Source organism: Jeongeupia naejangsanensis (genome assembly GCF_016865585.1).
Classification (GTDB): Bacteria; Pseudomonadota; Gammaproteobacteria; order Burkholderiales; family Chitinibacteraceae; genus Jeongeupia; species Jeongeupia naejangsanensis.
Genome location: NZ_JAESND010000005.1, coordinates 114273 through 170892, shown reverse-complemented (window position 1 = coordinate 170892; position 56620 = coordinate 114273). Strand labels below are relative to the sequence as shown.

Below are 56620 nucleotides of genomic sequence, written 5' to 3'. Positions count from 1 at the left end.
AGCATCAGCCCGCACAGCAGCGCAACGAATCGTGCTAACCAGGTTTTCATGCTTCTCTCCTTCCCGTGCTTTTTTTAGATGGCCGCTTCGCCGGTTTCGCCGGTGCGGATGCGCACGACGTGTTCCAGATCGAAGACGAAAACCTTGCCGTCACCGATCTTGCCGGTGTTGGCTGCCTTCTCGATCGCTTCCAGCGTCGCGTCGAGCTGGTCGTCGGCAATCGCGACCTCGAGCTTCACCTTGGGCAGGAAGTCGACGATGTACTCGGCGCCGCGGTAGAGCTCGGTGTGGCCCTTCTGGCGGCCGAAGCCCTTCACTTCGATAACCGTGAGCCCCTGCACGCCAATGGCGGACAGCGCCTCGCGCACTTCATCGAGCTTGAACGGCTTGATGACGGCAGTAACGAATTTCATGGGTGACTCCTTGGAAACAGGACGATGACGTAGGAGGTCTAGCAGAAAGCGTGCCAATCACCGGAGAACACGATGGGCGGGGCGGATGGCCGCAACGGCCGTTGCGCACGCACCGACACGGCGCAGCAAAAACGGCCTGCACCATGCCGGCGCACCGCCTCGGTGCCGACTCCGGACGCAACTTCGCCGCCGCGTTGCGGTCTATCGTTCTGCTAGACTTCGAGCCTGCCCAAGCCCATACGGAGAGAAAGCCATGCTGAAAGAAAAATTCTTCGACGAGATCTCCAGCAAGATCTCCGAAGCCATCGCCGCCAGCCCGGCCAAGGATGTCGAGAAGAACGTGCGCGCGATGATGTCGAGCGCCTTCACCCGCATGGATCTCGTCACCCGCGAGGAATTCGAGATCCAGCAGGACGTGCTGGCCCGGACGCGCGAGAAGCTCACCGAACTCGAAGCACGCGTGAATGCGCTGGAAGCAAAGCTGCTGACCGGCAACCCGCAGGACGCCCTCTGAGGCACGGCCGGTCAGATCGTACGGGGGCGTGGCGCCCGCACCGCCGGACGACGGACGACGGACGTAAAAAAGCCGAGGTTTTCACCTCGGCTTTTTTGTCGCGATCAGTGCGAAGCCGGCCTGTAAGCCGGGTTCTGTACGCGCGGCGAACCGCACGCGACCGCCATTCCTCTAGGCACAGCGTTACCACTGCACTCCAGCAACCTACCCGCAGACTCGACGGGCCGTCTCAACGCCTGCTGCTTGGTCTTGCTCCGGATGGGGTTTACCCTGCCGGCGACTGTTACCAGCGCCACGGTGCGCTCTTACCGACCCCTTGCGGGGCTTCCCCGACGGGAACACCTTTTCACCCTTGCCTGTACGCGATCGAGGCCGCTTCAATCGGCCCGTCAGCTCACGCCATCGGCGGTTCAGCTCTCTGTTGCACTTTCCGTCGCCTCACGGCGCCCGGCCGTTAGCCGGCATCCTGCCCTGCGGAGCCCGGACTTTCCTCCCCCCCGATTGCTCGGGGCGGCGACGATCCGGCCGGCTTCGCGGGACCATTATCCCGCGTCCAGCACCTCGCCGGCAAATGGCAATCCGCTCGCCTCGGCCAAGGCCTTCGCCAGACCGAGCTGGCGCTCGCGTCCGCGACGGGTCGCGCGGCGGTGCATGAAGGCAAAACGGCGGCCGCCGTCGCCCTCGACCAGCACCCACAAGGTATCCGGACCGACGACATTCGGATCGGTTTCAAGCACGACCTGCCGGTAGGCCGAAACCGGCTCGCTGCGCGTGTACACCGGGAGTACGCCGAGCAGCATGGTGCGGCGGACGAAGTCGCTGCCGGTAAAGCGCCGCTCGCTCGGCAGCGCCCAGAACACCGCCGCCAGCGCCAGCATCGTGTACCAGAACAGGCCGAAGAAGGCGCGCTCGAAATGATCGGGCGCAATCAGCGGCTGGCCCCACCACGCCGCGAGCACCAGCACGGCCCCGGCGATCCACCAGCCCGGACGGGTGGCGTCGCGGGCAACGAAGGCCGCCATCAGCCGGCCTGCCCGTCGCGCAGCTTCCAGCCCAGCGTTTCGCCCGCGCGCAGCGGCACGACCGCGTGCTCGCCGAACGGGTAGCTCGCCGGCACGGTCCAGTCTTCCCTGACCAGCGTGACGGTGCCGCTGTTGCGCGGCAGCCTGTAGAAGTCCGGGCCATTGAAGCTGGCAAACGCTTCCAGTTGATCCAGCTTGCCGACCGATTCGAACGCTTCGGCGTAGAAGCCCAGTGCAGCATGCGCCGAGTAGATCCCGGCACAGCCACAGGCCGTTTCCTTGGTGTGCTGTGCGTGCGGCGCGCTGTCGGTGCCGAGGAAGAACTTGGTGCTGCCCGAGGTCACCGCGGCCAGCAGCGCCTTGCGGTGCTCTTCGCGCTTCAGCACCGGCAGGCAGTAGTGGTGCGGCCGGATGCCGCCCTGGAACAGCGCGTTGCGGTTCATCAGCAGGTGCTGCGGCGTCACCGTCGCGCCGACATTGTCGCCGGCGGCCAGGACGAACTCGGCGGCCTGGCGGGTGGTGATGTGCTCGAACACCACGCGCAGGTCCGGCAGGCGCTGCAGCAGCGGCGTCATCACGCGGTCGATGAAGGCCGCCTCGCGGTCGAACACGTCGACGGCCGAATCGGTCACTTCGCCGTGGACAAGGAAAGGCAGGCCGACTTCGGCCATTTTTTCCAGCGCCGGCATCACGCCGTCGAGCGCCGATACGCCGGCTTCGGAATTGGTCGTCGCGCCGGCCGGGTAGAACTTCACCGCGTGGACGAAGCCGGAATCCTTGGCCTTGACGACTTCCTCGGGCGTCAGCGTACCGGTCAGGTACAGCGTCATCAGCGGCGTGAAGTCGCTGCCGGCCGGCCGCGCCGCGAGAATGCGATCGCGGTAGGCGGCGGCCAGTTCGACGGTGCTCACCGGCGGCTTGAGGTTGGGCATGACGATGGCGCGGGCGAACTCGCGCGCCGTATGCGCCAGCACCGATGCCATCAGGTCGCCGTCGCGCAGGTGGAGGTGCCAGTCGTCAGGACGGGTGATCGTGAGTTGAGTCGTCATTTTCAGCGCTTGCGGATCAGGAAGTGGAAACGGTCGTCGGCAGCGGTCGATTCGACCAGCGCGTGCCCGGTCTGGCGGCAGAAGGCGGCGAAGTCGGTCGGCGTCGCCGGATCGGTGCAGGTGACGAACAGCGTCTGGCCCGATTCGAGCGTCGCCAGCGCCTTTTTGGTGCGCAGGATGGGCAGCGGGCAGTTGAGGCCCGAAAGATCGAGGGTCTGGTCGGCGGACATGGCGGCGGGGACGCTGGTCAAAATGCCATTGTAACGCGCCGTCTGCCCGTCCCGCGCCGGCGGTGAAATAATGGCAGCTGGAAAAAGGCGGAACACGACGATGCGAATCCTGCTGGTGGAAGACGACCCCCTGCTCGGCGACGGTGTGCAGGAAGGCCTGCGCGAGGCCGGCTGGACCGTCGACTGGATCACCGACGGCGAAGCGGCACGCACGACGCTGCAGGCCGACGCGAGTTTCGACGGACTCGTGCTCGACCTCGGGCTGCCGAGGCTGCCCGGGCTCGATCTGCTGCGCTGGCTGCGCGGCGCCGGCCTGGCCCTGCCGGTGCTGATCCTGACCGCGCGTGACGGCGTCGACGACCGGATCGCCGGGCTCAATGCCGGCGCCGACGATTACCTCGTCAAGCCGTTCGCGCTGGGCGAACTCGACGCGCGGCTGCATGCGCTGCTGCGGCGCGCCAACGGCCGCGCCGCGACCGAGATGTGCTGGCGCGACGTCGCGTTCGACGCCAGCAGCCTGACCGCGCGCCGCAACGGCGAAGTACTGAACCTGACGTCGATGGAGGCACGGCTGCTGCACCTGCTGCTGTCGGCGCGACCGCGCTACCTTTCGCGCGAGCAGATCGAGGTCCGCCTGTACGGCTGGCTCGATGCCGGCGAAAGCAACAGCCTCGACGTGCACCTGTCGCACCTGCGCAAGAAGCTCGGCGCCGGCAGCATCGAAAACGCCCGTGGCCTCGGCTGGCGGCTGGCATGACGACCGCGCCGCGTTCGCTGCTGTGGCGGCTTGGCGCCTCGCTCGCCATCACCGTACTCGCGCTGTGGCTGGCGATGATCATCAGCGTGGGCCTGCAGGTTCGCCACGAAGTCGGCAAGGCGCTCGATACCCAGCTGGAATGGAACGCCAAGCTTGCGCTTGCCGCGTTCACCGATGATCCGGTCGCGCTGCCGATCGCCGACCTGCACCAGACCGCCTTTGCGCTGTACGACGATCACGGCCGGCTGCAGGAGGCAAGCACCAGTCCGCCGTTGCCGATGCTCGATCGCGATCATCACGAGTTCGATTTCAACGGCCAGCCCTGGGTCATCCGCATTGCCAAGTCGGCCCATCACACCATGGTGCTCGGCGAGCCGCTGTCGGTGCGCGATCACACCGCGCTCGACACCGCCCGCGACATGGCGCTGCCGATGCTGATCGTGCTCGCACTGCTGTTGCCATTGGTGCTCTGGCTGGTCTGGCGCGGCCTGCAGCCGGTGCGCGACTTTGCCGATGCCGTCGCCGCACGCACACCGGCACGACTCGAACCGCTGGCCCAGGCGTTGCCGCGGGAACTGACCCCGCTGCAGGGCACGCTGAACCGGCTGTTCGACGAGCTCGACGCCGCGTTCTCGCGCGAGCGGCGCTTCACCGCCGATGCGGCGCACGAGCTGCGCACGCCGCTCGCCGCGGTCCAGATCCAGCTCGAAGTCGCCGAACGCGCCCGCGACCCCGAACGGCGCGACCGGGCCATGACCCAGGCGCTGGCCGCCTGCGGGCGTGCCAGCCGCCTTGTCGGCCAGTTGCTGGCCCTAGCGCGGCTCGAACAGCACGGCGCGGCACAGACGCTGGCGCGCGAGCGCATCGACTGGTCCCGGCTGTGCGACGCGCTGTTCACCGAACTCGACGCGGCCGGCATCCCGCCGCCGACGCTGCATCTCAACGCGCCGTCGCCCCTGCTCGGCGATTCGGCGCTGCTGACGGTGCTGCTGCGCAATCTGATCGACAATGCCCGCCGCTACGCCGGCGACGCGGCGACGGTGACCGTACACATCAACGCGCACACGCTGATCGTCGAGGACGACGGCCCCGGGGTCGATGCAGAGGCACTGGCGCGGCTCGGCGAGCGCTTCTTCCGCCCGGCCGGCCAGACGCTGCCCGGCGCCGGGCTCGGCCTGTCGATCGTTGCGCGCATCGCCACGCTGCACCGCGCCGAGTTCCGCGCCGGCAACCGCGACGGTGGCGGCTTTGCCGCCCAGGTCACTTTTCCGATGCCCGCCTAACGGGCAGGCACGCTCAGGCTCGGCCGCCGGGCGCGTAGCACCGCCGTCCGGTCGAGCCCCGCACGCGGCTGTGCTAGCATCGCACGCACTATCCGGAGTCCGCAGATGAATCGCCTTGCCCTGATCACCGCCCTTTTGAGCCTTTCCATCGGCGCCCATGCGGCCGAGTTCAACAACCCGCAGACCGCGGGTGACAACACCGGCCTGAACATCATGGACATGCTCAAGGACAAGGAGCAGCCCGCCCCGGCCGAGAAGCCGTTTCCCCGGCCCGATCTGGCGACACTGAAGCAATGGGCGCCGTTCACCGTCAACTACGAATCGCGCCGCAACAGCTTCTACATCGCCATCGACTCGATCACCGTCAGCCCCGACGACAAGCTGGTGCGCTACGCCGTCGCCGTGGTGCCGAAGGGCGGCGTCTGGAACGTCACCTACGAAGCGCTCGACTGCAACAGCGCCCAGTACCGTGTCTATGCCTACGGCAATGGCGAAGGCCAGTGGCAGGACCTGAACCGCAAGTGGCAAAAGGTCGTCAAGGAGAACTACAACGCCTACTCCGGCGAGCTGCTGGACGATTTCTGCCGCTTCGACGATCCGATGAAACAGGACGATATCCGCTCGGGCTTCGGCAAGACCCGCATCGAGAAGCCGGGGGTCAATCCCGGTGGCGGCATGGGTTCCTGAGCCGACGGCATGAGCCGGCTCGACGCCGCGCTGGCGCAGGAGATCGTTGCGCGGACCATGCGCATCATCGACTGCAACGTCAACGTCATGGACGAGCACGGCACCATCATCGCCAGCGGCCACGCCGAGCGCATCGGCCAGCGGCATGAAGGCGCCCTGCTGGCACTGGCGCAGGCGCGTACCGTCGAAATCGACACGGCCACCGCCGACCGGCTGCAGGGCGTGCGCCCGGGCATCAACCTGCCGCTGCACAACGAAGGCCGCATCGTCGGCGTGATCGGCCTGACCGGGAAACCGGCGGCGGTCCGCCAGTTCGGCGAACTGGTGCGGATCACCGCCGAGATGACGCTCGAACAGGCCAGGCTGACCCGGCTGCTGGCCCGCGACACCCGCTTGCGCGAAGAGCTGGTGCTCGAACTCGTGCGCACCGAATCCCCCGATGCCACGCTGACCGACTGGGCCCGCCAGCTCGGTGTCGATCTGGCAGCGCCGCGCGTCGCCGCGGTGATCGAGATCGACAGCGGCGAACTCGGCGTCGATGCCGCCTTCAACGAACTGCAACGGCTGCAGACGCTGCTGACCGTACCGGAGCGCGACAACCTGATCGCCACGGTCTCGCTGTCCGAGGTCGTCGTGCTCAAGCCGGTGGTCGAACGCGCCGGCCGCTGGGATTACGAATCGCACCGCGACCGCGTCTGGCAGCTGCTGGCGCGGATGCGCGCCGAAAGCCCGCTCGGCATCCGCATCGCGCTCGGCAACTACTTCAACAGTGCCGGCGGCGTGGCCCGCTCGTACCGGACCGCCGCCACGGCGCTGCGGCTCGGGCGCCGCCGCGATCCGAACGCCCGCGCCTACTTCTATCAGGATCTGGCGCTGCCGGTGCTGCTCGAGGGCCTGCACCACAGCTGGCAGGCCGCCGAACTGGCGCGACCGCTGGCGCAACTGGCGCAGGCCGACACCCACGGCCAGCTGCGCGACACGCTGCTGGCGTGGTTCGGCAACGACATGCACCCGGGCCGGACCGCGCAGGCGCTCGACATCCACCGCAACACCCTCGATTACCGGCTGGCACGCATCGCCGACCTCACCGGCCTGGTGCTCGGCCGCACCGATGATCGGCTGCTGCTGTACGTCGCCTTGCAGCTCGACCTGACCCGGCCGGCTTGATCCTCGTCAATTGCCAGAACATCCCCAAAATATTCCATCGTAATTTGTGCAATCGCACGAAGACGTAGTCGATTTCACCGCACTACCATTTGCCCCACAACAGTGCATGGGAGTCGGAACATGGAAGTCACCACCCTCGGCGCAATGGCGGCGCTTGTCGTCGCCATCGGCCTGATCCTCAAGAAAGTCCCGCCGGCCTACGGCATGATCGTCGGCGCGCTCGTCGGCGGCCTCGTCGGCGGCGTCGACATCTCGGCAACCGTCGAACTGATGATGGGCGGTGCCAAGGGCATCATCCCGGCGGTGATGCGCATCCTCGCTGCCGGTGTCCTCGCCGGCGTGCTGATCGAATCGGGTGCTGCGGCATCGATCGCCGAAGCGATCGTCAAGAAGCTCGGCGAAACCCGGGCGCTGCTGGCGCTGGCCGTCGCGACGATGATCCTGACCGCCGTCGGCGTGTTCATCGACGTGGCCGTGATCACCGTGGCACCGATCGCACTGGCGATTGCCCGCCGCGCCGACCTGTCGAAAATGGCGATCCTGATCGCGATGATCGGCGGCGGCAAGGCAGGCAATGTGATGAGCCCGAACCCCAACGCGATCGCCGCAGCCGATGCCTTCAAGCTGCCGCTGACGGACGTCATGGCCGCCGGCATCATTCCGGGCCTGTTCGGTCTGGTTGCGGCCTACTTCATCGCCAAGCGCCTGATCAACCGCGGCAGCAAGGTGCAGGAAGCCGAAGTGATCCAGCACGACCACGGCAGCCTGCCCGGCGTCGGCGCCGCGCTGGTCGCACCGCTGGTGGCGATCGTGCTGCTGATGCTTCGTCCGCTGTTCGGCATCAAGATCGACCCGATGATCGCGCTGCCGCTCGGCGGCCTGCTGGGCGCGCTGGCCATGGGCAAGTTCAAGAACAGCAACAGCTATGCCGTCGCCGGTCTGGGCCGGATGGCACCGGTCGCGATCATGCTGCTCGGCACTGGTGCGCTGGCCGGCATCATCGGCGCCTCGCACCTGAAAACCGTGCTGATCGACGTGCTGCAGGCGTCCGGGCTGCCCGCCTATGTGCTGGCGCCGGTCTCGGGTGCGCTGATGTCGCTGGCCACCGCGTCGACGACCGCCGGTACCGTTGTCGCCTCGCAGGTGTTCAGCAGCACGCTGCTCGAACTCGGCGTGCCGGCACTGGCCGCGGCCGCGATGATCCACAGCGGTGCGACGGTCTTCGACCACATGCCGCACGGCAGCTTCTTCCACGCCACCGGCGGCGCCGTGAACATGAGCATCAGCGAACGCCTGAAGCTGATTCCGTACGAAACCGCCATCGGTCTGGTGATCACCATCGTGTCGACGCTGATCTTCGGCGTGTTCAAGATCTTCTGACAAGGAGCGAACCATGAAAATCGTCATCGCCCCCGACTCGTACAAGGAAAGCCTGTCGGCGCTCGACGTCGCGATCAACATCGAGGCCGGCATGCGCGAAATCTGGCCCGACGCCGACTACGTGAAACTGCCGGTCGCCGACGGCGGCGAAGGCACCGTCGCCGCCATGGTCGACGCACTGAACGGCAAGCTGGTGCACACCAGCGTGACCGGCCCGCTCGGCGACTGTGTCCAGGCGTTTTACGGCCTGTCCGGCGACGGCCAGACCGCAGTGATCGAAATGGCCGCCGCCAGCGGCCTGGCGCTGGTGCCGCCCAGCCTGCGCAATCCGCTGCAGACGACGACCTACGGCACCGGCGAGCTGATCCGCGCCGCGCTCGACGCCGGTGCCCGCCGCTTCATCATCGGCATCGGCGGCAGCGCGACCAATGACGGCGGTGCCGGCATGGTGCAGGCGCTCGGCGCGAAGCTGCTCGACCGCGACGGCCGGGAAATCGGCTTCGGCGGCGGCGCGCTGGCGCGACTGGCGCAGATCGACATCGGCGGCCTCGACCCGCGGCTGGCCGAGTGCCGGATCGACGTCGCCTGCGACGTCGACAACCCGCTGACCGGGCCCAAGGGCGCCTCGCACGTGTTCGGACCGCAAAAGGGCGCCACGCCCGAGATCGTCGCCCAGCTCGACGCCAATCTCGCCCACTACGCCAGCATCATCGGTCACGATCTCGGCGTCCACGTCGACACGGTGCCCGGTGCCGGTGCGGCCGGTGGCATGGGCGCGGCGATGCTCGCGTTTCTGGGTGGCACACTGCGGCCGGGGATCGAGATCGTCATGGAGGCGGTCGGCCTCGACACCATCGTCGCCGACGCCGATCTGGTGATCACCGGCGAGGGCCGGATCGACAGCCAGACCATCCACGGCAAGACACCGATCGGCGTCGCCCGCGTCGCCAAGCGCCACGGCAAGCCGGTGATCGGCATCGCCGGCTGCCTGACCCCCGACGTCGGCGTCGTCCACGAACACGGCATCGACGCGGTGTTCAGCGTGCTCTACCACGCCTGCTCGGTCGACGAAGCGCTGGCCAAGGCCGCCGAGAACGTCCGGCTGGCCGCGCGCAATATCGCTGCCGGCCTGCAGATCGGCCGCAGCCTGTAGGCACTTGCCGCAACGAAAAAACGGCGCCCGAGGGCGCCGTTTCTTTTGCCTTGCCGGACCTTAGCGGCCGAGCAGCTTGTTGACCACCGGCTCCAGTGCCGGCGGACGGCAGCCGAAGCTGGCACAGCGACCGAGCGCCTGCGGCGCCAGATCCATGTCGTACGGCAGACGACCCGCGACCACCCACAGCTTGTCCTGCGGCAGCGCCTTGATCAGCCGTTGCTGGCCTTCGATCAGCTGTGCGTTGTAGGTCTGCAGCACGATCTGTTCGGCGCCCTGGGCGAAAGCGATCGCACCGTCGACTTCTTCCTGCAGCGCTTCGGCCGACAGTGCGTACTCGCGCACCTGCACGCCGGCTTCTTCGAGCGCCGGCAGCATCGAGCTGCGCGGCTCCTTGTTGCGCGCGATGGCCACTTCGTCGATTTCCGAGCGCGAGCGCACTTCGACGGTGATCAGCGTCACCGGCTTGCTGAGGTCGAGCGGCTGGAAGTCGCCCTGGACCTGCAGTGCGGCAGCCTGGACCTTGCGTGCCAGCGCCAGCGATTCGGTCTTCATCAGGCCTTGCGGCTCGACCGGGGCGTTCTGCCATTCCTGTACCGCCTTGCTGCGCTTGAGCACCATCACGCGGGCCAGTGCCTCGTCGATGCGCGCTTCGGAGATTTCACCGCGCTCGACTGCCTGCAGCACCGCTTCGACCGCGGCCTGCTGACGCTCTTCGAGGTGCGACACCAGCACGATGTCGGCACCGGCCTGCAGCGTGCCGACGGCACCGACTGCCACGCCCACGCCTTCGGAGATCGCAGCCATTTCCAGACAGTCGGAAATCACCACGCCCTTGAAGCCCATTTCTTCGCGCAGCAGGCCCGTCAGTACGTTCTTCGATAGGGTGGCCGGCATGGCGGCATCCGGTTCGATCGCCGGGAACGCCACGTGCGCGGTCATGATCGCGTCGACACCGGCGTCGATCGCGGCCTGGAACGGCGCCAGTTCGACGGCCTTGAGGCGGGCCTTGTCGTGCGGCACGACCGACATCGCATAGTGCGAATCGGTTGCGGTATCACCGTGCCCCGGGAAGTGCTTGGCGGTGGCGATCATGCCGGCGTGCTGCAGGCCACGTACTGCTGCAAGGCCGTATTCGATCACCGTTTCCGCGTCCTCACCGTAGGCACGGACACCGATCACCGGGTTGAGGGGGTTGTTGTTGACGTCGAGCACCGGCGCCAGATTCATGTTCAAACCGATCTGGCGCATTTCCTCGCCATTGATCTGGCTCAGCTTTTCGCAATCGGCCGTCGAGCCCGCAGCCTGGAACGCCATGGCCGCCGGAATCGGCGTCACGCCCTGCTCGATCCGCATGACCATGCCGCCTTCCTGATCGAGCGAAATCAGCAGCGGAATATCACTGACTTCCGCATTGACTTCCTGCAGACGCCGACAGAGCTTGGCAATTTGTGCCGGCGTATGCACATTGCGACGAAACAGAATTACGCCACCCACCCGTTGTTCGCGAATCATCCGGGTAATGTGATCATTCACTTCCAGAGCATCAAAACCAACCATGAACAATTGGCCGACCTTGCTACGCAATTCGTGATTCATGAACTCTTCCTCTGACTGCCGACGGCTGTCGGTCATATTTATTGATCACATGCAAATCCAACATCGCAATCTGAGCAAAACGCGTTGTGTTTTGCCAGCAACACATCCCTTCAGCAACATCGATTGACGCCCGGATCACCCCCGTCCGGGACCCGATATGGCCATCCGGCACTAGTCCGGCCAGACGTCCAGACCCAGTAGTTTCCGTCCCAGCTGTGTAAGCTGCGCCGGCCCGTAGCGCTTGGATTCAGGATGTTTTGCATCGCCAATGAACGTAACATTAGTGTCAGGATGAACGACCTCCTGATACCAGCGGCTGCGTTGCTTTCTGAGTGTAGCATGGTCCTTCAAGGCCGGCGTCATCGTCACGTACTGCACCGAGCGTACCTTGTCCTGACTTACATTCGGCGCAATGCCGTGCAGCAACAGGCCATTGAAGATCAGCAGATCGCCTGCTTTCATCTCCGGCTTCACGACCGGATACTGACTGTATTCGGCCGGGTCGGGGTTGGTCGGATGGCTATCCTTGCCCCGGCCTTTCCGCCAATCCTCGAGGTAATGGAACAAATCCGGCGAGCACTGGAATCCGCCGGTTTCCGCTTCGGTATCGGTCAACTGAATCAGACCCTGTACCCGCAGCGGCAATACCGGCGCATTGATATCGATATCCCAGTGAATGAATGAACCCCATTCGGCGCGATTGCCCACGGTCGGGAAATTGAGATTGACCCGGTCGACGGAAACCCACAATTCCTCCATATCCCAGATATCGACAAAAGCGTCATAAACGCGCTGGCTAGTCCGGTTATCCCAAAGCTGCTGGTGGTGATACATCTCCACCATCCCCTTGGCATACAATTCCTTTTCCCACGACCAGCCTTCCTTGAAGTCGCTGTCCGGGCGCAGCCAGGTGTCCGGGCGTTGCGGATCCTTGCCGGCAAACGCCCACACCTCAGCCAGGGTATCCAGTGCCGTCTGGCGCGGAATGGCCTGTCTGATCACGACGTAGCCGTTGCGGCGCCAGAACGCCAGGTCATCCTCGGACAGCACCCGCAGTGGCAGCTGTTTTTCCAGCCGGTGCAGGGCGGTCGGGTAAAAGTAGTTCTCGGCGTCGCGGCTGACCATCGTGCGCGAACCGCCGCTGTGGAATTCGGGAAGGACTTCGATCGGCTTGTTCATTGTTCATATCCGGCTGGTCCGCGCTTTCGCGCGGGATTGGCGATCACGGTCGCCGGCCTTCGCATCGCGAGGGCCGGCTGCATAACGGTTTCTTGCGGTTTATTGCACAGCGAGATTGCGGACCCAGACGCCGCGCAGTACGCGCTGGATGGTCAGGAAGGCCTTGGCCAGCTCTTCGAGCAGGACCAGCGCGATCACGAAGGACACATCGAGCTTCATGTAGATGCCGGCCCACCACGCAACCGGAATGCCGACGCACCACAGGCCGAACTGGTCGATGAACATCGTGTACTTGATGTCGCCGCCACTACGCAGAATGCCGATGATGCCGACGAAGTTGATCACCTTCAGGCACAGGCCGAACGCCATGATGGTCAGCACGCCCTGTGCTGCGGCCAGCGGCTGCTGCATGCCGTTGAGCAGCCAGACCAGCTGGCCGCTGAAGGCATAGGTGACCAGGGCCGCGAGCAGCGCCACCAGCGGCGACAGCAGCAGGAAGGCGCGCGACTGCCCGCGGGCGCGGTCGAGGTTGTTCGCTCCCAGCTCGTGCCCCAGCATGATGCTGGTTGCCGTCGACAGGCCGACGAAGGCCGACATCATCATCGCGTCGAACGGCGCCAGCAGGTTGATCACCGACAGCACATCGGTCCCCATGCGGCCGTAGATCGACTGGTACACGAAGAAACCCGCGCCCCAGATGCCGTTGTGGATCGCCAGCGGAATGCCCTGCTTGAGGAAAGCGCCGAAACTGGCGGCCTCGAAGGCTGCGGCAAGATGACGCCGGCCCGGCACCAGTTGCGGATACTTCTTGAACAGCACCAGCAGCAGCAGCGCCAGCTGGATCACCCGCGCGCAGCTGGTACCCAGCGCCGAACCGGTGACGCCCATCGCCGGCAGGCCGGCAAAACCGTAGATGAACACGAAGTTCAGCACGATGTTGCTCAGCACCGTCGCCAGGCCGATCCAGGTCGGCCATTTGGCTTCACCGGCCGAGTGCAGCGCCGCTTCCACCGGCAGCACCAGCGCCGTGGAAAAATAGGAAAAACACGTGACCAGCAGGAAGGCCGACGACAGCTCGATCAGCTGTGCATCGGTACTGGCCAGACCCATGATCTCTTCGGCACTCGTTGCGCAGAAAATGATGATCGGCAGCACCATCACGCTGCAGCAGATCAGCGCCTGGCACAGGCAACGCTTGAACTTGTCCATGTCCTGCGCGCCGAAATATTGCGCGCCGTTGATGGAGAAGATGCTCGACAGCGCCGACAGCAACAGGAAGGTGATCAGGAAAATCTTGCTGGCCAGCCCCACCGCCGCGATCTGCACCGAGCCCAGATGCGCCACCATGGCCGCATCCACCAGACCGAGCACCGAAAACAGCATGGTCTGCATTGAAATGGGGAGCGCAAGCTTGAATAGCTTCCTGAAGAAATCCCCATCGATATGGTTCAACATAATGCCTCGTCCTCTTTATTCGTTTTTTCGTTATGCCGGTTTCGCCATTCCGGTCGGTTTGCATTGTCATGCAAGTCGCGGGCCGCGTTCATCAATGACGGCCAAACGCGTGCAAGCGTTGCAAAATCGGTCACATCACGGGAAAACTCGTCGAGCAATACATCGCGCCGAATCTGCAACTGCGCAGCGAATTCGGCGTATTCGTCACCGAGGCTTTGATAGTTGTAAACGAGAATATCCAGTTTTTCCCGATTGATGCGCAGCAGCGGCTCAATCGGCCGTGCCAGATGCATCCATAGCGCGGCCGGCGCCAGTGCACGCCGGGCATCGAGCACGGTCTCCGCATTGGCACGAATGGCAGCGATGGCATCATGCAGCCAGGTCATGTACAGATAGTTCTTGACCATCCGGAACTGGTAATCGATGAATCCCTGCGGCGTCCGGCGTTCGTCGGTATAGAAATTGTCGATATGCCGGTTATGGTGAATCACCGGCAATTGCAATGCATCCATCAGGCTGAACAGGAAGTAATCGCTACCGATCGTATACAACGCCGGCGGCATTGGTACCTGGGCATGAATGTCGTAAAAGCAGAAATTGCAGGCATCGATCAGGAAGCTGTGCGCATACGCCAGTTCGGCACGATCAACTTCAAATCTGGATTGACCGTTGTCGATATAGGTCGCATCGACCCAGCGCCGCTTTTCGGCCGCATCCAGATGAAACGGCGCGAATTGGCCGAGAATCTCGTAGGACGCCGCCTCGTTGCGGTTGAACATCGGCATCACGTCGATCGACGTTTCACCGACATACGACGCACCGACCATCCGGATCGGCCCGATCGCGTGCGCGGCGTCGATGACGACCTCGTCGACGTTCGACACCGCCTCACGGGCCGGCAAGCCGATGAAGCGCAGCTCGTTGTAGACCGGATAGACCGGCTGTCCGTCACTGCTTTGATAGTGACTGTCCGAATCGCGCCGGTGCAGCGAACTGCAGCCGAAGTACTCGGCAAACAGGAACAGCCGGTTGGTTGCCGCACCGTACGACACGCCGTCCGGCTGCATCAGCGCTGCGATCACCGCATCGCAGCCGGCCCGTCGCAGCACGTCCGCCAGAATCCGGTCCTGACGGTCGCGCGGCAGATGGATCAGGCTCACCCCGGGCGGCGTTTGCAGCTGGCCGACCATCGCCGCATTGGCGGCCAGCGCCGCCGGTTCGGACGTGTCGGACACCAGCACGCAGACTTCGGTATCGAAGCGGCTGACGGCAAAAGCCGCTTCGTCGACCAGATTGCGGATGGCTTGGGCGCATTCCCGATGCGTCGGCATCGCCAGACATATCTTCTTCATTGGAAATCACGCTCCCCGCCGTTCAAACCTGCCTTCACCCCCGCTGTCATTCGGCGTATCAGTTGGCGCATACGGCCTCCGCTTCGGCCCGCGACTCCACCAGCAGCGCTTCCAGCCATTGAATCTGCTGATGGATTAGCGCGTCGACCGTGTCGCGGTGATAGCGCGTCTTGCAATAACCCCAGCGAATCACCAACCGGTCGCCCTGGTATTCGGCCTTGATGAACGGCGTAAAGCCGGCATGCATCAGGCCATCGGGCGAACCGGTCGATTCCGGCGCCTCGAGGAGAATGCGCTCGTCGTCCTTCGGCAAATGGATGCTGCGTGGCACGAAATTGAATTCGATCTGCGCTTCCGGCACCCGCTTCATGATTTCGACAATGGCCGGATCATTGCTCAGATAACGCAAACTGCTGTACGACAGTCCGTCATCCTGCAATTCGTTCAATTGGGCGTGGATGCCGCGGGCAATATCGATCCGGCTTGCGCCTCGCGGCAATGTCGCGAGATCGAGATGCGCGATGCTGTAATTGGACAGCCAGGCCACCGTGCGGCTGAGTTCGAACCGTGCATCGTGGCGGGCAATCCGGCCGTTGTGCACGGTATTGACCGCATAGCAGCTTTGCTTGAATTGCGACTTGTAAGTCATGGCCAGCGATGCCAGCAGCAGCGATGAAACCGGCACGCCTGCTTCGCGCGCCAATACTTCCAGCCCGGCGGTCGCCTGTTCGGTCAGCAATGCCGAACGGATTTCGAGCACGGACAGACCGAAATTGACGGCCAGCGCCTGCTGATTGCCATCGGCCGGCAATGGCAGGCAACGGCTCCAGTCCTTGCCTGCCCAATAATCCAGCTGCGGCAATGCCGCGCTTCTGGCGTAATTCGCCTGCCACTGCGCCCAATCCCGGATCGACGCGGTTTTTCTCGGCAATTGCAGCGCTTGCTGCCGCGCCAACTGGCGATACGCCGTTTCCAGATCGTCGAGAACGATGCCGAAGGAGTAGGCGTCGATGATCAGGTGATGCGCAAGGATGAACAGCCTGCGCGCCCGGTCGGGGCCGAAATCGAAGACGACGGCCTTGAACATCTGCCGGCCGATATCGAGGCTGCGCTGCAACTGGTCGCAGATCTGTTCGATCGTCGCCGCTTCGTCCGCCGGCGCGATGCCGGCCAGATCGATGCGCTGCCACCAGACCGGCATCGCGTCGAAGGCCAGCACGTGCTGCTGGTAGCGGCCGTCGTGCTGGGTCCACAGCACGCGCAAGCCGTCATGGTGCTGCAGCACTGCCGCCATCGCCCGTTGCAGGACGCCGAGGTCGACGTCGCGCTCGATATGGCAAAGCTGCGTCGCATTCCAGTGATGGTAGTTCGCGCGCTTGAGGAACCAGTGGTGGTTGGCGAGCAGCGGCACCTTGCCGGTGATCGCGGCCTGCGCACCGGTGTCGTCGTTGGCGCCGAGCTTGCAGCGCGCCGCCAGTTCGCGCAGCGGGAGGTTGGCGAAGACATCGCGCGGTGCCAGTTCGATGCCGCGCTGGCGCAGCCGGGTGACCAGCTGCACGACCAGCAGCGAATGCCCGCCGAGATCGAAGAAACGGCCGTCGGCGCTGACTTCGTCCCGGGTCAGCAGTTCGGCCCACAGCCCGGCCAGCAGTGTTTCCATTTCGCCTTGCGGTGCAATGAATACGCCTTGTTCTGCCGTCGGCTTGCGCTGCTGCAACTGACGCCGGTCGACCTTGCCGTTCGGCAGCAGCGGCAGGCTGTCGACGAAGTGCAGCGCGCCCGGCCGCATGTACGCGGGCAACTGGTCCTGCAGCGCCGCCTGCAGCTGCGGTTTCAGCGTCGCTTCCGCGGCATCGGCAACCAGCCAGGCGATCAGGCCGCGCGGCTGCGCCACCACCACGGCGTGGCTCACCTGCGGATGCGCCTTCAGCACCGCTTCGATTTCACCGGGCTCGATCCGGCAGCCGTTGAGCTTGATCTGCTGGTCGGCACGCCCGAGCAGCTCGATCTGGCCATCGGGCAACCAGCGCGCCATGTCGCCGGTCCGGTACATCCGGCCACCGAATGCGCGGTCGAACGGATTGGCGACGAAGCTGCCGGCGGTCAGCTCGGGCAGGCCGACGTAACCGTCGGCGACGCCGGCACCGGCGACGTGCAGCTCGCCGGCCACACCCGTCGGTACCGGCTGGCCGTAATGGTCGAGCACGTACAGGCTGGTGTTGGCGATCGGCTGGCCGGCCGGCACCGTGCGCAGGCCGTCGTCGCCCTCGACCAGCTCGTCGGCGCGGCTGAATACCCCGGCAGGCGAGGGGTCGAAACGGCGACCGATGTCGATCTGGTCGTTGAGCACGGCCACGAGGTCCTCGCCCTGCGTCAGCGGGTTGCACAGCACCACGCGGAACACGTCGATCGGCTCGGGGCTGATGTGCGGGACCAGCAGGCGCGTCTTCGACACGAAGGTCTCGTCGCGGTGGAACTGGAACTCCTGGATCTGCACCACCAGCCGGTTGAGTTCGGCGTTGTCTTCCGGCCGGTAGCCGTCGCGCAGGTGGCGCGGCAGATAGCGGTAATTGACGATGTTCATGTCCGGCGTGCCGATCAGCTCGAAGCATTCCGAACCGGCCACGAGGTCGGCAAAGTAGCGCGCCCGCGCCAGATTGCGCTCGACCAGCCAGGCATAGCCCTGCCGCGACAGCACGTTGAGGCTGGCGTGCAGGTAAAGCACGTTGGCCGGGCGCGAACCTTCGACCGTGTACTGGCCGAAGTCGAAGCTGCCCTGCTTGGCCTGATACGCCGCGTGGGTGGAGATCGCGTGGATCGACGCCGCATCGCGGAACAGGCACAGGCTGATGCCCTGCGGCATGTACAGCTGCTTGTGCGCGCAGAAGGTCACGCTGTCGGCCAGTTCGACGCCGGCCAGCAGGTTCTTGTGCTTGCGCGAGAACTGGAAGGCGCCACCCCAGGCCGCATCGACGTGGAAGTGGATGTTTTCGCGCGCGGCGATCTCGGCGATCTGCGGCAGCGGGTCGACAGTGCCGGTTTCGGTCGCGCCGGCAATGCCGACGATCGCGATGATCAGCTTGTTGGCACGGCGGCATTCGGCGATCTGCTGCTCCAGCGCCGCCGGCGACATCCGCTGCGCCTCGTCCTGCGCAACGTGGACCAGGCTTTCCTCGCCGAGGCCGAACAGCGCCACCGCCTTCTTCATCGAGTAGTGCATCAGCCGCGTGCCGAGAATGGCGACGCCGCTGTAGCCCAGTGACTGCACCGTCTGGTGCGCACCGCGCCGGACCAGCGTCTCCTTGCTGATGTCGTGGCCGATCAGCGCCTTGTTCCGTGCGCACCACAGCGCCAGCAGGTTGGCCACGGTACCGCCGCTGGTCACCGCGCCGAACACGTGATGCGGGTCCTGCACGTACTGCTGGTAGTAATCGGCCGGCAGGTCGAAGAACAGCCGGTGCAGCTGCGCCACCACCTGCCGTTCGAGGAAGGTCAGCACGCGCGAGGTCTCGATCTTGACCAGATTCTGGTTCATCGAGGTGATCAGCGCGCTCAGCTCGGGCAGGAAGCTCGGCAGGCCCGACGTCATGTGGCCGATGTAGCGGCTCGACACCACGTTCACCGTGTTGGGCACGACGTGCTGGTGCAGGCCGCGCAGGTAGGCGTCGTAACTGATCGGCGCGTTGGCGATGGTGGTGTCGGAAAAATCGAAGCGCGCATCGACCGGCGGCTCGGGCTGGTGCGCCACCGGCACGCCGGTGGACGGCTGCGCGTCGTCGCGGAAATAGCGGGTCACCGCATCGAGATCGTCATTGAAGACGCACTCGTGCCAGCTGACGTCGGCGCCGATCTCGGTCGACCCGTACAGATTGACCAGCCGCGCCATCGGCAGCGCCTGGTGGAAATCGCGGGCCAGTTCGCCCGGCAGCGCCTCGCCGCTGCTGATGACCAGCTCGAGCAGGTCCAGCTCGGCCAGACGGCCGCTGTCGAGCAATGCCCGCAGCAGCGACGGCACGACGGTCAGCCGCGTCACGGCATGCTGCTTCAGGAGATCGATCAGCGCACCGGTCTCGAACAGCTGCTCGCGATCGACGATCAGCAGCGGTGCGCCGCACACCAGCGACTGCATCAGCTCGGCGATGTGGTCGACGAAACCCAGCGACGTTTTCAGGCTGAACACTTCATGGCGGCCGGCCGGCCACGTCCGTTCCAGCCACGTCAGCCGGTTGACCAGACTGCGGTGCTGCGCCAGCACGCCCTTGGGACGGCCGCTGGAACCGGAGGTATACATGATGTAGGCCGGGTCGCCGCCGTTGGCCGGCAGGCCGGCACGGCCCTTGCCCGGCGCGAACGCCTCGGCGGCATCGACGCTCAGCACGTCCACACCGGCAAAGCGGCTCGCCTGCTCCGCCGTGGCCAGCACCGCCCGGACACCGGCATCGCCGACCATGCCGGCCAGACGCTGATCCGGGAAGGCCGGATCGAGCGGCACATAGACGCAACCGGCCTTCCAGACCGCCAGAATGGCGGCGACCAGGGCGAACGAATGCGGGATGCACACGCCGACGCGGCTGCCGGCGGGCAGCGCCCCGGCCTGCAGGCGCTCGGCCAGCCGGCTCGCGGCGGCGTCGAGCTCGCCGTAGGTGCAGCGTGCCGTGCCGTGGTGGAGCGCGACGGCATCGGGCTGGGTGCGCGCCTGCGCTTCGAACAGCTGGTGCGCACCGCAATCGGCAACGGGGACCGACGGCTGCGCGCGAGGCGACGCCAGCGCCTGTTCGGCAGCGGCGTCCAGCAGCGGCAACTCGCCCAGCCGCAGTTGCGGCTGCCGGGCGATGGCTTGCAGGATCAGTTGCAGGCTGTGCGCCATGCGGGCGATCGTCGCCCGCTTGAACAGCGCGGTGGCGTATTCCCAGCGCAGCACGGTACCGCCGCCGGCGGTATCGATCTCCAGCGTCAGGTCGAAACGCGCCGTGCAGACGTCGATCGCGACCGGCGCAACGCTCAGGCCGGCCAGCGCAAGGTCGCGGTGCGCATCGCCGCGATGGCGCAGCATGATCTGGAACAGCGGGTGGTAGGCCGGATCGCGATCGGTGCCCAAAGCCTGCACCAGCTGTTCGAGCGTCGTGTCCTGATGCGCGTCGGCGTCGTCCAGCGTCTGCCGGCTTTGCGCCAGAAGGTCGTCAAAGCACGGATTGCCGCTCAGGTCGGCGCGCAGCACCACATGGCCGGCCACCGGGCCGATCAGCCCGCCCATGCCCGCCCGGTCGCGCGGGTCCGACTCGGCCCCGACCACGATGTCGGTTTCGCCGGAATAGCGGCTCAATAGCGCCGAGAACGCCACATGGAACAGCGCCTTCGGCGTCACTTGCCGCTGCCGGGCCAGCGCGTGCAGGGCGGTACTCAGCGCCGGATCCAGCTGCTGCACGTGCGCGCTGCCCTGCCAGTCCGGCTCGGACGGGCGCGGATGGTCCAGCGGCAGGTTGTGGCATTGCGGCAGCGCAGCCAGACGCGCCTGCCAGTAGCCCAGTTGCGCATCGGCCTGCGCGGTCTGCCGGCCTTGCCAGCGCGCGAACTCGGCGTGCTGCACCGCGCTGGCCGGCACCGGCCCGGCGGCGTAATGCGCCGACAGCAGGCGATTGAAGAGCGGCAGCGAGACGTCGTCCATCGCGATCGCGTGAACGGTGAGGAACAGCACGTGGCAATCATTGCCGTGCACCAGCACCTGCGCCCGCACCATCAGGTCACGCGACAGATCGAACGGCCGCGCCAGTGCTTCGTCGCGGATCCGCGCAGCGGCGGCCTGACGCTGGGCAACGTCGGCATCGGACAGGTCGGTGACGGCAATCTCGATCCTGGCCGGCAGCAGCGCAGCTTGCGGGCCGACCTGATCGGCCTCGGCCGGATAAACCGTCCGCAGGACCGGATGACCATCGAGCACCTGATTCAGGGCGCTGCGCAAACGCGCGATATCGAGGCCGCCGTCGATCCGGTAGACGTTCAGGGCGTTGTAGTGCGCGCCGCCCTGATCGATGCGGTCGATCAGCCAGAGGCGTTTCTGGTTCGACGAGAGCGGCTGCGCTTCGTGGTCGCGGGCGGGGTTGCTGGATTCGGGCGGGGACTGGAAGCCGTTGCCCTCGGTGGGCAGCGGCTGGGCAAGATCGACGTTGGACATGGCTGGCTTGAAAACCTTCGATGTTTATAAGTTTTTGCTATGGCCACAGCAATATCATTCAGGTTTTTATTTCTTAATGACTTGCTATGAATGTAACCATTCGCGAAAACAGTAACGACACCGGGCTCACACCGTCATCTTACAAAACATGTATTAATGTAAACTAACGTAATTTAATATTAAGTTATATTGATATACTTCTTTTTTATTGATTACAAACAACATTCATATCGGCTTTACGTTTGAACTTAGACAGTTTTTGGAAAGTAAAATCATGACAAAAATCCAACTTTTGTCATTTAGCTTTCAAATCAAATCAAAACCAATGTGGGCCTGTTGTTGCCGTAGATGTCTGACTCAACAATCCGGAGATCATGCCATCGGAATTTCTTACAAATACGGATAGGAATTGGCGCACGGCAGACACCCGGTTCGTACCGAAGCCACGTCGAAAAGCCGCGCAAACCGGCATGCCGTGCAGATGGCCGATTTCCCGCATGACGCATGCTTTTTTGTCGCTGAATATCAACAATGCCCCGAGTAGCAAGGCCGGACGACAGCGGTTGCGACACGCCCTGCGTCAAAACCGGCAGCACACCCCCTCGCCGCGGTCATCGCCCCCGATGACGCCGGCCACCACCGGTGGTCCTGGCAAAAAAAAGGCACATCGTCTGTCATATTCCGACAACGTCGCCGACTGAACCGGGGTGGGCGGGCCATCCGGCACCACCGCCATTCCAATGGGGAAGCCGATGAAAAAGTGGTTGTTGCTGGGCTCGCACCTGTTTGCGCTGTGGGCCGGATTCGGCCTGGGGGTGTACCTCCTGCCCATCCTGACTGCGCCGGATGCACCGTCGGATGCCGCAGTCGTGGCACAGGCCGGAAAAGCGCATTACGTCGGCCAGTTCCGCCGTGAACTGCGCGACAGCGATGCGCTGCACTGGGGCGAGGGCAAGGTATCGCTCGGCGCTGGCCATGTGAGCTTCGAAGGCAGGCTGGCGCCGGGGCCCGATTACAGGCTGTACCTGTCACCAGCCTTCGTCGAGACCGAGGCGGACTTCATGCGGCTCAAGGACCGGATGGTCCGGATCGGCGAGGTGAAGACCTTCGAGAATTTCCTCGTGCCGCTGCCGGCCTCGGTCGATCCGGTGCAGTACAACACGGTGATCATCTGGTGCGAGGCATTCGGTCAGTTCATCACCGCAGCCCAGTATCGCGCAGCGTAGGGGCGGCCTGCACGCCGGCAAGGTCGTTGCACCACGGTACGCCCGGCATGCTGTAAGCCTTTCATTCGCATAACACCGATGGCACTAAAAACAGGAAAACTAAGTATTAATTGATCTATTGACTACTCATTACCATGGTCCGCTCCAACAACAATTTTCAGGGCGGGGCCATGCCAACTCGGGGCATTCTTCCTCAAAAATTCGGGCTCGGCGTGCTGTACGCGGCCGTACTCGGCAGTCTGGCGCTCAGCGCCTGCGGCGGTTCGGACAGCAACGACGCGACGACCAACGCGCAGCAGACGACACCAACGCCAACGCCGGTACCGACCCCCACGCCGGTGGCCAGCGACGGCCGGCCGAACATCCTCTACATCATGGCCGACGACCTCGGCTATTCGGACATCGGCGCCTTCGGTGGCGAGATCGACACGCCGAACCTCGACGCACTGGTCGCCAACGGCCGCATCCTGACCAACCACCACACCGGCACCGTCAGCGCGATCACCCGCTCGATGCTGATTTCGGGCACCGACCACCATCTGGTCGGCGAAGGCACGATGGGTGCACCGAGCGACGAGCGCAAGGGTCTGCCGGGCTACGAGGGCTATCTGAACGAAAGCTCGCTGTCGGTCGCGCAGCTGCTCAAGGACGGCGGCTACCACACCTATATCGCCGGCAAATGGCACCTCGGCTCGAACATCGTCGGCGGCGCCGCCGGCGGCAAGACGCCGGACCAGTGGGGCTTCGAGCGCAGCTACTCGCTGCTGCCGGGCGCTGCGGCCAACCACTTCGGCCACGAGGCGGCCGGCTCGAAGAACTACACCGAAGACGGCAAATACGTGCAGCCGGGCCAGCCCGGCCAGCCGGGCGGCGTCGGCGGTACGCCGGCGGTGTTCTACTCGACCGATTTCTTCACCGACAAGCTGATCGGCTACATCGAATCCAACCGCAAGGACGGCAAGCCGTTCTTCGCCTACGCCGCCTACACCTCGCCGCACTGGCCGCTGCAGGTACCGGAACCCTGGCTGAGCCAGTACAAGGGCAAGTACGACCAGGGCTACGAAGCCGTCGCCGCCGCGCGTTACGCCCGGCTGCAGGCCAAGGGGCTGATTCCGGCCGGCCAGGCAAAGTCGGTCGACGTTGCCGAGACGCTGACGCGCTCGCCGGCCACCGCCGCCAACGGCACCGTCGGCGCCAAGTACATCAACGCGGTCAATCCGGCGTCGGCCGGTTACACCGAATACGGCCAGGGCCGCGTGGTGAAGAAGTGGGCCAGCCTGTCCGCCGACGAGAAGAAGGCCCAGGCGCGCTACATGGAAATCTACGCCGGCATGGTGTCCAACCTCGACCACAACATCGGCCGTCTGGTGAAGTACCTGAAGGACACCGGCCAGTACGACAACACCTTCATCCTGTTCCAGTCCGACAATGGCGCCGAAGGCTGGCCGATCGATTCGGGCGCCGATCCGAAAGCGACCGACACCGCCAATGCGCAACCGGGCAAGTACGAAAAACTCGGCACCGACGCATCGTTCGGCCAGCCGGGGCTGTCGTACGGACTGCGCTGGGCAGAAGTCAGCGCGACGCCGTTCTCGCAGCTGAAGGGCATGATGGGCGAGGGCAGCATCTCGACGCCGGCGATCGCCAAGCTGCCGGGGCAGAAGACGTCGCAGCAGCCGTTGCGCGGCTTCACCCACGTGACCGACAACACCGCGACCTTCCTCGCGCTGGCCAAGGTCACCGTGCCTTCGGTTCCCGCACCGCCGCAGATCGACCCGAAAACCGGCAAGGACCTGAACAAGGGCAAGGTGGTCTACAAGGACCGCTACGTCTACCCGGTCACCGGCAAGTCGCTGGTCGACGCGCTGCAGCAGGCCACGCCGGCCCCGGTGCGCAACACGCCGTTCGGCGAGGAAACCTACGGCCGCACGGCGATCTACAGTGCTGACGGCCGCTGGAAGGCGCGCTTCACCGAACCGCCGTTCGGCCCGCTCGACGGCCACTGGGAACTGTTCGACCTGAACAGCGACCGTGGTGAAACCACCGACCTGTCGGCGCAGTATCCGGCGCTGACCAGCAGCCTGATCGGCCACTGGAAGGGTTACATGACCGACGTCGGCGGGGTCAGCCCGCTGCGACCGCGCGGCTTCTACTAAGCCGAAACACCGCACGCCGCCCCGCGCGGCGTGCGGTTTTTGCCACCATGACCATCATCCATCCGATCCCGTTTCCAGTTGCAGCCCGGAATCCGCCGCCGGCCGGCCACTTCGCCTTCCGCTGCAATGCCTGCGGCCAGTGCTGCAATACCCCGCCGCTGCTGACGCTGGACGAGCTGCTGCGCTTCGAGACCCGTTTCATCGGCGTGCTCGCGCTGCGCCGCATCCGGCCCCTGCGCGGCGACTTCACCGCCGCTGATCTCGCCGCACAGGCCGACATCGACCATTCCCTGCTGCTGCCGGCGCCCGACGGCGACGCGCTGCAGATCACGCTGCAGGCGGTCGACTATCCGTCGCTGCAGCGCTGCCCGGCGCGCGACGATGCCGGCTTGTGCGGGCTGCACGCCGACCACAAACCGCTGGCGTGCGAAGTCGTGCCGCTCGACGCGCTGCGCGCCGACCGGCTGCAGCACGCGGTGCTCGCCAGCCGGCAGGGCGAATTGGGCGATGCCGACTGCATCGCTCCCGGCCAGCGCGACGGCCATGCGCCACTGACCGACGCCACCGACGTCGTCGACCCGGCCTACCTCGACGCGCTGTATGCCCATCGCAACGCCCTCGCCACCGACAAGGCCCACTGGGGCCGGCCACTGTACGCCACACTGGCGGCCGAGCTGCACGCGCCAGCGGTATGGACGCGCATTCCGCACCACGGCTTCTTCAACCTGTCGCCGGTACCGCTCGTTGCCATGATGGCCGCACGTTCGCCGCAGATGGCCGGGCGATGGCAGCAGTTCATCGATGCCCAGCTGACGCTGATCGACACCGCCGTCACCGACGCGCTGGTCCACAAACACCCGGCCGACCGGCCATTGACGCAACAACTGCGCGGCTACGCCGACGCCTACCGCGCGCTGCGACCGTCGCTCGCCCGCGCCAGCCGCACACCGCACCACGCCTGAATACCGGATACATCATGCACAGCACCGAAACCCTGAACCACGCCAAGCGCCTCAACATCAGCCCCGAAGCGCTGCAGACCTGGCTCGACGCCGGCGACAACAAGCCCGGCCACGGCGTCAGCCGCTACATGCACGCGACCGTCAAGGCGGTCGGCTCGGCGTGCAACCTCGACTGCAACTACTGCTATTACCTGAGCAAGGAAGGCCTGCTCGACCAGAAGAACCAGCGCATCGGCGACGCACTGCTCGAGACCTTCGTCGTCGACTACATCGCCAGCCAGGACGTCGACGAGATCGTCTTCACCTGGCATGGCGGCGAGCCGACGCTGCTCGGCGTCGACTTCTTCCGCCGCATCGTCGCGCTGCAGCAGAAGCACCTGCCGCCGGGCCGGCGCATCTCCAACGACCTGCAGACCAACGGGACGCTGCTCGATGACGACTGGGGGGCCTTCCTCGCCGAGGCGGGCTTTCTGGTCGGGCTGAGCATCGACGGCCCGCGCGAACTGCACGACGCCTACCGGCCGACCAAGAGCGGCAAATCGAGCTTCGACGCGGTGTTCCGCGGCGCGCAGATCCTGAAGAAATACGCCGTGCCGTTCAGCACGCTGACGGTGATCAACCGCAAGAACGCGCTGCAACCGCTAGCCGTGTACCGCTTCCTGCGCGACGAACTCGGCTCGACCTACATGCAGTTCATCCCCTGCGTCGAGCCGAAGCAGTTCGAGCACGTCGCGCCGGGGCATCTGGACAGTCAGCGGCTGGCGCCGCAGGGCAGCCCGCGCGCGCGGCCCGGCCATCCGCTGTCCATCGTCACCGACTGGAGCGTCGATCCGGCCGACTGGGGCGGCTTCCTGTCGACGGTGTTCGACGAATGGTTCGCCCTCGACCTGAACCGGATCAAGATCAACCAGTTCGAAACCACAATCGCCCAGCTGCAGGGCAAGCCGGCGCAGCTGTGCACGAGCAGCCCGTTCTGCGGCAAGAACGTCGCCATCGAACAGGATGGCCGTGTGTATTCGTGCGACCACTACGTCTACCCGGAATACGAGATCGGCCGGATCGGCGAGCAGTCGCTCGCCGGCATGGTGTTCTCGCTGCGCCAGCTCGAATTCGGCCTCGACAAGTTCAACAGCCTGCCGGGCGAGTGCCGCCGCTGCCCGCACCTGAAGCTGTGCTACGGCGAATGCCCGCGCACCCGGCTGCTCAAGACCCGGCCGGGCGAAGGCAACCTCAGCTATCTGTGCGAGGGCTGGAAAGGTTTTTACGATCACGCGGTGCCGCAGATGCGGCGGCTGCGTGCCGCCTAACCGGGCACGGCGCAGGCTTCGAGCCTGCGCTCCATCCGCAGCACGTTGCCCTGTTCACCGACGTGATCAAAGCCGAGCTTTTCGTAGAACTTCTTCGCCGAATTGCCCTTGAAGACGCACAGGCGAACGGCTTCGAGGTTCCGGGTCTTCGCCAGCGACATCGCATGGTCGAGCAGTCTGGTGCCGATGCCGTTGCGTTGCGCAGCGGGAATCACCTGCAGGTCGTTGATGTACAGATGCTGCGGGCTCGCGGTGATCCGGATCACCGCTACGCGCTCGCCCTTGTCCAGCACGACGAAATTGTCGCTCACGGTCAGGCGCTGCAAGAACGCCTCGTCCTGCCATTCCATGCCGTATTGCGTGTAATGGTGCGCCATGTTCTGGCGGGTCACCTTCTCGATGAACGGAAAATCCAGACTGCTTGCTTCGCTGATCATGGTGCTCCAGGGCTGTGCGGCAGGGTGAAGCCGGGCCGCTGTGCGGACCGGCCTGTATCGGAGATACCTCGAAGAATCCACCGCGTACACGGACCGGTACGCAGTGCACACCGGTCAAAACCGGTGCGGTATCCGTCGAGAATACGCCCGCCACCGTGTCCCGTGAATCCAGCCAAGCCGTGACATCTCACCAAAGCCACACAACATCAGTAAGCAAAACAAAATTCGATATTAAGCATTTGTGCCGATCCGACAAGCAGCCGAGGTACCGAACCAAGACCATGGAACAGATCGTCGCGCGCCACGATGGCCGGATGTGGTGCCGGTCAGGCATGCCTGGCGCAGCGGCCGACTAGCGCGCTTCGCCGGGCGCCAGCTGGTTGAGCCCGATGCTGCAACCGAACGGGTCCAGCAGCATGGCGGCCTGCGCCCCGAAGCTGGTGACCATCGGACCGCGGTACAGCCTGGCGCCAAGGGTCTGCAGCCGCGCGATCGACGCCGGCAGGTCGTCCACGGTCCAGTACACCGTCGTGCCACCGACCCCACCGGGGCATTTGTTGTCTGCCGGATGAAAACCGAGGGTCACGCCCGGACCGCGCACAAAGGCATAGAAAGCGTTTTCGTATTCGACATCAGCCGACAGCAAGGCTGCATACCACCGGGCTGCGGCTTCGATATCGGCAACAAACAGCACGATGGAATCGACAGTCTTGAACATTGCGGTCATGCCCCCGATTCAGTGGTGTGTCAGGCTTGTCCAATGGTTATTAGAGCCAACGCTACCAGAAAAAATATAAATACAAAATTTGCCACAAAGATTGGGTTGTGCTTTTTGTTTGGATTTGGATATTTACCAACAGTAATGATAAGCAAAATGGCCCTGCCAATTGGATAAAGCACAAATCTATGAATCACACCCATAGCAATATGTCTTGGGCCGAACCAGGCGCTATCAGCAAGCTGTTTCGCCAGAAATTTTGCATCAACCTCTTCCTCTGGTTTTTCCAAAGATCGCGACGTTGATATTTCTATCAAGCCTCTCACGGCCGAGTAGGAAATCATTTCGGTATCGTAATGAATTTCAATGAAATCAATATCATCATAAGATTTCAAAATCTTGCCATAGCAATGCATAGCACCTCTTACTTCTGAAGTAACAGGTGGGCATCCTACCCCAGCTGAACAACGTACTAATCACCGCATGAGCGTTCACTGGGGCTTGGCCCGGAAAGCCTGTAGCTGAGTCTGTCTACGACTTGCTTGGCACCTAGGCCCTCGTAGAACGCAATCCCCCGGGCGTTGGATGCCTTGACCGACCAGTCGACCCGATGGCAACCGGTATCTACGGCGTGCTGCGCAACCCACGCCATCAGCGCCCGCCCGACACCGCAACCTCGCCACGCCGACCGTACAAAGAGTTCTTTCAACTGAATCTGCCGACGGCGGTCCGGCATGGGTTCAACCAGCGAATAAGTCGGTGCAATAGCTGCAAAACCTTCCACGACACCGTCGTCACTGATGGCTACGACCAGACGAAGCGGCGAACCGGGGGACAAGAGATGTTCAAGGAGATGTTCCCGTACAACCTCACGAGCGACGACCGAGCCCTTGTTGTAGTAGGTGTGCAACTCGCACAGCAGGTCCATCAGCGATTCGTGCTGCGCTTCCGAGACGATTTCAATGCGCATGGATGCACCTGTCGAACCGGCTGCACTGCGGCTCCGGAATTGCCATTGGCGACAGGCGACTGCGCGCCTTGCGGATGTTGTTCAGGATGAAAAGCACCGGTTTCCAAAGACTCATTGGGGTCTCCCGTTTCGAACTGTGATGTCCTGCCTTTGGCGCGAGCGTTTAGGTTCTGCCCGGCACCCGTCAGTCAAACGAGCATCTCTCCACTTTGCGCGGGATTCGAAGGATTCAGCGGGGAGCCAGAAACAAGATGAAAGTGAAGGTGCTGCGTACTCTGATACGATCCGCCGTTGGTGATGATTTTGTAGTTCGACTCGGCAAAGCCGCGCTCCTTCACGATTGTCGTCATTACCCCGAACAGTTCGACAATCAACCCCGGATCTTCAACATCAACAAGGCGCCGGACATGTGCCTTGGGAATGACGACAATGTGGATCTCCCACGTCGGCGCGGTGTGTTCAAAAGCAAGCACGCGCGCACTTTCCGCCACGACCGAAACAGCGGTTTTTCCACTCAGTACGCAATCACAATAGAAATCGTCGCTCATGGTCAATGCCGCCGGGTGCCCGATTTTTAATCAACCTGTGGAGTATGATCCATACGGGTTGAATGACGTGTCAGAGAGTTGGCAAAGCTTTCCGAAGCAAGGAAAGAAAAATTGCCAGGAAAATGATATTTGCGCCATTTTATCGTGCCGGGCTCGACGTGGCGGCAATCTCCAACCCCAAATCGGGCTGCCAGAGCGGTGTAACTGCAAGCACCAATGATGGAGCACTCAAGCCGGCCAGCGCCGCCTCAGGCCGCACTTCCGCCGACCCTGGCAAATCGCTGCCTCCTGAAGACCCGCCCACTTCGATCTACAGCAGCACCAGATTGTCGCGGTGCACCAGTTCGGGTTCGTCGATGTAACCCAGCGTGGCTTCGATCTGGCCGGTGGGCTGGCGCAGGATGCGTTTGGCGTCCTTGCTCGGGTAGTTGGCGATGCCGCGGGCGAATTCGAGGCCATCCGGACCGACGATGCGGACGATTTCGCCGCGCGGAAAATCGCCGACGATCTCGGTGACGCCGATCGGCAGCAGGCTGGAGCCCTTGTCGAGCATGGCGCGCCGGGCGCCTTCGTCGACGTGGACGCGGCCGTGGATCTGCAGGTGGTCGACGATCCACTGCTTTTTCGCCGCCAGCGGCGTGGTGTGCGAGATCAGCAGCGTGCCGATCGGCTCGCCGGCGGCCAGCCGGGTCAGCACCTGCGGTTCGCGGCCGCTCGCGATGACCGTGGCGGCGCCCGAACGTGCGGCGCGCTTGGCGGCGACGATCTTGGTGTACATGCCGCCGGTGCCGACCGACGAGCCCGCACCGCCAGCCATGGCTTCGAGTTCGGGCATGCCGGCGATCGCCTGATTGACGAACTGCGCGTCCGGATTGCTGCGCGGGTCGGCGGTGTACAGGCCTTTCTGGTCGGTGAGGATGATCAGAGCATCGCCTTCGATCAGGTTGGTGACCAGCGCACCGAGCGTATCGTTGTCGCCGAACTTGATCTCGGCGGTCACGACGGTATCGTTTTCGTTGATGATCGGGATCACGCCGAAGGACAGCAGCGTCAGCAAGGTCGATCGCGCATTCAGGTAGCGGGTGCGGTCGGCCATGTCGTCATGGGTCAGCAGCACCTGCGCGGTCTTGAGCCCGTGCTGGCGGAAGGCGGACTCGTACGCCTGGCACAGCCCCATCTGGCCGACGGCGGCGGCAGCCTGTTTTTCGTGCACGGCGCTGGGCTTCTCGCTCCAGCCCAGCCGCGCGACGCCTTCGGCGACGGCGCCGCTCGACACCAGCACAACTTCCTTGCCCTGCCGGGCGAGTTCGGCGATTTCCTCGGCCCAGCGCGCCAGCGCGTGATGGTCGAGCCCGCGGCCTTCGTTGGTGACGAGGCTGGAGCCGACCTTGATGACGAGGCGGTGAGCGGACTGGACGATGGTCATGGCGATGGCAGGCGCGGGAAAAAAACCGATTATAAGGGGTGTCAGATCGGCACGGCTGCACCGACCAAGGCTTGCAAGCACGATACGCAAGAAATCGCCACGCTGGCGTTGAACCGCTGCAACCGATCCGGCCCGCCAGCCGTATCCGATGTGTACACAGGTACATGGAACCGTACCAACCCCAAAGGGCCCAAGCATCATGATCCAAAACCTGAAAATCGCCGTCTTCCTGATCTGCCTGCTGCCGCTGGCCAGACTGGTGTGGCTGGCGCCGACCGCGGTGAATCCGGTCGAGTTCATCACCCATTCCACCGGCACCTGGGCGCTGGTCGGGCTGCTGGTGACGCTGGCCGTGTCGCCGCTGCGCCAGTTCACCGGCCGCAACGAGCTGCTGAAGTTCCGCCGCATGCTCGGGCTGTTCGCGTTCTTCTACGCCTGCCTGCATTTCACCACCTGGTTCGCGCTCGACCACTTCTTCGACTTCGGCGCGATGTGGCATGACGTCTACAAGCGCCCCTTCATCACCGTCGGCTTTTCGGCCTTCGTGCTGCTGATTCCGCTCGCGGTCACGTCGAACGACCGGATGGTGCGCAAGCTCAAGCGCAACTGGGGCCGGCTGCACAAGCTCGTCTACCCGATCGCCATCCTCGTCGTCGTCCACTACTGGTGGCTGGTGAAGCGCGACATCACCGAACCGGCGATCTACGGCGCGGTGCTCGCCCTGCTTTTGCTGTGGCGACTTGATCGTTGGCAAAAACGCCGTGCCGCTTCGGCGCGACAATCGAAGCATGCCGCAGCCACCGTCTCCTCCCCCAGCTGATCCGGCCCGGATCGCCAAGCTGGCACTCGACGCCGCCGTCCTCGTGCACCAGAGCGGCGGCGATACCGCGCGCACCACGGCCACGCTCGACCGCGCCGCGCGTGCGCTCGGTGCCAGCCGCGTCGACGCGATCGTGTCATCGCTGAGTCTCGGCGTCACCGTCAGCATCGACGGCCGGCAGGAGACCGCCCTGCGGCGCGCGCCGCACATGGGCGTCAATTTCCGCGTACTCAGCGGCGTCGAACGCGCGGTCAACGCACTCGAGGCCCGCCGGGTCGGCGCCAACGGCTTTGCCACCCTGCTCGACGATCTGGAAAGTTACCCGCACTACTATCCGGCGTGGCTGGTCGCGGTCTTCGTCGGCTTTGCCTGCGGCGCGTTTGCGGCGCTGTTCCACGGCGACCTGATGGCGGTGACGATCACCAGCATCGGTTCGGCGCTGGGCATGCGCGTACGCCAACTGCTGGCGATGCGCCACTTCAAGCCCTTCGTGTTCGCGCCAGCCGCCGCCTTCGTCGCGACACTGGTCGTCGGCCTGCTGCTGCCGTTCACCGGCACGCCGCAGGCGGCACTGGCCGCGTCGGTACTGTTCCTGATTCCCGGCGTACCGTTGATCAATGGCGCGGCCGACCTGCTCAGCGGCAGTTACCTGAACGCGCTGGTACGGCTGACCATGGGCGCGGTCTTCGTCGTCGGCCTGGCGCTGGGCATGAGCGTCGCCTTGAGGATGGTCGTATGAGCGCCTGGCTGATTTCGCTGTGGGCCGCACCGGCTGCGCTGGGTTTCGCGCTGCTGTTCAACGCGCCGCCGCGCGCGCTGTGGGCCGCCGCCATACTCGCGGTGATCGGCCGGCTGCTGCGCGACGTGCTGATGCACACCGGCATCGACATCACCCTCGGCACGCTGCTGGCCGCGCTGGCGATCGGCGGGCTGGCCGAGCTGTGGGCCCGTCGCGCCCGGCTCGCGGCACCGGTGTTCGCGATCTCGGCGGCGATCCCGATGGTGCCCGGCGTATCGATGTACGAAGCCGTGCACGCGCTGATGAAACTCTCGGGGCTGGCCGCCGGCCAGTCGGCCGAGCCCTATCTGGTCGAAGCCGGCAGCGGCATCGTCCGCGCAGCGATGATCCTGCTGGCGCTGACCATCGGCATCGCGATGCCGTCGCTGCTGATGCGCAAACGCTAGGCCGCCCGCCCGGACCCGCCAGCCTGCTTCACCAGTTCGCCCGCCTGCACCGCGACCAGCTCCAGCAGCGCGGTCATCGGGTGCGACGGCGTTTCGTCAATCCGGGTCAGCGCGTACAGCGTCATCGGCAGCACCGGTGCCAGCGGGCGGATCATCGTTGCGGCCGGGTCGGCGCCGAGCGCGGTGAACGGGTCGACGATGGCGACACCGGCTCCGGCCTCGACCAGTGCACGCGCCAGTGGATAAGTCTGCACCGCAAGGCGGATGCGCGGCGGCGGCTCGACCACGGCAAGGTGATGCTCGAGTAGCGCCGACAGCGGGTCGTCGGTCGACAGACCGATCAGCGGCGTATCCGCCAGCGCGTCGATCGGCAGCGGCACACCGGCCTGCGATCCAGCCCAGAAGCCGCTTGGCGCCAGTGCGACCAGCGCACCGGTCGTCATCGTCCGCACCGCCAACCCGGGGTGGTCCGGCTGCTTCAGCGTCAGGCCGACGTCGAGCTCGCGCATCATCAGCCCCTGCACCAGCTCGCGGGTGTGATGTGTGGATAACTCGCAGCCGCTCTGGGGAAAACGTGTGAGCCAGCTGGGCATAAGCTGTGGAAGAAGTGCCAGCGCCAGTGCCGGCGTCGCGCCGACCCGCAGCGTCCGGCCCGGGTTGTTGCGCAGGTTTTGCGCCAGCCGCCGCACCGACTTCAGGCTCTCGCTGACCTTGGCGATTTCGCGCTCCAGCTCCAGCGCTTCCGGCGTCGGCTGCAGTTTGCCGCGCACGCGCAGGAACAGCGGAAACCCCAGCTGCAGCTCGGCATGCTGCAGTACCTTGGTCACCGCCGGCTGCGACACGTGCAGCAGCTGCGCCGCGCCGCTGACCGATCCGCTCTGGCGGATCGCCTGAAACACTTCGATATGCCTTAGCCGCATCGCCCATAACCTTTGCTTATACAAAGGCCATGTTTATTCATTATCGCGGTGCTGTCACTGCGGATTAACGTGAATGTCATCAACGGACATTCAACGGGCATTCGCAAGGCATGGCACACATCGGCATCATCGGCGGCGGCGTCATCGGGCTGGCAACGGCATGGGCACTGGTCCGCGACGGTCACAGCGTGACGGTGCTCGAAGCGCGCGAGCACGTCGGTACCGAGACCAGCTTTGCCAACGGCGGCCAGTTGTCCTACCGCTACGTCGCGCCGCTGGCCGACGCCGGCGTGCCGCTGAAGGCGCTGGGCTGGCTGGGGCGCGACGATGCACCGTTGCGGCTGCAGCCAAGGCTCGATCCGGCGCAGTGGCGCTGGCTGGCGTCGTTCCTGCTGGCCTGCCGCGGCTCGGTCAACCGCCGCAACGGCGCACACCTGCTGCGGCTGGCGTTGCAGAGCCAGGCCACGCTGGCGCAGTGGATGGCCGACGACGAGCTCGGCGATTTCGGCTGGCGCCGCAACGGCAAACTGGTGACCTTCCGCGATCGCGCCGGTTTCGAGCATGCAGCCCGCCATCTGGCCGACGCCTCGGCACAGCACGTACTGAGCGCCGACGACTGTCTGCGGACCGAACCGGCCTTGCCCGGCGGCGCCTTCGTCGGCGGGATCCATACGCCGGACGAGGAAGTCGCCGACTGCCACGCCTTCTGCCAGCGGCTGGCCGAGAAACTGCGGGCGTCGAACCGCTGCACGCTGCTCACCGACCGGCGCGTCGCCAGCATTGTCCACAAGGGTGACACCGCACACGGTGTCATCGTCGACGGCGATTTCCTGCCGTTCGACCACGTCGTCATCGCCGCCGGCCACCGCAGCGGCGAACTGGGCCTGCCCGGCATCCGGCTGCCGCTGTACCCGCTCAAGGGCTACAGCCTGACCCTGCCGGTCGGCCCCGGCCACACACCGCCCGAAACCAGCATCACCGATTACGACCGCAAGATCGTCTACGCCCGCATCGGCTGCCAGTTGCGCATTGCCGCGATGGTCGACATCGTCGGCTTCGACGCCGCGCCGGACCCGAAGCGGCTGGCCGTGCTGCGGGCGCAAGCCCGCGAGAGCTTTCCCGACGCCGGCGACCACGACGCGGCGATCGAATGGGCCGGCATGCGCCCGGCCACGCCGACCGGCGTACCGCTGATCGGCGCCACGCCGTACCGCAACGTCTGGCTCAACATCGGTCACGGTGCTCTCGGCTTCACGCTGGCCTGCGGCAGCGGCCAGATCCTCAGCGAACTCATAGACCGGCGCGCGCCGGCCATCGACCTGACCGGTTTCGGTCTGACCGCAGCCTGAACCAAGGAAACCCCGCATGTCCCTCGTACGCATTGCCAGCAATGATCGCCTTTCCGGCGCCATCGTCGTCGACCGTCTCGTCTTCCTGTCTGGTCAGGTGCCCGGCAGCGGCGGCAACATCGTCGACCAGACCAAGGAAGTGCTGAGCAAGATCGATGCCCTGCTGGCCGAGGCCGGCGCGCACAAGGACGACATCGCCACCGCGACGATCTACCTGAAGGACATCGCCGGCGATTTCGCCGCAATGAACCGCGTCTGGAGCGCCTGGCTCAGCCCGGGCAAGGTGCCGTGCCGCACCACGGTGCAGGCCGAACTCGCAAGGCCGGCGGTGCTGGTCGAGGTCACCGTCACCGCCGTCAAACCGCAGTAACCGTTTCACGTGAAACGCCGCGTTCGATCCGGGCGCAGCAGCGCTGCGTTTCACCGCACAACACCATCAGGCCACTGGCCGCTACACCACCGGGAGTCCACGCATGAACAAGCTTGTCCTGACCACGCTGACCGTCTCGACCCTCGTTGCCAGCCTCGGCTGTGCAGCGGCCGAGGAGCTGAGCGGCACGCTGAAGAAGATCAAGGAATCGGGAGCGATAACCCTGGGTTATCGCGATGCGTCGATCCCGTTCTCCTATCTGGGCGACAGCAGCGGCCGGCCGATGGGCTACTCGGTCGAGCTGGCCGGCAAGGTGGTCGAACAGCTGAAGAAGACGCTGGGCATGCCCAACCTGCAGGTGAAGTACAACCTCGTCACCTCGCAGACACGGATTCCGCTGGTGCAAAACGGTACCGTCGACCTCGAATGCGGCTCGACCGGCGTCACCGCCGAGCGCCAGAAACAGGTCGATTTCTCCTACGGCTTCATCTACGTCAAGGGCCAGCTGCTGACCCACAAGGACAGCGGCATCCGCGACTTCAAGGACCTGAAGGGCAAGAACGTCGTCACCACCGCCGGCACCACCAACGAGCGTTACCTGAAGAAGCTCAACGCCGACGAGCAGATGAACATGAACGTGATCAGCGCCAAGGACCACGGCGAGGCCTTCCTGATGCTGCAATCGGGCCGGGCGATGGCGTTCTACATGGACGATGCGCTCTTGTACGGCGAACGCGCCAAGGCCAAGGCGCCGCATGACTGGATCGTCGTCGGCACGCCGGCGTCGCGCGAGATCTACAGCTGCATGGTGCGCAAGGACGACGCGCCGTTCCGCGATGTGGTGAACGGCACGCTGGCCGGCGTGTACAAATCGGGCGAGATCAACAAGATCTACCAGCGCTGGTTCCAGGAACCGATTCCGCCCAAGCGCATCGACCTGGAATTCCCGATGACGGCCGAACTGAAGGAGATCATCGCCAAACCGACCAGCGAACCGGCGAAGTAAACCGACAAAGAAAAGGGCCGCGATCGCGGCCCTTGTTGCGTTTGCAGCGGTGGTTCACTCGTCCGGCAGCTGCACCGGCAACCGGCCGTCGGCGATTGCCTGCTTGAACAGTGCGTAGTCGGCCTCGGTCTGGTCGGCGTACGCCAGCGCATAGTCGGCGATCGCCTGATCGAAGGTATCGCTGCTGCCGAGATAGCCGGCGATCTCGGCCGACAGGCCGCTGGCCTTGGCGTGGGCGCGCGCCAGCGTCCAGCCGCACGTACCCAGATACGACTCGAACATCTCGGCGTTGTAGGTTTCCAGCCGGGCCGACAGCTTCATGTCGCGCAACTGCCGCACGTAGAAATGCCGCCCGGTCGGGCCGACCAGCCAGCCGAGGAAGAAGTCGCTGGTGCCCTGCATCAGCCGCTGGCCCGAGACGACGCGCTGGCCTTGATGCGGATACGGCGCCGGCGGCAGTACGCTGGCCAGCACCGATTCGCGCGCTTCCTTCAGCTGCAGGAACAGCGGCTGGTCGTGCTCGTCCATCAGCAGGATCACCAGACAGCGGGTGCCGACGCTGCCGACGCCGACAACCTTGAAGGCGATGTCGACCATCCGGTAACGCGACAGCAGCAGTCGCCGGTCGTCCTGCAGGGTGTTCAGGTACTGCGCATAGCTCGGCTGCATGATGTCGAGCATGTCGGCCGCCTGGCGCATGGCGTCGTCGTCGGGCAGCAGCGAATGCTCGTTGTTCAGGTGGAAGATCACCGGCGGGTTGTCGACCAGCTTCAAGGTGCCGTCGACCTCGGTGGTGATCTTCGGCAGCAGCCGTTCGTGGGTGCGCTTGCGGGCCTTGGCGGCGTTCTGGTCGAGCCAGGCGGCGATTTCGGGATCGTCGGCCGAGCGCTTGAGTGCATCGAAGCCGATCTTTTCGCACCAGAGCTCGATCTCGCTCATCCGCGCATAGCTCGCCATGCGGATCCGGTAGGTCTGCACCAGCATGCGGACCAGTTCGTGCGCCCGTTTGTCGCTCAGGCCGCGCTCGCGCGCCGCAAGCACCGCGCTGACCGCCAGCCGCTTGATGTCCCACTCCCACGGCCCCGGATGCGTTTCGTCGAAATCGTTGATGTCGAAAACGAGGTTGCGCTCGGGCGTGGCATAGACGCCGAAGTTCATCAGGTGACAGTCGCCGCAGATCTGCGTCGCCAGCCCGGTATCCGGGCTGCCCTGCAGATCGAAGGCCTGCAGCAGCGAGGTGCCACGGAAAAAGGCGAACGGCGACGCCGACATCCGGCCGTAGCGCAGCGGAATCAGCGCCGGCACCCGGCCTTCGCTCGAGGCCTCGATCAGCGCGACCGGATCGCGCTCGCGCCGCACCCAGTCGGTATGCGACGAACGCGGCACCTGATCGCGGATCGCTTTGCCGATGCTCTGGCGGTACTTGCGGCTGATGTTGGCCATGGCGGTATCTGCGGAAAGGGGTAAAAGGATCAGGCCGGTTCGACGGCCAGCGTGTCGATCTCGGCGTACCAGCGTGCCTTGGCGGCATCGTCCATCCAGCTCGCTTCGATGCCGTTCTTCGCCAGCTGCACCAGCTCGGCACGCGTCAGGTCCAGTGCGTCGGCACAGGCTTGCCAGTTCTCACCGACATAGCCGCCGAAATAGGCCGGATCATCCGAGTTCACCGTCGCGACCAGCCCGCGTTCGAGCAGTGTGCGCAGCGGGTGGTCGGCCAGCGTGTCGAACACGCGCAGCTTGATGTTCGACAGCGGGCACACCGTCAGCGGGATGCGGTGCTCGGCCAGATACGCAACCAGCGTGTCGTCTTCGAGCGCACGGACGCCGTGGTCGATGCGCGCGACGTCGAGCAGCCGGATCGCCTGCCAGACGTAGTCGGCCGGACCTTCCTCTCCGGCGTGGGCGACGCGCGCAAGGCCGAGCTGCTTGCAGCGGGCAAACAGCCGCTCGAATTTCTCCGGCGGATGACCGTGCTCGCTCGAATCGAGGCCGACGCCGTCGATCCGGTCCAGATACGGCAACGCCTGTTCGAGCGCGGCGAAACCGGCGTCTTCGGACAGGTGGCGCAGGAAGCACAGGATCAGCCTGAAGCCGATACCGAGCTTCGCCTCGCCATCGACCAGCGCACGACGGATGCCGGCCAGTGCGGTTTCGAACGGCACACCGCGCTCGGTATGCGTTTGCGGATCGAAGAAGATCTCGACATGGACGACGCGGTCGGCGTGGGCACGCTCGAGGTAGGCCCAGGTCAGGTCGTAGAAGTCCGCCTCGGTCAGCAGCACGCCGGCACCGGCGTAGTACAGGTCAAGGAAGGACTGCAGGTTGTGGAAATCGTAGGCCGCACGCAGCGCGTCGACATCCGGGTAAGGCAGGGTCACACCGTTGCGCTGCGCCAGCGCGAACATCAGCTCGGGTTCGAGCGTACCCTCGATATGCAGGTGCAGTTCGGTCTTGGGCAGGCGGCGCAGCCAGTCGGCGCGGGCGGGATCGGACATCGTCAACTCCATGGGCATAGCCTTGCGATTTTAGTCCATCCGGGCCGCGCGCCTCTGTAATGACTTCACGCGATGGACGGTTGCAAAACCTCGCCGGAATTTGACATTTCTACGTGGTCGCCGGCGGCGAACACGCGCTAAATTTGCGGCAATGCCGATTTGGAGATCGCCCGTGTCCACACCGCTCAGTTTTACCGAAGTCCATTACGACGACCTTGCCGGCCAGCGCGTACTGGTCAGCGGCGGCGCATCCGGCATCGGCGAAGCCCTGGTCGAGGCCTTTCTGGCCCAGGGCGCCAAGGTCGCCTTTCTGGATGTCGACGACGCCGCCGCGCAAACGTTGCTGGCCCGCCATCCGGATGCGCCGATGCACTATCTGCATTGCGACTTGCGCGACATCGCCGCACTGCAGGCTGCGATCCACGAAGTCGAATCGATCTGGCACGGCATCGACGTGCTGATCAACAACGCTGCCCGCGACGACCGCCACACGCTGGACGGCCTGACCGCCGATTACTGGGACGATGCGCTGGCGACCAATCTGCGCCACCACGTGTTTGCGACGCAGGCCGTCGTGCCGAACATGCGCACACGCGGCAACGGCGTGATCATCAATATGGGTTCGATTGCCTGGATGCGCGGCAATCCGACCATGCCCGCCTACACCACCGCCAAGGCGGCGATCCACGGCCTGACCCGCACCTTGGCCAAGGACCTCGGCCCGGCCGGCATCCGCGTCAACAGCATCGTCCCCGGCGCGATCCGCACCGACAAGCAGGTGCGGATGTGGCAGGAAGCCGGCACGCCGGAAATGGAACAGCGCTTTCTCGACCAGCAGGCGCTGAAGTTCCGGCTGGACGCCAGCGACTGCGCGCACATGGCGCTGTTCCTCGCCTCGCGCGCCAGCCGCGGCTGCACCGGCCAGGATTTCGTCGTCGACGCGGCGCTGTCGATCAACTAGCCGCGTCGTCGCCCGCCCTCAGCGCAGCACGCGGCCGAACAGGTCCAGCGCCAGCCGGTAACCGGTCAGCGCCAGCTGCGCATCGTAGCGCTCCCCCTCGTCACGCATGAAGGCGTGCTGGCCGTTGAACTCGTGCCAGGTGAAGTCGAGACCGGCATCGGCCAGCTTCTGGTAGACCTGTGCACGCCCGGCCGCCGGGATGTGCGGATCCTGCTTGCCCCAGATCATCAGGAGCTCGCCGCGGATCTCGGCCAGCCGGTCCATGCTGTGCTGGCCCGGACCGTTCGGGATCGTGTTCGAATGCAGGTCGGTCGCGTAGAAACACGCGGTCGCTGCGATCTCGGGCTGCAGCGCGGCGCGAAAGGCCAGATGGCCGCCGATGCAGAAACCCATCGCACCCACATGGCCGTCGTACCACGGCTGTGCCGCCAGCCAGTCGATCATCGCCCGGTTGTCGCTGTCATAGCTTTCCGCCGGCTTGGCCGCCTTGTCGGCGTTGCCCTTGTCGCGGCCGGCGTCATCGTATGCCAGCACCGTGCCGGCCGGATTCAGTTCGTGGAACACCTCGGGCACCAGCACCGCATAGCCGTGCCCGGCGAGCAGCCGCGCCGCACGTTCGATCGGCCCGGTCTGCTGGAAAATCTCCGAGTAAAACAGCACCGCCGGATACTGGCCGTCACCGGACGGACGGTGGACATAGGTACGCATGCTGCCGGTTGCGGTCGGCAGGTCGACAAAATGGCTCTGGGTGATCACGGGCAGGTTCCACGGGTTAATCAGCCCAGAGTGTAGAGCCGGAACGCCCGCAGTGCACCTGTCACGCCCGGTAACCCAAGCCCCCCGCATCCGCCCTCGCGCCGGGACGGGTGGATTGCCGGCTGTCGTTTGCTGCACAAAGCCCGCAGCACGGTGCTAGCGTGGTTCTTATAAGTAAGAAAAGTCAGAGCTATTCGCATTTTGATCGTTCCGCTCACTAAAAACGACCCGCCGCGGCCCACTCCGGCCAGCAAAGCGGCGCGGGACATGCAGGAGAGCCGCATCATGAGCAAAGCCAACGGCATCCGTTACGAGTCGCTGCGCCCGGCGCAGGTACTCGTTGTCATTGCCTACCTGATCATCGCCTTCATCTACCTGAGCTGGCGCCCTACCGTCTTCAACCCCGAAGCGCCTGTCTTTTCCGTACTGCTGTATGTCGCCGAGCTGTACGGCTTCTTCACCGCCCTGCTGCATCTGGTCATGACCTGGCGGCTGGCCGAACGCGACATGCCGGCCGCACCCCCCGGACTCAGCGTCGATGTGTTCGTACCTTCGCTGAACGAGCCGGTCGATCTGGTCCGGCACACGCTGCTCGCCGCGATCGAAATGGACTACCCCCACAAGGTCTGGCTGCTCGACGACGGCAACCGGCCGGAGATGGCGCAACTCGCAGCCGAACTGGGCTGCGGCTATCACGCGCGCAGCAACAACGAGCACGCCAAAGCCGGCAACCTCAATGCCGGTCTGGCGCAAAGCAATGCCGACTTCGTGGCGATCTTCGACGCCGACCATGCGCCGTCGCGCCGCTTCCTGACCGAGACACTCGGCTATTTCAACGATCCCAAAGTATCGTTCGTCCAGACGCCGCAGGACTTCTTCAATCTCGATTCCTACCAGCACCGCAAGGACAAGCAGACCAACGTCTGGACCGAACAATCGCTGTTCTTCCGCGTCATCCAGCGCGGCAAGGACTACTGGAACGCCGCTTTCTTCTGCGGCAGCTGCGCCATCCTGCGGCGCGCGTCACTCGATACGATCGGCGGCTTTGCCACGGGTACGGTCACAGAGGATCTGCACACCTCGCTGAAACTGCACAAGGCGGGGTTTGCGTCGGTCTACCATCCGCGCTCGCTGGCCTTCGGCATCGCGCCGGCCTCGGTCGTCCCCTTCATCAAGCAACGCATCCGCTGGGGTCAGGGCGCCATGCAGATCTGGCGACGCGAAGGCGTGGTGTTCGCGCGCGGACTGACGTTCGCGCAGCGCCTCAATTACCTTGCGTCGATGAGCACCTACTTCGATGGCTGGCAGAAGGGGTTTTTCTACCTCGCGCCCATCGTCGTGCTGACCACCGGCTTGTCGCCGATCGCCAGCTTCAGCGAAGGCTTCCTGATCCGTTTCATTCCCTACATCGTGCTGACCTTCTTGATGTACGAGGAAATCAGTCGCGGTTACGGCCGGTCGCTGATGATCGAGCAGTACAACTTTGCCCGCTTCTGGGCCTTCGCCTGGGCAACGCTGGCCGCATTCCGCGGCAAGCTGAAGTTCAACGTGACCAGCAAGTCTGTCACCGGCAGTAGCTATCGCCGTTTCGTGATCCCGCAGTTCCTGATCATGGTCCTCTCGGTCGTTGCCATCCCGATCGGTCTGGCGATGTATGCCTATTTCGGCAAGCTGCCGCTCGACAGCCTGATCGCCAATTCGATCTGGGCCTTCATCAACGGCGGGCTGGCGCTACTGATGTTGCTGTTCACCCGGGCCAGCAGCCTTAGCCGCCGCCACGAGTACCGCTTCCCGATTCCGCTGCCGGCCAAGCTGCGCTTTCCGAACGGCACCACCACTTACGGCACGGTCGACGACATCTCGTCATCAGGCTTCCGGCTGTACGCGCAACTGCCGGACGATGTGCGTAGCGGGACCGAAGTCGATGGCGAGCTGTACCTGCCATCCGGTGCGCTGCCGATCCGCGCGAACATCGCCGCAACGATCCGTGCACAGCCGCAGCGCCCGGGCGAGCCCGGTTACATCAAGGCCATCGGCTGCGTGTTCGACTGGAAATCGGCAACCGAACGCGACCGGCTCGACCTGTTCCTCTACGGTTCCGACCTCCAGTGGCAGGTGCAGTCGCTGACAGAACGCAGCCGTACGCCGCTGCAGTTCCTCGGTGACCTGTTCACCGGCAAGCCTGCGCCGAATGTCGCCAAACGGCAGTGGACGACGGTGCTCTACCGTGACAACCCTGACGAATCCGTCGGCAAGAAAGTGGGCCTGCTCAGCCGTGACCTGCTGCTGACGTTCTCGCCGCTGCCGGCAGGCACGCACGAGGTCACGACCATTACGCGAACTGGCCTTGAACAGATTCAGGTGCAAACCGATGCCGAGACGGTGTACGACAGCCCGGTTGCACCGATCTACGGCCACATGCTGCCGCAGCGGGCCGACAAGCCCGCGGCGCTGGATGCAAGCTCGCCGGCCACGCCGCGACCGGCACTGGCTGGCGGCGGCGGGCTAGCTGGCCAGGCCGGCATGATCCGCAGGGGCTGATCAGGGATCAGCAAAAAAAAAGCGCCGCGTAGCGGCGCTTTTTTCATCAGCACATTTCAGCGCAAGGTCACATGACCGAAGCGTGCACCGTGCGTCAACGGCGTCAGTGCGCGGATGTGATCAAAACGGATTTCGATGTCGCCATCATGGGTACCAAGCACCAAGTACTCGGCGTGACCATGATCGCGAATGTCCTGCGCCAGTCCGGTCGCCGATTCGCCGCCGACAAGCTCGAGGTGGAGCTTGTAGCGCCCCATGCAGGCGATTTCGAGATAGTCGAGCGCCTCGCACGACACCTGATGGAATTCGCCGTTGGCGTGGCCATCGAGCGAGCGCAGCCGCGGATTGAGCGTATACGTACCGGTCAGCCGTGCTTCGCCAAGGATGTGCCCGGACATCGCCTTGCGCACGTCGTGACCGGTAAAGGTTCCGTCCAGCGCAAGCCGGTCGACATCCAGCGCATGGAGCGTGAACACATAGCGGTGCGTCAGCGCATCGTTCCACGGCGGGCAGGGTCCGTCGTAACCGAAGTAGTCACCGGCCATGGCCTTGTCGCCGGCGAACCAGCCGGTGAAATCGTTGATGCCGTGGCGGTAACCGTGCGGCGCGGCCGGGCCCGGCTTGCCGCGAACCTGGACGCCATCGGCATGCTCGCCGGCCGCGATGGTACGAACCGTAGCCGGAATATCGATCAGTACCCAGTGGAAGAAATCGACACGCGCCAGTGATGCGGCGACTTCGCGGCCTTCCTGATTCACGTCGTCACCCCGGCTTGGTACGTCCGGGTCGTGGACCAGCAGCACGAACGACTTCGTCCCCACCGGCGCATCGCGCCACGCCAGCTGGGGATTGCGGTTGGCGGAAAGTGCGACATGGTTCGCCGGGTCGACGACCGCGAAAGCGAACTCGCCCGGAATCGGGCTGCCGTCATGAAAGGAATCGCTCCACAACTTCATCGCACTGTCCTCCTTTGTACAGGTGAACTCTCAACTTAGACCGGCCGGCCGGACCTTGCAGCCCCGGGCCTCGCCCCAGTCAACGCGGTGTGACCGAAGGTCGCACCCGTGTGCGACCTTCGACAACGATCATCAGTCGAACAGCTTCAACACCGCTTCGGGCGGACGACCGATTGCAGCGCGCGCATCATCGACAACGACGATGGGCCGCTCGATCAGCTTCGGCTGCGTCACCATCGCGGCGATCAGCGCCGCGTCGTCGAGTGCGGGGTCATCGAGGCCGAGCTCTGCGTACTCGGCTTCCTTGCTGCGAATCAGCGCACGCGGCGTCAGTTCGAGCAGCGCCAGCAGACGCCGCAGCGTCTCGGCGTCGGGCGGCGTTTTCAGGTACTCGACGATGTCGGGCTCGAATCCGCGCTCGCGCAACAGGGCCAGCATTTCACGCGATTTGCTGCAACGCGGGTTGTGGTAGATGGTCAGCTTCATGCCTGCTCCTCGGTGGACAGCGGCGGGCGCAACAGCGCTGCGGCCGGCGGCCGGTAATGCGACAGCAGCGCCGCGACGAAAGCCTGGCAGGCGTTGGCCGTGCTCACGTCGTGGGCCGAACCGTTGACGATATTGTTCGAGACGACCCGCACGCCCAGAAACGGCACGCCGTACTGGCCGCAGACCTGCGCGACCGACGCGGCCTCCATCTCCTCGACCAGCGTGCCGTAGCGGGCATGGAAATGCGCAATCCGGTCGAGTTCGTTGTTCCAGACGTCGGAGGACCCGATCACGCCGTCGACAACGCGACCGGCCGCATAAGTGACCTCGCGTGCAATCGCCAGCAATGCCGGGTCGGCATCGAACGACATCGGCACCGGCATGGTGAATTCGGCGCTTTCGCTCTGGTCCATCAGGTCGAGCGGCCGCCAGCCCAGCGTGTCGCTGCCTGCGCCGGCATCGCGGAACGGACTCTGGAACGCGCCGAGATGAATCACCCGCGCACCGAGCACCAGATCGTTCGGCTGCAGCGCCGGATCATGTCCGCCGGCCGTGCCCTGATTGATCACCGCCGCCGGCGCATAGCGTTCGATCGCCAGTGCCGTCGCGGCCGCCGCATTGCTCATGCCCATGCCGGTGCGGCTGACGATGACCGGTACACCATCCAGCTGGCCGCACCAGAATGTCCAGCCACCGGTCGTCTCGACGGTCGCGTCGCCCAGTTGTGCGATCAGCGAGGCGACCTCGACCTGCATCGCCCCCTGGATCACGATCGGCTTGTTCATCGGCTTCCCCTCCAGTCGGCAATGGCGCCAGCGTAACGTAGTCGCCGCAGCAGGGCGAGACCGGCCGGCCTGCCGTCGATGCTGCAAAATGAAAAACGGCGTGCCGAAAGGCACGCCGTTCCGTTGACCGAAGCCTGTTTACTTCAGCAGTTTGGCTAGTTCTTCGGCATCGTTGCCGATGATGACCTGCACGACCTTGTCGCTGACCGGCATTACCGCGATACCGGCTTTCTCGAGCTCGCCCTGCTGCAGCAGGGCCAGATCCTTCAGCGTCACCCGCACGCGCGTCACGGCCACAGCCTCGACCTCGTGCAGGTTGGCCTTGCCACCGAGCAGCTGAAGCACCGTGGCCGCCTTCTGGCGCGTGGCATCGCTGACCGGTGCTGCCGCTGCTGCGGCAGGGGCCGCGACAGCAGCAGCCGGCGCGACTGCCGCCGGACCGTCGGCCTCGGCACCGGCGGTCTTCAGATAGGCCTGCATGTCGGTCTTGAGGTTCTCCGAACGGGTACCGAAGATCGCCTGCATGTTGTTGCCGACCTGCATGACGCCTGCGGCACCGAGTGCCTTCAGCTTGGCCTGGTCGACACGGGCCGGATCGGCCACCGAGATGCGCAGACGGGTAATGCACGCGTCGAGCGACTGGATGTTCTTGCGGCCGCCAAAGGCCAGCACCAGCTGCTGCGACATGCCCGAACGGTCACCTTCGACCACGCCTGCGGATGCCACGTCCTCATCCTCGCGACCCGGGGTCTTGAGGTTGAAGCGGGTGATGAAGAAGCGGAACACGAAGTAGTAAATGACGAAATAGATCGGGCCGAGGATCAGCGTCCACCACCAGTTCTGCGCGTACTTGCCGAACACGTTGAACAGCAGGAAGTCGATGCCACCCTGCGAGAACGTGAAGCCCATGTGCATGTTCAGCGTGTTGGCGATGAACTGTGCGGTACCGACCAGCAGCGCATGGATCACGTACAGTTGCGGTGCGACGAACAGGAAGGAGAACTCGATCGGCTCGGTGATGCCGGTCAGGAACGAGGTCAGCGCGGCGGCGACCATCATGCCGCCGACCTTGACCTTGTTTTCCGGCTTGGCGGTGTGCCAGATCGCGATGGCTGCGCCCGGCAGACCGAACATCTTGAAGAAGAACGCGCCCGACAGGATGCCCGCGGTCGGGTCACCCGCGAAGAACCGGTTGATGTCGCCGTGGACGACCTTGCCCGCTGCGTCGGTGTACGAACCGATTTCGAAGAAGAACGGTACGTTCCAGATGTGGTGCAGACCGAACGGCACCAGCATGCGCTCGACCACGCCGTAAACGGTTGCCGCCGAACGCGGATCACCGGCCGCAGCCCAGTGCGAGAAGATGTCGATGCCGTGCTGGACCGGCGGCCAGATGAACGACAGGATCACACCGACCAGAATGGCGGCGATACCGGTAACAATCGGCACGAAGCGCTTGCCGGCAAAGAAGCCGAGGTACGACGGCAGCTCGATCCGGTAGTACTTGTTGAACAGCCCGCCGGCAACGGCGCCGATGATGATGCCGCCGAACACGCCGGTTTCCATCGACTTCATGCCCATGACGGTCGCCGGTTCGATACCGAAATAGGTTGCCATCACACCCAGCGTCGCGATCATCACGACGAAACCGACCACGGCAGCCACAGCGGAAACACCGTCGTTCTCGGTCAGACCCAGCGCAACGCCGACGGCGAAGATGATCGGCAGGTTGCCGAAGATCGCCCCGCCGCCCTGCGCCATGATCTGGTTGATGATGTCGGGGATGAAGGAAAAGTTGGAACTACCGATCCCCAGCAAGAGGCCGGCCACGGGTAGCACGGCTACCGGCAGCATCAGCGCCTTGCCGATCTTTTGCAGAAAGGCAAATGCGGCATTGATCATGTTTGCTTCACTCCTGTTCGAGTGCGTTCTGGAGCCTCGAGGTCCTCGAGGCTTGATTTTTTATATACACAAGCGCCGCTTTGCACGGCGTCTTTCTTGCATTCGCGAGGAGCAAGCGAATGACAGGCCCGCGCGGGTGTAGCAACCGCGCGGGGATCTGTTGGTTTTAGCCGGCGGCTTTACCCAAGCGCTCGCGCACTTCGGCAGCGGTGCCCAGTTGCAGCACTTCGGCGGCCAGCTTCTGGCAATCGGCCTTGGACAGGCGGCGCACCATGGCCTTGATCGACGGAATCGCCGGCACGCTGACCGACAGCTCGTCGACACCGATGCCGATCAGCAGCGGCACGGCCTGCGGATCGGAAGCGATCCCGCCGCAGACGCCGACCCACTTGCCCTGCGCATGCGCGCCCTTGACCGTCATCGCGATCAGGCGCAGCACACCCGGGTTCAGCGCGTCGGCCTGCTTGGCCAGCTTCGGGTGACCGCGGTCCATCGCCAGCGTGTACTGGGTCAGGTCATTGGTACCGATCGAGAAGAAATCGGCTTCCTTGGCGAAGAGTTCGGACATCACGGCGGTCGACGGCACTTCGACCATGATCCCGACCTTCACGTCGGCCGTGATGTTCAGCGCGGCTTTTTCCTCGGCCACGATGGCCTTGGCAGCACGCAGCTCGTCCAGCGTCGCGATCATCGGGAACATGATGTGCAGCTTGGAGAACGGCGCGGCACGCAGTACCGAGCGGATCTGCACGCGGAACATTTCCGGCTCGGCCAGACACAGGCGCACACCGCGCACGCCGAGGAAGGGGTTTTCTTCGGCCGGCTGCGGCAGGTAGGGCAGCGGCTTGTCGCCACCGACGTCGAGCGTACGCACGACGAAGGTACGTTCGGTACCGAGTGCCTTGGCGATGTCGGTGTAGATCTGCGTCTGCTCTTCCTCGGTCGGCGCATCGGCACGGTCGAGGTAGAGGAATTCGCTGCGCAGCAGGCCGACGCCTTCGCCACCGAGTTCGACGCCCTGTTTGGCTTCGTCGAGACCGCCGATGTTGGCGACGACTTCGATATGGTGGCCATCGGTGGTGACCGGCGACTGATGCGCGGCAGCGAGTTCTTCGGCGCGCTGCTTGGCCAGCTTGACCTGCGCCTCACGGATCTGCGCGACTTCGGCCTCGGACGGATTCTTGCGCAGCGAGCCCTTGCTGCCGTCGAGAATCACGGCGGTGCCGTTCGCAAGCTGCAATGCGTCTTCATCGATGCCACAGATCGCCGGAATGTTCAGCGAACGGGCGAGGATGGCAACGTGGCTGGTCGCGCCGCCGCCGACGGTGGCAAAACCGAGGACCTTTTCGCGGTCGAGGCTGGCGGTATCGGACGGCGTCAGGTCTTCGGCGATCAGGATCGCGTTTTCCGGCACGGCCAGTTCGGCTTCCTTGACGCCGGCGATGATGCGCAGCACGCGGCGGCCCACGTCGCGGATGTCGTTGGCCCGACCGGCGAGCACTTCGTTCTTCAGTGCGGCGAGCTTGTCGGCGTAGGTCGAAAACGCGGTCTGCCAGGCAAAACCGGCGCTCTTGCCGCTGCTGATGCCGTTGATGGCGATGTCGAGCAGGTCCGGATCTTCAAGCAGCTCCTGGTGCGCATTGAAAATCTCGGCCTTCGACGCATCGGAAATTTCGCTCTTCAGCGCTTCAAGCTGGTTGCGCGCATCCTTGAGCGCCGCGTCGAGCTTGCTGCGTTCGAACTGCGCATCGCGGCCCTGTTCGGCCACTTCGATCGCTTCCTGGCGTACCTGGAAAATCTGGCCGACGGCCAGACCCGGCGAGGCGGATACGCCGAGCAGCACGTTCGGGTCGCCCGACTTCGGCTTGGCCGGTGCAACGGCTCGCTTGGTTTTGGCGAGATGCTTCTGCGCAGCCGGCGAAATCACGCCGCCGACTTCCTCGCCCGAACCTTGGGCAATCATTTCGGCCACGGCCTTTGCGGCGGCGGCGGCGTCCGGGCCGGCGGCCTTGACGTGGATTTCGTCACCGTACTGGACTTCTAGGCCCATGATCGCGACGACCGATTTGGCGTTGGCGGTTTCATCGCCGCGAACAAGCTTGACCGTCGACGTGAAAGTCTTGGACAGGTTGGCCACCACGGCAGCCGGACGGGCGTGCAGGCCGGTCGGGTTCGGCACGCGGACCGGTTCGGACTGGGCTTCGTCACTCGACGCAGCAGCAGCGGTCGCAGCAGCGGGTGCACCGGCGAGTTCCAGCGTCAGTGCAACGGTCTGGCCGGCGCGGACGAAGCCGTTGCCCGGAACGAAGCGGGCGACGCGGTCGCTGTTGGTGATGACGATCTGGGTCAGCAGGCTGCGCGCCTTGCGGCTGACAGCGTCACCGTCGAATTCGATCAGCGGCTGGCCAGCGGTGACGGTATCGCCTTCCTTGACCTTGGCGCTGAAACCCTCGCCCTTGAGCATCACGGTGTCGAGACCGATATGGATCAGGACTTCGATACCGTCTGCGGTCGTGATCGTCACCGCATGGCGGGCCGAATGCAGCTGGGTGATCTTGCCGGCAACCGGCGAGAGCAGCACGTTCGATGTCGGGTCGATCGACACGCCATCGCCTACCATTTTCTGGGCAAATACCGGATCCGGTACTTGTTCGATCGGGACCAGCAGGCCGCTCAGCGGCGCGAGAAGCTCAAGGCGATGGGATGCAGTCATATCGACAACCTCTTGTTGATTTTCAACGGATTTCTGTTTTTTCAAATCGCGCAGACCGATTTATGCCTACGGATTATGTTTTCGCCCCTGATTCTAGAGTGCGAGTCCGTTTCCAACGTGTGAAATTTTGCGCTTGCCGAGTGTAAAACCGTGCGGATGTTTGATCTAAGTCGGTTTTCACCTTATTGGCAATGCCAAAACGGTTTAGCACCGGCTCAGACAGGCCGGCGATGGAGGCCCGATTCGGTGATCAGCAGGTCGAGGCCGAGATCCCAGCGATCGGCCGGCAAAGTGTCGATCCGCTGGCAATCGAAGGCGATGCCGACCAGCAGCGGCCGGCGCCAGTGCCGGCGTGCACGACGGAAGTGGAATGTCGTGTCGTAGTAACCGCCGCCCTGACCGAGACGCCGCAGTTGTCCGTCCACGCCAACCAGCGGAACGAACACGACATCGAGCGCACGCGGCTTGCAGTGCTCGGCGTGTCTCGGTTCGGGAATGTTGTAGGCGCCCAGCTGCCAGACTGCATGCTCGTCGAAGCGTACGAAGGACAACTTGCGGCCGCGTTTCGGCACGATCGGCAGGTAGACGCGGCAACCGTGGTGCTGCGCCGCCAGCATCAATGGCCAAGTCGAGCACTCGCTGCCGGTCGGCATGTAGGCTGCAAGCCGGCGCCCGCGACGCAACAGACCAGCGCCGCGGGCCCAGACTGCGATCTGGCGCGCGGCGGCATGGCGTTGCTGGGGATGCATGGCGGCCCGGCGCCGGCGCAATTCCTTGCGCCAGTTGGCCTTGTCTTGCTGGAGGGCAGGGTCAACGTGGAGCACGTCAGCCTAGGAGAAGGGCTTCCCGCGAGTGCCGTTTCGGTCCGCATCTTGAACCCACAGGTTCAAGTGGCCGCCGGCCGGGTACCATCAGGTGCGTTCGGCAAGTACCGAAGTACAGGGAACACTCGCAACAGGCACACCTTAAAAGCTGGCGACCGGGTAACAGCTTATCGGTTCAAAGAATCTGGACCGAAACGAACACCGCAGGAAAGCGAAGGGTGAGACCGACTGCGTCTTCGACTACCACTGTAGCCGTCGACGACCGGTGCATGTTGATCTAGAACAAAGCCGTCTGATCCTGCAGCACCGCGTCGATCGCTGAATTCATGGCTGTGATTTTACGCTGGTACGCGCCGATGTCAAAACCACCGGCCTGCACGTGCAGATATTCATGGGCCAGATTGAGTGCCGCCATGATGGCGATCTTCTCGATGCCGACCACTTTGCCGCCACCCCGGATCTCGAGCATTTTCGCCTCGAGCAAGGCAACGGCCTGCTTGAGCGTTTCTTCCTCGTCCGCCGGGCAGGCCACGCGGAACTCGCGGCCCATGATGACGATATCGAGCTGACGGGTGGCGTTCATTGCTCGTCCTCGGGCAGTTTGCTCAGGATGGCCGCGACGCGATTGCGCGCACCATCGACCTTGGCCTGCAGCTGCTGGTTGTCCTGCTGCAGTGCCAGCACCTGCTGGCGCAGCTGGCGATTCTCACCGCGCAGTGCTTGGCAAAGGCTGACGAGCTGGCCCAGCTTGTCTTCGAGACTGGCGAATTCGGCGTCCATGGCGATAGGCTTGTGTGGATCTGCAGCGATTCTAAGTCATTTCCGCGCAGATCGCGCAGCGTCGATCACCTGGCAGAGCGCCGCCACGCCATCGACCAGCCGCGGTCCCGGGCGCAGCAGGCGGTCGTCGTCGAGCACTTTCAGCTGACCTTGCGCAACGGCTGGCAGGCCCGAATAGCGCATCCAGCGCTGCCGGTCCGCCGATGCCGAGGTGCTGATGATCATCGCCGGTGCTCTGGCCAGCACCGCTTCGACGCTGACGATCGGGTAAGGGGCCACCGCATCGCCGAACACGTTGAGACCACCACAGTCGCCAATGGCCCGGCCAAGAAAATCCCGGTCGGACACCGTCATCAGTGGTCGCGCACTGATTTCCAGCATCACCTTCAGCTTCCGGCTTTCTGCGTACCGGTCCTTCAGTCTTGCATAACGACGCTCAAGCGAGGCAGCAAGCGCAACCGCTTGCTTGTCGCGCCCCAGCAATACGCCAAGTCGGCGCAGGTTGTCGGCCACCTCGTCGGGATTCGCCGGCTTGCTGATGAAAACCGCAATGCCCAGTGCCCGAAGCTGGGCAAGGCTGCGCGCCATCGCATCACCGGACCAGGCAACGACCAGATCCGGTTTCAGCGCCATCACCGCTTCGACATTGGCGCCATCGTACCTGCCGACCCGCGGTAGCGTCCGTACGTCGTCCGGATAGTCACTGGCGCTGTCAACACCCACCAGCGACGCTGGTGCCAGTGCAGCAACCAGCTCGGTCGTGCTCGGCGCCAGCGTCACTACCCGTTTTGCTGCCTGCTGCAAACGGACCGGCTCGCCATTGTCATCACGAACCTCGACCGCTGCCTGCGCGACAGGGACCAGAAGCAGGACCAGAAGCAGCCACTTACCCACAGGGAAAAACGGAATCCGTTTCAAATCAATGACCTGAATCGATAACAAACACATTGAACGGATGTGGACAAGCCCTGTTGAAGCAAACTTTGCAGTTTCACCACCAAATGATCCACAAGCTCGACCGTTACCCCGACACAATGGTGTCATCAGCTCAATATGATGATTTCAAAGCAGAAAACAGGGTTATCCACAGAAAACCGTCTCCCTTATTTCTACTCTTGTATTCTCTTATCAAATGAATCAGTTAAAGACGCTTCCGGTTCCAGACGCTGCTGTTCAACCACTTCTGCCTGTTCTCTTGCCACGTCATCAGGCATCTCAAGGGTCATCCGGCCGATGGTTGCACTGCGAAATTCGGTCAGCAGGAGTTCCGCTGTTTTCTGCGTGTCAACGCGGTTGCCCGGCAGCACCGCACCACGCTGACGTCCGATCCGCTCGAGAAGCTCTTCGACGCCGCCTTCGAGCGACTTGAGCTTGTAACGGGTCTGCAGGAAATTCGGATAGCGCTGCCGCAAGACATCCAGCGCAAACCACGCTACATCCTCGTCGTTGTAAGCATTGCGTCCGACAGAGCCGGCCATTGCCAAGCGGTAGCCCCATACATCGTTTTCGATCTTCGGCCACAACAAACCCGGTGTGTCGTACAGGATCATTCCGCCGCTGAGTTCGACCCGTTGCTGACTCTTGGTCACCCCCGGGGTATCCGCGACGTTGGCAATCTTCCGGCTCATCAACAGATTGACCAGCGTCGACTTGCCAACATTGGGAATGCCCAGAATCATCGCCCGCAGCGGCTTGGTCTCACCGGTGCGGTGCGGCGCCAGTTTCAGACACCGTTGTGGAATCTGCTTGGCCTCCGAGGCCTTGTTGTCCAGGCCCAGCAGCATGGCTGCACGATTGGGCTGCGCATTGAACCAGTCCAGCCAGATGCGGTTTTGTTTGGGGTCGGCCAGATCCGCCTTGTTCAGAATGGTCAGCGCCGGCCGGTTCCGGTGGCGCCGCAGCTGCTCGATCATCGGGTTGCTGCTGGAAAACGGCAGGCGCGCATCGACCACCTCGATCACCACGTCGACCTTGGCCATGGTCTCGGCGACCTGCTTGCGTGCCGCGTTCATGTGACCTGGAAACCACTGGATCGCCATGACCCCTCCTGAAGCTCAAAAGCCGCGGATTATACGCTTGTTCACAAAGCCATAATGAAATCAATGACTTGGATTGTGGGTAAGCAAGTACCTTGCTGTGGGCAAGTCCCTTCCTGTGTCAAAGGACAAAACGCTCCACCCCTTGTCCACATACCCGAGGCCTGTTTCTACCGGTCAAAATCGAGCAGCAAGTCGTTGAAACGACGATGGAATCAGGCTTATCCACAGCATTGCCGTTCCCTTGTTTCTACTCTTATATATGCTTCTATTTACATCAAGCTAAGGCTGTGAACTCCTTGCTGAAGTACACTTGCGGAGCACGAACTAGGTACAGGCATCACCATGAAGACGCGTTATCTGGGCGCCATCGCCGTTTTACTTGCCCTCCTCGCCGTAGGTTTTTTCATTTCCGGGAAAAAGTCCGCACCAGATGTCAGTTTCACGACATTGGAAGGGAAAGAACATTCTCTGAGCTATCTGAAAGGCCAGGTGCTACTCGTCAACTTCTGGGCAACCAGCTGTAGTGGCTGCATGCAGGAAATGCCGGAGTTGATCAAGCTCCAGCAAAAATATGGCGATAAAGGCTATAAAACACTGGCAATTGCAATGAATTACGATGTGCCCGAATATATCGAGAATTACCGACAGCGAACTGCATTACCGTTTATTGTCAGCCATGACAAAGACGGCAGTCTGGCAAAGGCATTTGGCGATGTCGCATTGACACCGACCAGCTTCCTACTCGACAAGAATGGTAAAATCGTCAAGCAGTATGTTGGTATCCCGAATATGGAAGAACTCAACAGTTTGATTTTAAAATCGCTAAACGATTGACCAATACAAAAAAGCCGACTGATGTCGGCTTTTTAATTTACAAATCAGTTGCTTAGCTGGTCCATTTTCCCGTGCGAGCACCTGTGTTATCAAGTACCTGGTCCCCATCCCCTGCTTGGGATTTGCCAGTCGTTGGAGATGCGGTAATCGAAAATGACGTCGTCGATGCGCATGTTGTCGCAATGGAATAATAGTTGCTAGTTGGATCTGCAACCCCACAAGTCAAGGTGCCTGTTGCTGTTGTGGTATATCGCCCATTCGTGCTGAAATAACGTTCCATTGCTTGTGCCTGTTCAATCATTTGACGTTGCACATCAACACGACGCGTTCTGAGCACATATTGAGTGTAATTAGGTAAAGCAATTGCAGCCAAAATTCCAATGATTGCAACGGTAATCATCAATTCAATCAGCGTAAAGCCGCCATTTTTTTTCGGCATGCTATTTTCCTTACGAAACAGGGCAAACATAAGCGATAGTTTGCAGTACCACGACTGAACGCGAGTCAATACCCTGACCACGGCCCATAATGCTGTAAGCTTTACAACTTGATTTGTCACTAGGCCGCAAGGTATCACTCAGTTGATTCACCAGGTATTTTCCAGATGTCGCTTGCCCTGTAATCATATTTGCACTGCTCGAACCGTTGTCCGACCACGTATTTGGAATAGTATTGCCTGTGGCTACAGACCCGACTCCACTAACGTTAGTGCCGGTGCAACCGCTCAGGCAGGTCTCTGCATTATTCTGCAGCAATGATTCACCTTGCCGCATAGCTTGCTCGGCAGCCTGAAAAGCACGGTTTCGGTCCATGTAGTTGCCAGCCATTTTTTCATTCATCGTTGTTACGCGCATTGCGTTGACTACCAGAATGGTGACGATGACAAGCAGAATGAGTGAAACCACGAGGACGAAGCCCTGCTGATTCCGGAAGTTGATCGGCATGATTCGAGCTCCTAGCGGTTTCTCAGCACAATCGTTGTGTGGAATGTGCGGTAGAGCTTCTTGTCGGTATCCGAGCCAGCAATTGCCTGACCTGCGCAATCATTGACCGTGGTCGGTTTACTGATGCTGACATCGGTCTTTTCACTGCGCAGGACCAGACAAGCCCGGACAGCAACGATCTGCGAAGCCGTTTGTGTACCGGTCAGCGTGCTGACATAGCTGTTGGCAATACAATCGCGTTCTTTGAAACCACCTGCGACATTGGCACCGCAACCGAAATCTGCTGGCGTTGCCGGTATCGTATCGACGGCGTCGATACCGTACTGAAGCTTGAAATCGGCGACTTCGCTTCCTCCTCCGCTACCACTTGGCGCTACCCAATCGGTGGTTCCACACTGCAATTTCCCGCTGCTGAGCGCTACAGCCAGCGTCGTCGCTCCCGCTGCCGCTACCGCGCCATCGCAATCGATCTGGTTGGTGCCATCGGCAGCGAACTTAACCGTTACGGAATTGCCAGAATTGCCGGATATCCTGTCCGTGGCCAAGGCCACGGTTGGATCGGCCCGGTAGCCAGCCTGACCGATGACCCGTTGCAGCATCGACAGTGCAAAACGACCATCCTCTGACAGATGGTTCTGCATGTTCTGAACGCGGTACGTCTGCTTGCTTGACAAGTACAGTTGGGAAACCGCTAGCAACACCACGAGCGCAATCGCCATGGTGACCATCAGTTCAATCAGTGTGAAGCCGCGCGAGGTGTTCATTCGATCACCGTCGTATAACTGCTGTTGT

General features: G+C 63.7%; 54 protein-coding genes and 2 other RNA genes (2 of these 56 only partly in view). 20 read left to right on the top strand and 36 right to left on the bottom strand.

Translation table 11 applies throughout. The annotated features are described in order from the left end of the window. Together amt and glnK are read right to left on the bottom strand one after the other, a co-directional pair. A protein-coding gene (amt, locus tag JMJ54_RS11745) for an ammonium transporter (RefSeq protein ID WP_203538748.1) crosses the window boundary here: on the bottom strand, window positions 1-50 show its 5' portion. The gene continues 1717 nt to the left of window position 1, outside the view; 50 of the gene's 1767 nt are visible here — the first part of the coding sequence; its start codon is at window positions 48-50; the stop codon falls past the left edge of the window. A 24-nt stretch (window positions 51-74) separates the two neighbouring features. After that, window positions 75-413 (bottom strand): P-II family nitrogen regulator, encoded by a 339-nt coding sequence (glnK, locus tag JMJ54_RS11740; protein WP_203538747.1) that lies wholly within the window; start codon window positions 411-413, stop codon window positions 75-77. A 253-nt stretch (window positions 414-666) separates the two neighbouring features. Here glnK and JMJ54_RS11735 point away from each other — a divergent pair, with 253 nt between their 5' ends. Next, window positions 667-927, top strand: coding sequence for an accessory factor UbiK family protein (locus tag JMJ54_RS11735; protein WP_203538746.1), 261 nt, complete (start codon window positions 667-669; stop codon window positions 925-927). Between the two features lie 107 nt (window positions 928-1034). Here JMJ54_RS11735 and rnpB read toward each other — a convergent pair. The 4 genes from rnpB to JMJ54_RS11715 all read right to left on the bottom strand — a co-directional run bounded on the left by rnpB (window position 1035) and on the right by JMJ54_RS11715 (window position 3228). Continuing rightward, window positions 1035-1460: RNase P RNA component class A (rnpB, locus tag JMJ54_RS11730), an RNA gene on the bottom strand. Between the two features lie 9 nt (window positions 1461-1469). Then, the gene (locus JMJ54_RS11725; RefSeq protein WP_203538745.1) at window positions 1470-1949 is read right to left on the bottom strand and encodes a hypothetical protein; all 480 of its coding nucleotides are present in this window, start codon (window positions 1947-1949) and stop codon (window positions 1470-1472) included. Next, window positions 1949-2998 carry a dihydroorotase gene (gene pyrC / locus JMJ54_RS11720; protein ID WP_203538744.1) on the bottom strand — a complete coding sequence of 350 codons (1050 nt, stop codon included), beginning with the start codon at window positions 2996-2998 and terminating at the stop codon, window positions 1949-1951. The genes JMJ54_RS11725 and pyrC overlap by 1 nt, the downstream gene beginning before the upstream one ends. Window positions 2999-3000: 2 nt before the next feature. Next, the gene (locus tag JMJ54_RS11715; protein ID WP_203538743.1) at window positions 3001-3228 is read right to left on the bottom strand and encodes a sulfurtransferase TusA family protein; all 228 of its coding nucleotides are present in this window, start codon (window positions 3226-3228) and stop codon (window positions 3001-3003) included. Between the two features lie 100 nt (window positions 3229-3328). On the opposite strand from JMJ54_RS11715, the gene JMJ54_RS11710 reads away from it, so the two are divergent. The 6 genes from JMJ54_RS11710 (at window position 3329) to JMJ54_RS11685 (ending at window position 9655) form a co-directional block, all read left to right on the top strand. Further along, window positions 3329-3985: a response regulator transcription factor gene (locus JMJ54_RS11710; protein WP_203538742.1), complete on the top strand. Its 657-nt coding sequence runs from the start codon at window positions 3329-3331 to the stop codon at window positions 3983-3985. Further along, entirely contained in the window at window positions 3982-5268 is a 1287-nt protein-coding gene (locus JMJ54_RS11705) for an ATP-binding protein (protein WP_203538741.1), read from the top strand. Before JMJ54_RS11710 ends, JMJ54_RS11705 begins: the two co-directional genes overlap by 4 nt. A 105-nt stretch (window positions 5269-5373) precedes the next feature. Then, the gene (locus JMJ54_RS11700) at window positions 5374-5955 is read left to right on the top strand and encodes a CNP1-like family protein (RefSeq protein WP_203538740.1); all 582 of its coding nucleotides are present in this window, start codon (window positions 5374-5376) and stop codon (window positions 5953-5955) included. A 9-nt stretch (window positions 5956-5964) separates the two neighbouring features. After that, window positions 5965-7122: a sugar diacid recognition domain-containing protein gene (locus JMJ54_RS11695; protein ID WP_203538739.1), complete on the top strand. Its 1158-nt coding sequence runs from the start codon at window positions 5965-5967 to the stop codon at window positions 7120-7122. Window positions 7123-7242: 120 nt separating this feature from the next. Continuing rightward, window positions 7243-8502, top strand: a complete 1260-nt coding sequence (locus JMJ54_RS11690; protein ID WP_203538738.1) for a GntP family permease — start codon at window positions 7243-7245, stop codon at window positions 8500-8502. A 13-nt stretch (window positions 8503-8515) separates the two neighbouring features. Beyond that, a complete protein-coding gene (locus JMJ54_RS11685; RefSeq protein WP_203538737.1) occupies window positions 8516-9655 on the top strand; it encodes a glycerate kinase in 1140 nt (379 codons plus the stop codon). A gap of 60 nt (window positions 9656-9715) precedes the next feature. Here JMJ54_RS11685 and nagZ read toward each other — a convergent pair whose 3' ends face one another. From nagZ to JMJ54_RS11660, 5 genes are all read right to left on the bottom strand, one after another. Beyond that, entirely contained in the window at window positions 9716-11254 is a 1539-nt protein-coding gene (nagZ, locus tag JMJ54_RS11680; RefSeq protein ID WP_203538736.1) for a beta-N-acetylhexosaminidase, read from the bottom strand. A 171-nt stretch (window positions 11255-11425) separates the two neighbouring features. Continuing rightward, the gene (locus JMJ54_RS11675) at window positions 11426-12433 is read right to left on the bottom strand and encodes a phytanoyl-CoA dioxygenase family protein (RefSeq protein WP_203538735.1); all 1008 of its coding nucleotides are present in this window, start codon (window positions 12431-12433) and stop codon (window positions 11426-11428) included. A 99-nt stretch (window positions 12434-12532) separates the two neighbouring features. Beyond that, window positions 12533-13888 (bottom strand): MATE family efflux transporter, encoded by a 1356-nt coding sequence (locus JMJ54_RS11670; RefSeq protein WP_203538734.1) that lies wholly within the window; start codon window positions 13886-13888, stop codon window positions 12533-12535. After that, window positions 13882-15240: a DUF6271 family protein gene (locus JMJ54_RS11665; protein ID WP_203538733.1), complete on the bottom strand. Its 1359-nt coding sequence runs from the start codon at window positions 15238-15240 to the stop codon at window positions 13882-13884. The genes JMJ54_RS11670 and JMJ54_RS11665 overlap by 7 nt, the downstream gene beginning before the upstream one ends. 58 nt (window positions 15241-15298) lie before the next feature. Then, on the bottom strand, window positions 15299-21412 hold the full coding sequence (locus tag JMJ54_RS11660; RefSeq protein ID WP_203538732.1) for an aminotransferase class V-fold PLP-dependent enzyme: 6114 nt from the start codon (window positions 21410-21412) through the stop codon (window positions 15299-15301). Window positions 21413-22164: 752 nt separating this feature from the next. Between JMJ54_RS11660 and JMJ54_RS11655 the strand changes: the two genes are divergently transcribed. The 4 genes from JMJ54_RS11655 to JMJ54_RS11640 all read left to right on the top strand — a co-directional run bounded on the left by JMJ54_RS11655 (window position 22165) and on the right by JMJ54_RS11640 (window position 27063). After that, window positions 22165-22638, top strand: a complete 474-nt coding sequence (locus tag JMJ54_RS11655; RefSeq protein WP_203538731.1) for a DM13 domain-containing protein — start codon at window positions 22165-22167, stop codon at window positions 22636-22638. 170 nt (window positions 22639-22808) lie between these two features. Beyond that, window positions 22809-24794 (top strand): arylsulfatase, encoded by a 1986-nt coding sequence (locus tag JMJ54_RS11650; RefSeq protein WP_203538730.1) that lies wholly within the window; start codon window positions 22809-22811, stop codon window positions 24792-24794. Window positions 24795-24841: 47 nt separating this feature from the next. Further along, a complete protein-coding gene (locus JMJ54_RS11645) occupies window positions 24842-25756 on the top strand; it encodes a hypothetical protein (RefSeq protein ID WP_203538729.1) in 915 nt (304 codons plus the stop codon). A 14-nt stretch (window positions 25757-25770) separates the two neighbouring features. Then, complete coding sequence (locus tag JMJ54_RS11640; RefSeq protein ID WP_203538728.1) at window positions 25771-27063, top strand: anaerobic sulfatase maturase; 1293 nt, start codon at window positions 25771-25773, stop codon at window positions 27061-27063. Here the strand turns inward: JMJ54_RS11640 and JMJ54_RS11635 are convergent. The 6 genes from JMJ54_RS11635 to proB all read right to left on the bottom strand — a co-directional run bounded on the left by JMJ54_RS11635 (window position 27060) and on the right by proB (window position 31162). After that, the gene (locus JMJ54_RS11635; protein ID WP_203538727.1) at window positions 27060-27500 is read right to left on the bottom strand and encodes a GNAT family N-acetyltransferase; all 441 of its coding nucleotides are present in this window, start codon (window positions 27498-27500) and stop codon (window positions 27060-27062) included. The genes JMJ54_RS11640 and JMJ54_RS11635 overlap by 4 nt on opposite strands. A 352-nt stretch (window positions 27501-27852) precedes the next feature. Further along, window positions 27853-28227 carry a VOC family protein gene (locus JMJ54_RS11630; RefSeq protein WP_203538726.1) on the bottom strand — a complete coding sequence of 125 codons (375 nt, stop codon included), beginning with the start codon at window positions 28225-28227 and terminating at the stop codon, window positions 27853-27855. A gap of 20 nt (window positions 28228-28247) precedes the next feature. Continuing rightward, on the bottom strand, window positions 28248-28613 hold the full coding sequence (locus JMJ54_RS11625) for a hypothetical protein (RefSeq protein ID WP_203538725.1): 366 nt from the start codon (window positions 28611-28613) through the stop codon (window positions 28248-28250). 77 nt (window positions 28614-28690) lie between these two features. After that, window positions 28691-29188 carry a GNAT family N-acetyltransferase gene (locus tag JMJ54_RS11620; protein WP_203538724.1) on the bottom strand — a complete coding sequence of 166 codons (498 nt, stop codon included), beginning with the start codon at window positions 29186-29188 and terminating at the stop codon, window positions 28691-28693. A gap of 188 nt (window positions 29189-29376) precedes the next feature. After that, on the bottom strand, window positions 29377-29736 hold the full coding sequence (locus tag JMJ54_RS11615; protein ID WP_203538723.1) for an HIT domain-containing protein: 360 nt from the start codon (window positions 29734-29736) through the stop codon (window positions 29377-29379). A 310-nt stretch (window positions 29737-30046) separates the two neighbouring features. Then, a complete protein-coding gene (gene proB, locus JMJ54_RS11610) occupies window positions 30047-31162 on the bottom strand; it encodes a glutamate 5-kinase (protein WP_203538722.1) in 1116 nt (371 codons plus the stop codon). Between the two features lie 199 nt (window positions 31163-31361). On the opposite strand from proB, the gene msrQ reads away from it, so the two are divergent. Genes msrQ through JMJ54_RS11595 form a run of 3 tightly spaced genes read left to right on the top strand, consistent with a single transcriptional unit; the run spans window position 31362 to window position 33167 of the window. After that, window positions 31362-31982 (top strand): protein-methionine-sulfoxide reductase heme-binding subunit MsrQ, encoded by a 621-nt coding sequence (msrQ, locus tag JMJ54_RS11605; RefSeq protein ID WP_239000046.1) that lies wholly within the window; start codon window positions 31362-31364, stop codon window positions 31980-31982. After that, window positions 31951-32721, top strand: coding sequence for a threonine/serine exporter family protein (locus JMJ54_RS11600; RefSeq protein ID WP_203538720.1), 771 nt, complete (start codon window positions 31951-31953; stop codon window positions 32719-32721). Before msrQ ends, JMJ54_RS11600 begins: the two co-directional genes overlap by 32 nt. Further along, window positions 32718-33167, top strand: a complete 450-nt coding sequence (locus JMJ54_RS11595) for a threonine/serine exporter family protein (RefSeq protein WP_203538719.1) — start codon at window positions 32718-32720, stop codon at window positions 33165-33167. Before JMJ54_RS11600 ends, JMJ54_RS11595 begins: the two co-directional genes overlap by 4 nt. On the opposite strand, the gene JMJ54_RS11590 is transcribed toward JMJ54_RS11595, so the two are convergent. Next, on the bottom strand, window positions 33164-34087 hold the full coding sequence (locus tag JMJ54_RS11590; protein ID WP_203538718.1) for a LysR family transcriptional regulator: 924 nt from the start codon (window positions 34085-34087) through the stop codon (window positions 33164-33166). The genes JMJ54_RS11595 and JMJ54_RS11590 overlap by 4 nt on opposite strands. Before the next feature lie 110 nt (window positions 34088-34197). Here JMJ54_RS11590 and JMJ54_RS11585 point away from each other — a divergent pair, with 110 nt between their 5' ends. The 3 genes from JMJ54_RS11585 to JMJ54_RS11575 all read left to right on the top strand — a co-directional run bounded on the left by JMJ54_RS11585 (window position 34198) and on the right by JMJ54_RS11575 (window position 36812). Continuing rightward, a complete protein-coding gene (locus JMJ54_RS11585) occupies window positions 34198-35436 on the top strand; it encodes a D-amino acid dehydrogenase (RefSeq protein WP_203538717.1) in 1239 nt (412 codons plus the stop codon). A gap of 16 nt (window positions 35437-35452) precedes the next feature. Further along, window positions 35453-35806: a RidA family protein gene (locus JMJ54_RS11580; protein ID WP_203538716.1), complete on the top strand. Its 354-nt coding sequence runs from the start codon at window positions 35453-35455 to the stop codon at window positions 35804-35806. A gap of 103 nt (window positions 35807-35909) precedes the next feature. Then, window positions 35910-36812, top strand: coding sequence for a transporter substrate-binding domain-containing protein (locus tag JMJ54_RS11575; protein WP_203538715.1), 903 nt, complete (start codon window positions 35910-35912; stop codon window positions 36810-36812). A 54-nt stretch (window positions 36813-36866) separates the two neighbouring features. On the opposite strand, the gene JMJ54_RS11570 is transcribed toward JMJ54_RS11575, so the two are convergent. Then, complete coding sequence (locus JMJ54_RS11570) at window positions 36867-38255, bottom strand: DUF2252 domain-containing protein (RefSeq protein WP_203538714.1); 1389 nt, start codon at window positions 38253-38255, stop codon at window positions 36867-36869. A gap of 29 nt (window positions 38256-38284) precedes the next feature. After that, window positions 38285-39307, bottom strand: coding sequence for an adenosine deaminase (locus tag JMJ54_RS11565; RefSeq protein WP_203538713.1), 1023 nt, complete (start codon window positions 39305-39307; stop codon window positions 38285-38287). 172 nt (window positions 39308-39479) lie between these two features. Between JMJ54_RS11565 and JMJ54_RS11560 the strand changes: the two genes are divergently transcribed. Further along, window positions 39480-40268, top strand: a complete 789-nt coding sequence (locus tag JMJ54_RS11560) for an SDR family NAD(P)-dependent oxidoreductase (protein ID WP_203538712.1) — start codon at window positions 39480-39482, stop codon at window positions 40266-40268. 18 nt (window positions 40269-40286) lie between these two features. Here JMJ54_RS11560 and JMJ54_RS11555 read toward each other — a convergent pair whose 3' ends face one another. Next, window positions 40287-41024 carry a dienelactone hydrolase family protein gene (locus JMJ54_RS11555; protein ID WP_189461264.1) on the bottom strand — a complete coding sequence of 246 codons (738 nt, stop codon included), beginning with the start codon at window positions 41022-41024 and terminating at the stop codon, window positions 40287-40289. A 285-nt stretch (window positions 41025-41309) separates the two neighbouring features. Here JMJ54_RS11555 and JMJ54_RS11550 point away from each other — a divergent pair, with 285 nt between their 5' ends. After that, window positions 41310-43565 (top strand): glycosyltransferase, encoded by a 2256-nt coding sequence (locus tag JMJ54_RS11550; protein ID WP_203538711.1) that lies wholly within the window; start codon window positions 41310-41312, stop codon window positions 43563-43565. Between the two features lie 56 nt (window positions 43566-43621). On the opposite strand, the gene JMJ54_RS11545 is transcribed toward JMJ54_RS11550, so the two are convergent. The 11 genes from JMJ54_RS11545 to ylqF form a co-directional block, all read right to left on the bottom strand. Beyond that, the gene (locus JMJ54_RS11545) at window positions 43622-44521 is read right to left on the bottom strand and encodes a Rho-binding antiterminator (protein ID WP_203538710.1); all 900 of its coding nucleotides are present in this window, start codon (window positions 44519-44521) and stop codon (window positions 43622-43624) included. A gap of 132 nt (window positions 44522-44653) precedes the next feature. Beyond that, window positions 44654-45007, bottom strand: coding sequence for an arsenate reductase (glutaredoxin) (gene arsC / locus JMJ54_RS11540; protein ID WP_203538709.1), 354 nt, complete (start codon window positions 45005-45007; stop codon window positions 44654-44656). After that, window positions 45004-45792, bottom strand: a complete 789-nt coding sequence (locus JMJ54_RS11535; RefSeq protein ID WP_203538708.1) for a 5'-methylthioadenosine/S-adenosylhomocysteine nucleosidase — start codon at window positions 45790-45792, stop codon at window positions 45004-45006. The genes arsC and JMJ54_RS11535 overlap by 4 nt, the downstream gene beginning before the upstream one ends. A gap of 138 nt (window positions 45793-45930) precedes the next feature. Beyond that, entirely contained in the window at window positions 45931-47694 is a 1764-nt protein-coding gene (gene ptsG, locus JMJ54_RS11530; protein ID WP_203538707.1) for a PTS glucose transporter subunit IIBC, read from the bottom strand. 166 nt (window positions 47695-47860) lie between these two features. Continuing rightward, window positions 47861-50407, bottom strand: a complete 2547-nt coding sequence (ptsP, locus tag JMJ54_RS11525; protein WP_203538706.1) for a phosphoenolpyruvate--protein phosphotransferase — start codon at window positions 50405-50407, stop codon at window positions 47861-47863. A gap of 215 nt (window positions 50408-50622) precedes the next feature. Beyond that, window positions 50623-51231 (bottom strand): 5-formyltetrahydrofolate cyclo-ligase, encoded by a 609-nt coding sequence (locus JMJ54_RS11520; protein ID WP_308438000.1) that lies wholly within the window; start codon window positions 51229-51231, stop codon window positions 50623-50625. 15 nt (window positions 51232-51246) lie between these two features. Next, window positions 51247-51444, bottom strand: a non-coding RNA gene (gene ssrS / locus JMJ54_RS11515) — 6S RNA. A gap of 64 nt (window positions 51445-51508) precedes the next feature. Next, window positions 51509-51814: a cell division protein ZapA gene (locus JMJ54_RS11510; RefSeq protein WP_203538704.1), complete on the bottom strand. Its 306-nt coding sequence runs from the start codon at window positions 51812-51814 to the stop codon at window positions 51509-51511. Then, the gene (zapB, locus tag JMJ54_RS11505) at window positions 51811-52011 is read right to left on the bottom strand and encodes a cell division protein ZapB (RefSeq protein WP_203538703.1); all 201 of its coding nucleotides are present in this window, start codon (window positions 52009-52011) and stop codon (window positions 51811-51813) included. Before zapB ends, JMJ54_RS11510 begins: the two co-directional genes overlap by 4 nt. Before the next feature lie 36 nt (window positions 52012-52047). Further along, window positions 52048-52905, bottom strand: a complete 858-nt coding sequence (locus JMJ54_RS11500) for a cobalamin-binding protein (protein ID WP_203538702.1) — start codon at window positions 52903-52905, stop codon at window positions 52048-52050. Window positions 52906-53120: 215 nt separating this feature from the next. Continuing rightward, a complete protein-coding gene (gene ylqF / locus JMJ54_RS11495; RefSeq protein ID WP_203538701.1) occupies window positions 53121-54050 on the bottom strand; it encodes a ribosome biogenesis GTPase YlqF in 930 nt (309 codons plus the stop codon). Window positions 54051-54392: 342 nt separating this feature from the next. Here ylqF and JMJ54_RS11490 point away from each other — a divergent pair, with 342 nt between their 5' ends. Next, window positions 54393-54884, top strand: a complete 492-nt coding sequence (locus JMJ54_RS11490) for a peroxiredoxin family protein (RefSeq protein ID WP_203538700.1) — start codon at window positions 54393-54395, stop codon at window positions 54882-54884. A gap of 52 nt (window positions 54885-54936) precedes the next feature. Here JMJ54_RS11490 and JMJ54_RS19445 read toward each other — a convergent pair whose 3' ends face one another. The 4 genes in view from JMJ54_RS19445 to pilV are tightly spaced (at most 11 nt apart) and all read right to left on the bottom strand, a layout consistent with a single transcriptional unit that may run on beyond the window. Beyond that, window positions 54937-55323, bottom strand: a complete 387-nt coding sequence (locus JMJ54_RS19445; protein ID WP_275411103.1) for a type IV pilin protein — start codon at window positions 55321-55323, stop codon at window positions 54937-54939. 10 nt (window positions 55324-55333) lie between these two features. Next, entirely contained in the window at window positions 55334-55828 is a 495-nt protein-coding gene (locus JMJ54_RS11480) for a pilus assembly PilX family protein (RefSeq protein WP_203538699.1), read from the bottom strand. 11 nt (window positions 55829-55839) lie between these two features. Further along, window positions 55840-56592, bottom strand: a complete 753-nt coding sequence (locus tag JMJ54_RS11475; protein ID WP_203538698.1) for a PilW family protein — start codon at window positions 56590-56592, stop codon at window positions 55840-55842. After that, window positions 56589-56620, bottom strand: the final stretch of a protein-coding gene (gene pilV, locus JMJ54_RS11470; RefSeq protein ID WP_203538697.1) for a type IV pilus modification protein PilV. Its footprint extends 487 nt past the window's final position; only the last 32 of its 519 coding nucleotides appear in the window; the start codon falls outside the window, past its right edge; it ends in the stop codon at window positions 56589-56591. The genes JMJ54_RS11475 and pilV overlap by 4 nt, the downstream gene beginning before the upstream one ends.

Coding starts and splice junctions, on each gene's coding strand:
- glnK (WP_203538747.1), bottom strand. CDS start 413: ATGAAATTCGTTACTGCCGTCATCAAGCCGTTCAAGCTCGATGAAGTG.
- JMJ54_RS11735 (WP_203538746.1), top strand. CDS start 667: ATGCTGAAAGAAAAATTCTTCGACGAGATCTCCAGCAAGATCTCCGAA.
- JMJ54_RS11725 (WP_203538745.1), bottom strand. CDS start 1,949: ATGGCGGCCTTCGTTGCCCGCGACGCCACCCGTCCGGGCTGGTGGATC.
- pyrC (WP_203538744.1), bottom strand. CDS start 2,998: ATGACGACTCAACTCACGATCACCCGTCCTGACGACTGGCACCTCCAC.
- JMJ54_RS11715 (WP_203538743.1), bottom strand. CDS start 3,228: ATGTCCGCCGACCAGACCCTCGATCTTTCGGGCCTCAACTGCCCGCTG.
- JMJ54_RS11710 (WP_203538742.1), top strand. CDS start 3,329: ATGCGAATCCTGCTGGTGGAAGACGACCCCCTGCTCGGCGACGGTGTG.
- JMJ54_RS11705 (WP_203538741.1), top strand. CDS start 3,982: ATGACGACCGCGCCGCGTTCGCTGCTGTGGCGGCTTGGCGCCTCGCTC.
- JMJ54_RS11700 (WP_203538740.1), top strand. CDS start 5,374: ATGAATCGCCTTGCCCTGATCACCGCCCTTTTGAGCCTTTCCATCGGC.
- JMJ54_RS11695 (WP_203538739.1), top strand. CDS start 5,965: ATGAGCCGGCTCGACGCCGCGCTGGCGCAGGAGATCGTTGCGCGGACC.
- JMJ54_RS11690 (WP_203538738.1), top strand. CDS start 7,243: ATGGAAGTCACCACCCTCGGCGCAATGGCGGCGCTTGTCGTCGCCATC.
- JMJ54_RS11685 (WP_203538737.1), top strand. CDS start 8,516: ATGAAAATCGTCATCGCCCCCGACTCGTACAAGGAAAGCCTGTCGGCG.
- nagZ (WP_203538736.1), bottom strand. CDS start 11,254: ATGAATCACGAATTGCGTAGCAAGGTCGGCCAATTGTTCATGGTTGGT.
- JMJ54_RS11675 (WP_203538735.1), bottom strand. CDS start 12,433: ATGAACAAGCCGATCGAAGTCCTTCCCGAATTCCACAGCGGCGGTTCG.
- JMJ54_RS11670 (WP_203538734.1), bottom strand. CDS start 13,888: ATGTTGAACCATATCGATGGGGATTTCTTCAGGAAGCTATTCAAGCTT.
- JMJ54_RS11665 (WP_203538733.1), bottom strand. CDS start 15,240: ATGAAGAAGATATGTCTGGCGATGCCGACGCATCGGGAATGCGCCCAA.
- JMJ54_RS11660 (WP_203538732.1), bottom strand. CDS start 21,412: ATGTCCAACGTCGATCTTGCCCAGCCGCTGCCCACCGAGGGCAACGGC.
- JMJ54_RS11655 (WP_203538731.1), top strand. CDS start 22,165: ATGAAAAAGTGGTTGTTGCTGGGCTCGCACCTGTTTGCGCTGTGGGCC.
- JMJ54_RS11650 (WP_203538730.1), top strand. CDS start 22,809: ATGCCAACTCGGGGCATTCTTCCTCAAAAATTCGGGCTCGGCGTGCTG.
- JMJ54_RS11645 (WP_203538729.1), top strand. CDS start 24,842: ATGACCATCATCCATCCGATCCCGTTTCCAGTTGCAGCCCGGAATCCG.
- JMJ54_RS11640 (WP_203538728.1), top strand. CDS start 25,771: ATGCACAGCACCGAAACCCTGAACCACGCCAAGCGCCTCAACATCAGC.
- JMJ54_RS11635 (WP_203538727.1), bottom strand. CDS start 27,500: ATGATCAGCGAAGCAAGCAGTCTGGATTTTCCGTTCATCGAGAAGGTG.
- JMJ54_RS11630 (WP_203538726.1), bottom strand. CDS start 28,227: ATGACCGCAATGTTCAAGACTGTCGATTCCATCGTGCTGTTTGTTGCC.
- JMJ54_RS11620 (WP_203538724.1), bottom strand. CDS start 29,188: ATGCGCATTGAAATCGTCTCGGAAGCGCAGCACGAATCGCTGATGGAC.
- JMJ54_RS11615 (WP_203538723.1), bottom strand. CDS start 29,736: ATGAGCGACGATTTCTATTGTGATTGCGTACTGAGTGGAAAAACCGCT.
- proB (WP_203538722.1), bottom strand. CDS start 31,162: ATGACCATCGTCCAGTCCGCTCACCGCCTCGTCATCAAGGTCGGCTCC.
- msrQ (WP_239000046.1), top strand. CDS start 31,362: ATGATCCAAAACCTGAAAATCGCCGTCTTCCTGATCTGCCTGCTGCCG.
- JMJ54_RS11600 (WP_203538720.1), top strand. CDS start 31,951: ATGCCGCAGCCACCGTCTCCTCCCCCAGCTGATCCGGCCCGGATCGCC.
- JMJ54_RS11595 (WP_203538719.1), top strand. CDS start 32,718: ATGAGCGCCTGGCTGATTTCGCTGTGGGCCGCACCGGCTGCGCTGGGT.
- JMJ54_RS11590 (WP_203538718.1), bottom strand. CDS start 34,087: ATGCGGCTAAGGCATATCGAAGTGTTTCAGGCGATCCGCCAGAGCGGA.
- JMJ54_RS11585 (WP_203538717.1), top strand. CDS start 34,198: ATGGCACACATCGGCATCATCGGCGGCGGCGTCATCGGGCTGGCAACG.
- JMJ54_RS11580 (WP_203538716.1), top strand. CDS start 35,453: ATGTCCCTCGTACGCATTGCCAGCAATGATCGCCTTTCCGGCGCCATC.
- JMJ54_RS11575 (WP_203538715.1), top strand. CDS start 35,910: ATGAACAAGCTTGTCCTGACCACGCTGACCGTCTCGACCCTCGTTGCC.
- JMJ54_RS11570 (WP_203538714.1), bottom strand. CDS start 38,255: ATGGCCAACATCAGCCGCAAGTACCGCCAGAGCATCGGCAAAGCGATC.
- JMJ54_RS11565 (WP_203538713.1), bottom strand. CDS start 39,307: ATGTCCGATCCCGCCCGCGCCGACTGGCTGCGCCGCCTGCCCAAGACC.
- JMJ54_RS11550 (WP_203538711.1), top strand. CDS start 41,310: ATGAGCAAAGCCAACGGCATCCGTTACGAGTCGCTGCGCCCGGCGCAG.
- JMJ54_RS11545 (WP_203538710.1), bottom strand. CDS start 44,521: ATGAAGTTGTGGAGCGATTCCTTTCATGACGGCAGCCCGATTCCGGGC.
- arsC (WP_203538709.1), bottom strand. CDS start 45,007: ATGAAGCTGACCATCTACCACAACCCGCGTTGCAGCAAATCGCGTGAA.
- JMJ54_RS11535 (WP_203538708.1), bottom strand. CDS start 45,792: ATGAACAAGCCGATCGTGATCCAGGGGGCGATGCAGGTCGAGGTCGCC.
- ptsG (WP_203538707.1), bottom strand. CDS start 47,694: ATGATCAATGCCGCATTTGCCTTTCTGCAAAAGATCGGCAAGGCGCTG.
- ptsP (WP_203538706.1), bottom strand. CDS start 50,407: ATGACTGCATCCCATCGCCTTGAGCTTCTCGCGCCGCTGAGCGGCCTG.
- JMJ54_RS11510 (WP_203538704.1), bottom strand. CDS start 51,814: ATGAACGCCACCCGTCAGCTCGATATCGTCATCATGGGCCGCGAGTTC.
- zapB (WP_203538703.1), bottom strand. CDS start 52,011: ATGGACGCCGAATTCGCCAGTCTCGAAGACAAGCTGGGCCAGCTCGTC.
- ylqF (WP_203538701.1), bottom strand. CDS start 54,050: ATGGCGATCCAGTGGTTTCCAGGTCACATGAACGCGGCACGCAAGCAG.
- JMJ54_RS11490 (WP_203538700.1), top strand. CDS start 54,393: ATGAAGACGCGTTATCTGGGCGCCATCGCCGTTTTACTTGCCCTCCTC.
- JMJ54_RS19445 (WP_275411103.1), bottom strand. CDS start 55,323: ATGCCGAAAAAAAATGGCGGCTTTACGCTGATTGAATTGATGATTACC.
- JMJ54_RS11480 (WP_203538699.1), bottom strand. CDS start 55,828: ATGCCGATCAACTTCCGGAATCAGCAGGGCTTCGTCCTCGTGGTTTCA.
- JMJ54_RS11475 (WP_203538698.1), bottom strand. CDS start 56,592: ATGAACACCTCGCGCGGCTTCACACTGATTGAACTGATGGTCACCATG.